The 48,721-nt window shown below is 66.5% G+C and carries 43 protein-coding genes and 1 pseudogene (1 of these 44 only partly in view); 16 read left to right on the forward strand and 28 right to left on the reverse strand.

The features are described from left to right. The 3 genes from ABQY74_RS20450 to ABQY74_RS20460 all read left to right on the forward strand — a co-directional run. Positions 1-54, forward strand: partial view of a phage tail protein gene (locus ABQY74_RS20450; RefSeq protein WP_104595935.1) — the final stretch only. Its footprint begins 474 nt before the window's first position; the window shows 54 of its 528 coding nt (coding positions 475-528); its start codon lies off the left edge, out of view; it ends in the stop codon at positions 52-54. A 61-nt stretch (positions 55-115) separates the two neighbouring features. After that, positions 116-655 carry a phage tail protein gene (locus ABQY74_RS20455; RefSeq protein ID WP_039518205.1) on the forward strand — a complete coding sequence of 180 codons (540 nt, stop codon included), beginning with the start codon at positions 116-118 and terminating at the stop codon, positions 653-655. 4 nt (positions 656-659) lie between these two features. After that, positions 660-1,229: a GNAT family N-acetyltransferase gene (locus tag ABQY74_RS20460; RefSeq protein WP_051750116.1), complete on the forward strand. Its 570-nt coding sequence runs from the start codon at positions 660-662 to the stop codon at positions 1,227-1,229. Here ABQY74_RS20460 and ABQY74_RS20465 read toward each other — a convergent pair. Beyond that, complete coding sequence (locus tag ABQY74_RS20465; RefSeq protein ID WP_102255219.1) at positions 1,222-1,509, reverse strand: hypothetical protein; 288 nt, start codon at positions 1,507-1,509, stop codon at positions 1,222-1,224. The genes ABQY74_RS20460 and ABQY74_RS20465 overlap by 8 nt on opposite strands. 235 nt (positions 1,510-1,744) lie before the next feature. Between ABQY74_RS20465 and ABQY74_RS20470 the strand changes: the two genes are divergently transcribed. From ABQY74_RS20470 to ABQY74_RS20495, 6 genes are read left to right on the forward strand one after another with little or no spacing between them, the layout of a single operon-like run. Continuing rightward, entirely contained in the window at positions 1,745-2,539 is a 795-nt protein-coding gene (locus ABQY74_RS20470) for an ABC transporter ATP-binding protein (RefSeq protein WP_054592475.1), read from the forward strand. Then, positions 2,539-3,288, forward strand: coding sequence for an MlaE family lipid ABC transporter permease subunit (locus ABQY74_RS20475; protein WP_016902129.1), 750 nt, complete (start codon positions 2,539-2,541; stop codon positions 3,286-3,288). The genes ABQY74_RS20470 and ABQY74_RS20475 overlap by 1 nt, the downstream gene beginning before the upstream one ends. A gap of 11 nt (positions 3,289-3,299) precedes the next feature. Next, a complete protein-coding gene (gene mlaD, locus ABQY74_RS20480; RefSeq protein WP_065033280.1) occupies positions 3,300-3,845 on the forward strand; it encodes an outer membrane lipid asymmetry maintenance protein MlaD in 546 nt (181 codons plus the stop codon). Continuing rightward, positions 3,842-4,504, forward strand: coding sequence for a phospholipid-binding protein MlaC (locus ABQY74_RS20485; protein WP_016902124.1), 663 nt, complete (start codon positions 3,842-3,844; stop codon positions 4,502-4,504). Before mlaD ends, ABQY74_RS20485 begins: the two co-directional genes overlap by 4 nt. Next, positions 4,494-4,793, forward strand: a complete 300-nt coding sequence (locus tag ABQY74_RS20490) for a lipid asymmetry maintenance protein MlaB (protein WP_104595933.1) — start codon at positions 4,494-4,496, stop codon at positions 4,791-4,793. The genes ABQY74_RS20485 and ABQY74_RS20490 overlap by 11 nt, the downstream gene beginning before the upstream one ends. A gap of 10 nt (positions 4,794-4,803) precedes the next feature. Then, positions 4,804-5,859, forward strand: a complete 1,056-nt coding sequence (locus tag ABQY74_RS20495) for a VacJ family lipoprotein (RefSeq protein WP_104624486.1) — start codon at positions 4,804-4,806, stop codon at positions 5,857-5,859. 162 nt (positions 5,860-6,021) lie between these two features. Here ABQY74_RS20495 and ABQY74_RS20500 read toward each other — a convergent pair whose 3' ends face one another. From ABQY74_RS20500 to rmuC, 4 genes are all read right to left on the reverse strand, one after another. Continuing rightward, positions 6,022-6,441, reverse strand: coding sequence for a lysozyme inhibitor LprI family protein (locus ABQY74_RS20500; RefSeq protein WP_039529523.1), 420 nt, complete (start codon positions 6,439-6,441; stop codon positions 6,022-6,024). A gap of 351 nt (positions 6,442-6,792) precedes the next feature. Continuing rightward, positions 6,793-7,344: a glutathione peroxidase gene (locus tag ABQY74_RS20505; RefSeq protein ID WP_065046943.1), complete on the reverse strand. Its 552-nt coding sequence runs from the start codon at positions 7,342-7,344 to the stop codon at positions 6,793-6,795. Between the two features lie 153 nt (positions 7,345-7,497). Continuing rightward, positions 7,498-7,902 (reverse strand): hypothetical protein, encoded by a 405-nt coding sequence (locus tag ABQY74_RS20510; RefSeq protein ID WP_349793118.1) that lies wholly within the window; start codon positions 7,900-7,902, stop codon positions 7,498-7,500. A 182-nt stretch (positions 7,903-8,084) separates the two neighbouring features. Beyond that, complete coding sequence (gene rmuC / locus ABQY74_RS20515; protein WP_196246504.1) at positions 8,085-9,620, reverse strand: DNA recombination protein RmuC; 1,536 nt, start codon at positions 9,618-9,620, stop codon at positions 8,085-8,087. A 290-nt stretch (positions 9,621-9,910) separates the two neighbouring features. On the opposite strand from rmuC, the gene ABQY74_RS20520 reads away from it, so the two are divergent. The 3 genes from ABQY74_RS20520 (at position 9,911) to ABQY74_RS20530 (ending at position 12,643) form a co-directional block, all read left to right on the forward strand. Further along, a complete protein-coding gene (locus ABQY74_RS20520; protein WP_104555859.1) occupies positions 9,911-10,531 on the forward strand; it encodes a glutathione S-transferase family protein in 621 nt (206 codons plus the stop codon). A gap of 134 nt (positions 10,532-10,665) precedes the next feature. Continuing rightward, positions 10,666-11,046, forward strand: a complete 381-nt coding sequence (locus ABQY74_RS20525; RefSeq protein WP_016902107.1) for a hypothetical protein — start codon at positions 10,666-10,668, stop codon at positions 11,044-11,046. Positions 11,047-11,227: 181 nt separating this feature from the next. Beyond that, entirely contained in the window at positions 11,228-12,643 is a 1,416-nt protein-coding gene (locus ABQY74_RS20530) for an amino acid permease (RefSeq protein ID WP_065046939.1), read from the forward strand. Positions 12,644-13,101: 458 nt separating this feature from the next. On the opposite strand, the gene ABQY74_RS20535 is transcribed toward ABQY74_RS20530, so the two are convergent. From ABQY74_RS20535 to ABQY74_RS20600, 14 genes and pseudogenes are all read right to left on the reverse strand, one after another. Further along, on the reverse strand, positions 13,102-15,579 hold the full coding sequence (locus ABQY74_RS20535) for a GH92 family glycosyl hydrolase (protein WP_349792750.1): 2,478 nt from the start codon (positions 15,577-15,579) through the stop codon (positions 13,102-13,104). A 174-nt stretch (positions 15,580-15,753) separates the two neighbouring features. Beyond that, positions 15,754-15,960, reverse strand: a pseudogene (locus ABQY74_RS20540) (hypothetical protein); the annotation flags it as partial. Between the two features lie 583 nt (positions 15,961-16,543). Next, the gene (locus ABQY74_RS20545; protein ID WP_016902101.1) at positions 16,544-16,936 is read right to left on the reverse strand and encodes a DUF2628 domain-containing protein; all 393 of its coding nucleotides are present in this window, start codon (positions 16,934-16,936) and stop codon (positions 16,544-16,546) included. 137 nt (positions 16,937-17,073) lie between these two features. After that, positions 17,074-18,804: a diguanylate cyclase gene (locus tag ABQY74_RS20550; RefSeq protein ID WP_372469989.1), complete on the reverse strand. Its 1,731-nt coding sequence runs from the start codon at positions 18,802-18,804 to the stop codon at positions 17,074-17,076. 142 nt (positions 18,805-18,946) lie between these two features. Then, positions 18,947-20,125: a sugar diacid recognition domain-containing protein gene (locus ABQY74_RS20555; protein ID WP_046345186.1), complete on the reverse strand. Its 1,179-nt coding sequence runs from the start codon at positions 20,123-20,125 to the stop codon at positions 18,947-18,949. 153 nt (positions 20,126-20,278) lie between these two features. Continuing rightward, a complete protein-coding gene (locus tag ABQY74_RS20560; protein ID WP_349792753.1) occupies positions 20,279-21,448 on the reverse strand; it encodes a glycerate kinase in 1,170 nt (389 codons plus the stop codon). A gap of 25 nt (positions 21,449-21,473) precedes the next feature. Next, complete coding sequence (locus ABQY74_RS20565) at positions 21,474-22,784, reverse strand: MFS transporter (protein ID WP_349792755.1); 1,311 nt, start codon at positions 22,782-22,784, stop codon at positions 21,474-21,476. Between the two features lie 472 nt (positions 22,785-23,256). Then, positions 23,257-24,513: a dipeptidase gene (locus ABQY74_RS20570; RefSeq protein ID WP_349792757.1), complete on the reverse strand. Its 1,257-nt coding sequence runs from the start codon at positions 24,511-24,513 to the stop codon at positions 23,257-23,259. A gap of 121 nt (positions 24,514-24,634) precedes the next feature. Then, entirely contained in the window at positions 24,635-25,111 is a 477-nt protein-coding gene (locus ABQY74_RS20575) for a hypothetical protein (protein WP_126967913.1), read from the reverse strand. An 82-nt stretch (positions 25,112-25,193) separates the two neighbouring features. After that, positions 25,194-27,320: an acylase gene (locus ABQY74_RS20580; RefSeq protein WP_349792759.1), complete on the reverse strand. Its 2,127-nt coding sequence runs from the start codon at positions 27,318-27,320 to the stop codon at positions 25,194-25,196. Positions 27,321-27,331: 11 nt separating this feature from the next. Next, entirely contained in the window at positions 27,332-30,094 is a 2,763-nt protein-coding gene (locus ABQY74_RS20585; RefSeq protein WP_349792761.1) for a TonB-dependent receptor, read from the reverse strand. 156 nt (positions 30,095-30,250) lie between these two features. Next, entirely contained in the window at positions 30,251-31,219 is a 969-nt protein-coding gene (locus tag ABQY74_RS20590) for a FecR domain-containing protein (protein ID WP_104571589.1), read from the reverse strand. A gap of 2 nt (positions 31,220-31,221) precedes the next feature. Then, on the reverse strand, positions 31,222-31,809 hold the full coding sequence (locus ABQY74_RS20595; protein WP_065046919.1) for an RNA polymerase sigma factor: 588 nt from the start codon (positions 31,807-31,809) through the stop codon (positions 31,222-31,224). A gap of 101 nt (positions 31,810-31,910) precedes the next feature. After that, the gene (locus ABQY74_RS20600) at positions 31,911-32,090 is read right to left on the reverse strand and encodes a DUF3088 family protein (protein WP_326519985.1); all 180 of its coding nucleotides are present in this window, start codon (positions 32,088-32,090) and stop codon (positions 31,911-31,913) included. Here ABQY74_RS20600 and ABQY74_RS20605 point away from each other — a divergent pair. Continuing rightward, on the forward strand, positions 32,010-32,756 hold the full coding sequence (locus ABQY74_RS20605; protein ID WP_349793144.1) for a hypothetical protein: 747 nt from the start codon (positions 32,010-32,012) through the stop codon (positions 32,754-32,756). The genes ABQY74_RS20600 and ABQY74_RS20605 overlap by 81 nt on opposite strands. A 225-nt stretch (positions 32,757-32,981) precedes the next feature. On the opposite strand, the gene ABQY74_RS20610 is transcribed toward ABQY74_RS20605, so the two are convergent. Both ABQY74_RS20610 and ABQY74_RS20615 read right to left on the reverse strand, forming a co-directional pair. Then, the gene (locus ABQY74_RS20610; RefSeq protein WP_039518152.1) at positions 32,982-33,299 is read right to left on the reverse strand and encodes a hypothetical protein; all 318 of its coding nucleotides are present in this window, start codon (positions 33,297-33,299) and stop codon (positions 32,982-32,984) included. A gap of 31 nt (positions 33,300-33,330) precedes the next feature. Next, the gene (locus tag ABQY74_RS20615) at positions 33,331-34,497 is read right to left on the reverse strand and encodes a class I SAM-dependent rRNA methyltransferase (RefSeq protein ID WP_024939159.1); all 1,167 of its coding nucleotides are present in this window, start codon (positions 34,495-34,497) and stop codon (positions 33,331-33,333) included. Positions 34,498-34,758: 261 nt separating this feature from the next. Between ABQY74_RS20615 and ABQY74_RS20620 the strand changes: the two genes are divergently transcribed. Together ABQY74_RS20620 and ABQY74_RS20625 are read left to right on the forward strand one after the other, a co-directional pair. Further along, positions 34,759-35,715, forward strand: coding sequence for a TerC family protein (locus ABQY74_RS20620; RefSeq protein ID WP_016901852.1), 957 nt, complete (start codon positions 34,759-34,761; stop codon positions 35,713-35,715). Between the two features lie 356 nt (positions 35,716-36,071). Continuing rightward, a complete protein-coding gene (locus ABQY74_RS20625; protein WP_046346131.1) occupies positions 36,072-36,857 on the forward strand; it encodes a rhomboid family intramembrane serine protease in 786 nt (261 codons plus the stop codon). 86 nt (positions 36,858-36,943) lie between these two features. On the opposite strand, the gene ABQY74_RS20630 is transcribed toward ABQY74_RS20625, so the two are convergent. Together ABQY74_RS20630 and ABQY74_RS20635 are read right to left on the reverse strand one after the other, a co-directional pair. Beyond that, positions 36,944-38,044 (reverse strand): glycerophosphodiester phosphodiesterase, encoded by a 1,101-nt coding sequence (locus ABQY74_RS20630; protein WP_349792765.1) that lies wholly within the window; start codon positions 38,042-38,044, stop codon positions 36,944-36,946. Between the two features lie 247 nt (positions 38,045-38,291). Beyond that, positions 38,292-40,592, reverse strand: a complete 2,301-nt coding sequence (locus ABQY74_RS20635) for a TonB-dependent receptor domain-containing protein (RefSeq protein ID WP_349792767.1) — start codon at positions 40,590-40,592, stop codon at positions 38,292-38,294. Positions 40,593-40,786: 194 nt separating this feature from the next. On the opposite strand from ABQY74_RS20635, the gene ABQY74_RS20640 reads away from it, so the two are divergent. Continuing rightward, a complete protein-coding gene (locus ABQY74_RS20640) occupies positions 40,787-41,647 on the forward strand; it encodes a phosphatase PAP2 family protein (RefSeq protein WP_349792769.1) in 861 nt (286 codons plus the stop codon). Positions 41,648-41,815: 168 nt separating this feature from the next. Here the strand turns inward: ABQY74_RS20640 and mnmE are convergent, their stop codons facing one another. The 5 genes from mnmE to rpmH all read right to left on the reverse strand — a co-directional run bounded on the left by mnmE (position 41,816) and on the right by rpmH (position 48,479). Beyond that, complete coding sequence (mnmE, locus tag ABQY74_RS20645; protein ID WP_349792771.1) at positions 41,816-43,156, reverse strand: tRNA uridine-5-carboxymethylaminomethyl(34) synthesis GTPase MnmE; 1,341 nt, start codon at positions 43,154-43,156, stop codon at positions 41,816-41,818. Between the two features lie 164 nt (positions 43,157-43,320). Continuing rightward, entirely contained in the window at positions 43,321-46,023 is a 2,703-nt protein-coding gene (locus tag ABQY74_RS20650) for a polysaccharide deacetylase family protein (protein ID WP_349792773.1), read from the reverse strand. A gap of 93 nt (positions 46,024-46,116) precedes the next feature. After that, positions 46,117-47,838 carry a membrane protein insertase YidC gene (gene yidC / locus ABQY74_RS20655; RefSeq protein WP_104555849.1) on the reverse strand — a complete coding sequence of 574 codons (1,722 nt, stop codon included), beginning with the start codon at positions 47,836-47,838 and terminating at the stop codon, positions 46,117-46,119. Positions 47,839-47,853: 15 nt separating this feature from the next. After that, positions 47,854-48,300, reverse strand: coding sequence for a ribonuclease P protein component (gene rnpA, locus ABQY74_RS20660; protein ID WP_039512801.1), 447 nt, complete (start codon positions 48,298-48,300; stop codon positions 47,854-47,856). 38 nt (positions 48,301-48,338) lie between these two features. Continuing rightward, the gene (rpmH, locus tag ABQY74_RS20665; protein WP_002805908.1) at positions 48,339-48,479 is read right to left on the reverse strand and encodes a 50S ribosomal protein L34; all 141 of its coding nucleotides are present in this window, start codon (positions 48,477-48,479) and stop codon (positions 48,339-48,341) included. Positions 48,480-48,721 lie beyond the last annotated feature (242 nt).

The raw sequence follows: 48,721 nt of genomic DNA on the forward strand, positions 1-48,721 counted from the left end.
TTGACGGTGCAGTACTGCATCTCCACCGCCGGCATTTTTCCACAGCAGAGCTGATCGATTCGGCGCACCGCGCGCTCATCGCGACGCCCACCCGTTCCATCGGAGGAATGTGTTCATGACCGAACCTTATACCGGCGAAATCCAGCTGTTTGGCTTCGATTTCAATCCCGTCGGCTGGGCGCTGTGCAATGGCGCCACATTGCCGATCGTTCAGAACACTGCGCTGTACTCGCTGCTGGGTGTCGCCTACGGCGGCAACGGCTCCAGTACGTTCCAGTTGCCCAACTTCTGCGCGCGCGCCGGCTCCCAGCAAGGCCAGGGCGGCGGACTGAGCAACCGGCAGCGTGGTGACACGTTCGGCACAGCCGGGGTGAGCCTGCTGAGCAATCAGATTCCGCCGCACCAACACGGCATCAACGCATTTTCACAAGCGGACTCGACCAAAAAGACCGGCACACCCGCCAATGGTGCGGCACTGTCGACGATGAGCAGCAGCACCGCACGTCCATTCGTGACGGTGACGCAGCCTGATACGCAGTTCTCGCCGACCGCGCTGCTGCCAACCGGCAATGGCGTAGCGCACGAGAACCAGCAGCCCTATCTGGCAGTGAACTTCTGCATTGCGTTGTACGGCGACTACCCAGACTTCGGTTGACGTCATGGCACGCCTGCTTTCCAGCAAGGTGATGACAGCATCGTTGGGCGCAGGCCAGGCCGCTGTACCGGATGCGCATGCCATCGCATTGCGGGCCGAGCAGGATGCCGATCTACCCTGGCTGCAGGATCTCTACGCGAGCACGCGCAGCGAAGAGCTGGCGCAGGTGCCCTGGCCGGACGCAACCAAGCGCGCGTTTCTGGATCAGCAGTTCGCCCTGCAGCGCGCGCATTATCTGCGCCATTTTCCCGATGCGGACTTCATGGTCGTGCAGTGGCAGCACGAACGCATCGGCCGGCTGTATCTGCAGCGCGCACCGTCGCAACACGCAGTGATCGATATCAGCCTGATGCCGGCATGGCGCGGTAAAGGCATCGGCACTGCGTTGATTGTGCAGGCGCAAACAGGCGCATGTGCAGCGGGATGCGAGGTATCGCTGCACGTTCTGCATGCCAATCCAGCCGCCCAACGTCTGTATGCGCGTCTGGGGTTTGTCGCCGGCGATTCCGGCGATACGCATCTGGCAATGCATTGGCGCGGCGCCGAAGCAGACGCGGTCACGCAGCTCAGTTGAAGATCGCCTGATACAGGAACCCGTCGCGCTCGCGTGCCACCGGCACCAGGAAGATGCCGATCTCGCCAAGCCGCGTGTGACGTAACCGATAGGTCTGCTGCGGAAACAGGAATGCCGAGCTGTTGCGAAACAGCAGCGAAAACGGCGCGCGATGGACTGCGTGCTTGGTGGGCAACGGCCGTGCCTCCACCAGCACGAATGGAACCTCGCCTTCGTTCAATGCGGCAGAGAACGTGTCGTTGACGCTGCCTGCAAAGTGCTCCAGGGTCAGTAAGTCCATTTTGTGCTCATGGTCGGCCGGGAATCCGATCATCCACATAGGGCATACCTGCCACAACACCCGCGCATTCGAAGATTGCGTTGCGTCATGCATGAGACGGCTTGTTGCACGCGTATCAGCCGTAATGCGTCTGCTGCGGTACAGGCGTCATGCGACAATACTGCACGCGTCGGTTCGGTTATGTTCAGCCGGATGACGGCTACTCTATCGCGTTGGAATTCTGTTAAAGGCTTCGATGACGGCGTCCGCATCCCCTGTCGTGCAGTTGTCCGGTGTCCGCATCGATCGCGGCGGTCGCACGATCCTGCGCGACGTCTCGCTCGACGTACCACGCGGCAGCATCACGGCCGTGCTCGGTCCTTCCGGTAGCGGCAAGTCCACCTTGCTGGCCGCACTGACCGGCGAGCTGCGTCCGGTTGCAGGCACGGTCACCCTGTTCGGCAGCGCGATCCCGCACGGCAACCGTGCACTGCTGGAGATGCGTCGCAATGTCGGCGTGCTGCTGCAGGGCAATGGCCTGCTGACCGACCTGAGCGTGGCCGACAACGTCGCGCTGCCGCTGCGCACGCATACCCGCCTGCCGGCGCCGGTGCTGCAGCGCCTGGTACAGATGAAGCTTCACGCGGTGGGCCTGCTGGCTGCCGCCGATGCCTGGCCACGCGAACTGTCCGGCGGCATGGCGCGGCGTGTGGCGCTGGCGCGGGCGCTGGCACTGGACCCGCCGCTGATGATCTACGACGAACCGCTGACCGGGCTGGACCCGATCGCGTCGGGCGTGATCATGAGCCTGATCCAGCGCCTCAACGACAGCCTTGGCCTGACCAGCATCATCGTCAGTCACCACGTGCACGAAACCCTGCCGATCAGCGACCAGGCGGTGGTCATCGCCAATGGCGGCATCGTGTTCGCCGGCACGCCTGAGCAATTACAGGACAGCACCGACCCGCTGGTGCAGCAGTTCCTGCATGGCCAGCCGGATGGCCCGATCGCCTTCGATGCGGCGCCGCGGCGCGACCGGAGTGCTGCCTGATGGCCATGGTCGACTCGATCCGCGCCTTCGGCCGCGCCGGGCTGTTCTCGCTGACCGTGCTGCGCGGTTCGGTGCCCACGCGCGATTTCATCGCCGAGCTGGTGCGCGAGATCTACAAGGTCGGCGCGCGCTCGCTGCCGATCATCGCCGTCGGCGGCGCCTTCGTCGGCCTGGTGCTGACCCTGCAGGGCTACCGCACACTGACCACCTATGGTGCGTCGGATGCGCTGTCCACCTTGCTGGGACTGTCGCTGTACCGCGAACTGGCACCGGTGCTGACTGCGCTGTTGTTCATCGGCCGGGCCGGCAGTTCGATCGCGGCCGAACTTGGCCTGATGCGCGCCACCGACCAGATCAAGGCGCTGGAGCTGATGGCCATCGATCCGGTGGCCAAGGCGGTGGCACCGCGCTTCTGGGCGGCGGTGCTGACGGTGCCGTTGCTGACCGGCGTGTTCTGCTCGCTGGCCATCACCGGCGGCTACTTCGAGGCCGTACACGTGTTGGGCATCGACAACGGCACATTCTGGTCGGGGTTGAGCAACAGCGTGGACTTCTGGGACGACTTCGGCGTGGCAATGCTCAAGTCGGCGATCTTCGGCGGCACGGCCGCATTGGTCGCCGCCTACGTGGGCTTCCACGCCGAGCCGACCATCGAAGGCACCTCGATCGCCACCACCCGTGCGGTGGTGAACGCCTCGCTGCTGGTGCTGATGTTCAACTTCGTCCTTTCTGCAATGTTGTTTAGGTGAGTGGAATAACTATGGCCATGCGTGGACCACGACTCGAATTCGCCGTCGGCGCTTTTCTGCTGCTGACCCTGGCCTCGCTGCTGGTGCTGGCGGTTGCCTCGACCAACCAGCGCTGGGGCTTCGGCTCCAGCCAGTACACGCTGACCGCGCGCTTCAGCCAGATCGGCCAACTGCGGGCGCAGGCGCCGGTGAAGATCGGCGGCGTGACCATCGGCAAGGTGTCCGACATCAGCCTGGACCCGACCAAGTTCGACTCGGTGGTCACCCTGTCGCTGGACAACAAATACAAGGATCTGCCCGCCGATACCTCGGCCGGCATCTTCACCAGCGGTTTGCTGGGCGAGAGCTATATCGGGCTGCAGCCGGGCGGCGACCCGGAGACGCTCAAGCCGGGCGAAGAAATCGGCTTCACCCAGCCGGCGGTGGATCTGCTGCAGCTGGTCGGCAAATACATGTTCAGTGGTGGCGGTGGTGGCAGCAATGCCCCGGCCGCCGCCGATGGCCAGGCCCCGGCGCCTGCCCAGACCGCTTCTCCCTCTACGGAACCACATCAATGAAGACCACCCTGCTTTCCGCCATCCTGGCCTCGACCCTGCTGGTGTGCGCACCGGCCACCGTGCTGGCGCAGCCGGCTGCCGCCAGCGCGCCTGCGCAGGGCGCGGCGACCAAGACCGTCATCGACAGCAGCACCCGCATCCTGAGCACGCTGGATCAGCGCCGCGCCGAGTTCCGCAGCAACCCGGCCGCCCTGCGCCAGTACATCAATGGCGAATTGAACAAGGCCTTCGACCGCGATTACTCGGCCCGCCTGGTGCTGGGCGTCAACGGCCGTGGCGCCTCCGATGCGGACGTCAAGCTGTTCGCCGATGCGCTGGCCGACAACCTGATGCAGCGTTACGGCACCGCGCTGCTGAACTTCGAAGGCAAGCCGACCTTCCGCGCCAAGTCCGAGAGCGCGCTGCCGGGCAACCGCGGCGTCAAGGTCTCCACCGACCTGATGCGCGCCGGCAACGACCCGACCCCGGTCGATTACATGATGCGTAACGTCGGTGGCCAGTGGAAGATCTTTGACGTGATGATCGAAGGCATCTCCTACGTGCAGACCTTCAAGACCCAGTTCGACGGCCCGCTGCGCGAGAAGGGTATTGCCAAGGTCGCCGCAGAGCTGCGTAGCGGCAATCTGCAGGTCGGTCCGGCACCGGCCAATGGCAAGTAACAGCTCCGTGCAACGCAATGGCGACACGCTGGTACTCACCGGCGTGTTTGACCGCGACGCGGTCACTGCGGCCTGGCCGCAGGCGATCGCGCAGCTGGACGGCATTCGCACGCTGGACCTGTCGGGTGTACAACGCCTGGACAGTGCCGGCGTGGCGATGCTGGCCGAACTGGCTGCGCGTGCGCGCAGCAGCGGTGCCGGTCCTGTCACGGTGGTGGGTGAAGCGTCCGGTCTGGACGAATTGCGTGCCGCCTACCGTTTGTCCCCTACTTTCGATTTCCAGGCCTGAGCGCCACCCCATGACCCAGCTTCGCCCCCTTTCCCTGTTGGCCTGCCTGCTGCTTGGCGCCTGTGCCAGCCATGCTCCAAAGCCCGCACCGCCTGCGGCCGCTGCCGCGCCCGCCCCGGATGCGACGCCGGCGCCGGCACGCGACGATGCCGGTGTGACCGCGCAGCCGGCCGCCGCCGGCTTTGCCGCACCCGACGCCCTGCCGGCCACCGCGGCGGCGCCTGCCGACCAGACCAGCGCCGATGCCGGCGCCGGCACGGCCGGTGCCCCCACCTCGGCCGAGGACGACTTCGCTGCGCTCTATGGCCCCACCACCCCGCAGGCCGGCGCCAACGGTGCACCGGCACAGCCCGGTGACGCGCCGTCCTACGATCCGTGGGAGCGCTACAACCGCGGCATGCACCGCTTCAACCTGGCGGTGGACCGCGGCGTTGCGCGTCCGTTGGCCACCGGCTATACCAAGGTGGTGCCGCGTCCGGCCCGCCTGGGCGTGACCAACTTCTTCGACAATCTCGGCACGCCGCTGACCATGGTCAATCAGCTGCTGCAGGGCCACCCGGTGTATGCGGTGCAGTCGCTGGGCCGCTTCGTGATGAATTCCACGCTGGGCGTGGCCGGCCTGTTCGACCCGGCCTCCGCGGCCGGTATTCCGCGCCGCAGCGAGGACTTCGGCCAGACCCTGGGCGTGTGGGGCTGGCGCAATTCGCGCTACTTCGAGTTGCCGCTGTTCGGCCCACGCACCGTGCGCGATACCTTCGGCCTGGGCGGCGACATTCCGCTGTCGCCGTTGCGCCAGGTCGACGACAGCGGTGCGCGCTTCGCCCTGCAGGGTTTGCAGCTGGTGGATACACGCTCGCAGCTGATGTCGCTGGATTCGCTGCGCGACCAGGCACCGGACGAATACGCACTGACCCGCGATGCGTGGATGCAGCGCCGCAACTACCAGATCGTGCGCGATCTGCGCAGCCATCGCGAGAAGGACAACGAGCTGCCCGACTACCTGCGCGAGGACAAGGACAGCACTGTGCCGGTGGATGCGATGCCGATCCCGCAGTGGATCCGTTGATCGGTTGAGCTTGCGGTTTGCAGTAATACGAAAAGCCCGGGATCGCTCCCGGGCTTTTTGTTTTCCGCAACATCATGCGTGGTGGTCACCGGAGGCCTGGTTGCGTCTGCGGATGATTACCTCGGGCAACCAGAACCGAAGAATTGGATTGCAATTGCGATATCACTTGCCGGAGCGCAACGCGGGCTCAGGCCTGAGCGACGGCGTGCGGTCGACATAGGTGAGGTAGTGTTTCCACAGGTCGTGCGCCCGCTGATCATTGAGGTCGACGATGCAGCTCGCCACCTTGGCCGGCATGACTGTCGCATCGCGCCAGCGCATTCGCACATTGCCGCATTGAAGATCGCGGTAAGTCGTCCACGCCGTCTGTGCGTTGTCGAACGCGTCGGCGGGAACACCCGACGTGGAAATGGCCGTGTCGCGCGCGGTAGCCAGATAATCGTCCAGACGTTCCTGCGATATGCCGACTTGCTGGTTCCAGCAGGCATTACTTGCCGAGGTTGTCTGCAGGTCGCGGCAAGGTTCCGCAGCGTGTAGCGACAAACTGCCAAGCTGCATCAGGGCGACAAAGATAAGACGCATCGACAGGTTCCTTGTTGTGTCGCCTTCGCGGTGATGGCACTGCCACATCGGATGCAGCTTGCTCGCAGCTCGGGCGGCCGGTGACTGAAAATCGAGTAGTGCAATCGCATGCTGCCTGGCGGAGCCTGGTCCATCCGCAACCGCCATGATGTTTGGCCAGGCCAGCAAACGCAGCGTGTTCCTGCGCTTGTGCAGATCACTCCAGACATCTGTCTGTTTTCAGCGTCGAATGTAGATGGTGCAGCCGTTTTTAACCGTATCCCTAATGCAATCCCTGCTCCGCGGTGTGCGCTTCAGGCCACGCGTGCCACTGCTGCGCACGCGTGGTGTCTGGCCCTTGTAGAGAGGACTTCAGGCAGCCGATGCCAGCGCCGCATCCACCGCTGCACGCAGGCGCGCATCGTCTGCTGGCACGTCGGGGGCGAAGCGATCGATGACCTGGCCGTCGCGGCCGATCAGGAATTTCTCGAAGTTCCACAACACGCCCGGTGCCGGGTTGGGTGCGATGCCGTAGCCGGCAAGTTTTTCGCGCATCGGGCCATCGCCGGTGGCCTGCGGGCGGGCGCTGGTCAATGCCTGATACAGCGGATGGGTTTCGGCGCCGGTGACGGCGATCTTGGAGAACATCGGAAAGCTCACGTCGTAGGTGAGCTGGCAGAACTGCGCAATCTCCGCCTCGCTGCCCGGCTCCTGGCCCTTGAAGTCGTTGGCCGGAAAGCCCAGCACTTCCAGCCCCTGTGCCTGCTTGTCGCGATACAGCGCTTGCAGGCCTTCGTACTGCGGGGTCAGTCCGCACTTGGAGGCGACGTTGACCACCAGCAACACCTTGCCGCGATAGTCGGCCAGCGTGGCGGGCTCACCGTCGATGCGGGCCACGGGGATGTCATAAAGCGTCTGGCTCATCGGTGCGTCCTGGACAGGTGGAGCCGAAAGCATAAACCGCCAGGGTGGAGCGAGCGATGCCGCTGGCTCATGGTGCTTGCAGGTATCTGCCGCGACGCGCACGGCCCGATCGGCTGATCGGCCCGTGCGCGCGCTTGACCCTGTTCGCAGCCATCAATCGATGCACAACGCGGCCTGGCCCATGCCGCCAATCAGTTCCTGGCGGCAACCGAAGCGGTCGCTGTCACGCTGGCAGGTGCCGGAGGTCGCGGTGCCGGTCGGCACGATGCTGGTGGCCAGGCAATCGCCGCTGCAGTCGGAGTTGTCACTGCAGGTCTTGCCGGCGTCGGCATACGGCACCACGCAACGCACCGTCTGCATGCGACCGACCGGACGCAGCTGCCCGCCCTTTGCCGTGCATTCGGCAGCGTCAGCGGAAACGGCGCGCGGAGGCTGCGGGGCGTTCGCCGCAGCGCCCGACCTGGCCGCCGGGGTATTGCTGCATGCGGTCAACAGCAGCGCGCAGAGCACTGCGTGGATCCATCGGGTTGCCATGTTGAAACTCTCGTCTTGAACCAGGTGGGTGCCAGCATCGCGGTGGCGATGTCTGCGTGGCGTGCTGGCTATCGGCGCAAGAGGACACGCCGGAGGCCTGCGTTGGTAGGAGCGCACCCGGGCGCGATGAGGCGTTATCGGTAATGCCTGGTCGCGCCCGGGTGCGCTCCTACGTCATGGCGTGTGGCATCGCCTTACGCAATGGATCACTCCTGCTCGTCGTTGCTGTCGTCTTCGCTGCTGCTTCCGGTGTCGTCGCTGCCGGCATCGTCCAGCAGCGCCTGGGACTGTTCGCTGGCCAGGGTTTCCACGCCGCGCAGGCGGCGTTCGATGGTGCGGGTCTTGCGGCTGGCTTCGCCCAGGCTCTTGCCGACCGTGCTGATCTGCCGCTCGGCCTTTTCGAGAATGCCGGCGAATTTGCCGAACTCGCTCTTCACCGCGCCCAGCACCTGCCAGACCTCGCTGGAGCGCTTTTCGATCGCCAGCGTGCGGAAGCCCATCTGCAGGCTGTTGAGCAGGGCGGTGAACGTGGTCGGGCCGGCCAGCACCACGCGATGTTCGCGCTGCAGCAGGTCGACCAGGCCGGCGCGGCGGATCACTTCGGCGTACAGGCCCTCGGTAGGCAGGAACATCACTGCGAAGTCGGTGGTCTGCGGCGGGCAGACGTACTTGTCGCTGATCGACTTGGCCTGGATACGGATGGCGCGCTCCAGCTGCGCGGTCGAATTCTTGATCGCGTCCAGGTCGCCCTTTTCCTGCGCATCGATCAGGCGCTCGTAGTCCTCGCGCGGGAATTTGGCATCGACCGGCAGCCATACCACGGTGTCGTCGCCACGCCCCGGCAGGCGGATCGCAAAATCCACCGCTTCGGCACTGTCGGGCTTGACCCGCACGCTGCGCGCGTACTGCTCCATCGTCAGCGTCTGCTCGAGGATGTTCTCCAGCTGCACCTCGCCCCAGCCGCCGCGGTCCTTGACGTTGGTCAGCACGCGCTTGAGGTCGCCCACGCCGGTGGCCAGCTGCTGCATTTCGCCCAGGCCGCGCTGTACCTGCTCCAGGCGTTCGGAAACGAGCTTGAAGGAGGCATCCAGGCGCGTATTGAGCGTGGTCTGCAGTTTTTCGTCGACGGTGGCGCGCATCAGTTCGAGCTTGCTGGCGTTGTCGTTCTGCAGGTTGGCCAGCTGTTGTTCCAGCGTGGCGCGCATTTCGCCGATGCGCAGTTCATTGCGCTGGGTGAGTTCGGTCAGACGTTGGCCCAAGGCCTCGGTGAAGCGCTGCTGCGACTCGCCGGCCTCTTGCCGGCCCTTGCGGGAGTCTTCGGCCAGCGCGTCGCGCAGGGCAGCCATGTGGGTGTCGGTGCGTGCGATCAGCTCGGTCAGTTGCTGGCCGAACACCTGGATGCGGGTTTCCTGCTGCTGGCCGAAGCCGTCGAGCTGGGTGCGTAATTCGGTCAGCCGCAGCGTCAGCAATTCGCCGGTGCGTTGTTGCGCCAGGGCGCTTTCTTCGCGAGCCTTGCGGGCATCTTCGCCGAGCGCGTCGCGCAACAGGTCAAGGCGCTGGTCGGTGCGCGTGGACAGTTCGGTGAGATTGCGCGCGAAGGTTTCCAGGCGGCCGTCCTGCTGCCGCGCCAGACCTTCGAGTTGCTCGCGCAATTCGCCGCGGCCATCGCGTTGCTCGGCGCGCAGCGCCAGCTCCAGGCCGCTGGTGGAAGGACGTCGCAGCAGCGCGATCAGCTGCAACACCAGGACTGCGACGAGCAGTCCGAGAAGGATCAGGGATTCGGATGACATGTGCGCAGTGTAGCCGGGCCGGTCGCAGGGGCTGCGTCAGCGGCTTGCCGGCCGGCGGTGTCGGCGCGGCTGCAGGGCGCAGTTGGGTGGCGCGCGCACTGCGCCGGACCCCCAGGTGGGCGAAGCTTGCGAGATGCCTGGCGGTGGTGCGAAGCGGCCTGGCATCGCGCCACGGTCTGGGCTGCTGCGCAGATGCAGGCATGCGCGCTAAGGTGAGCGACCTGCCCAAGCCGCGACCGACCGTGCTCGAACTTTACGGAAAACCGACCTCCATCAATGTGCGCAAGGTGCTGTGGCTGTGCGAGGAACTGGCGCTGGACTACACGCTGCACGCGTATGGCAGCGGGTTTGCATCGGTGGAGACGCCGGCGTTTCGCGCGCTCAATCCCAATGCGCTGGTGCCGGTGATCCGCGATGGCGATCTGGTGCTGTGGGAGTCGAACACGATCTGCCGGTATCTGGCCGCACATGCAGGTCGCACCGACCTGTTGCCGACGGCTCCCGCTGCACGTGCGCTGGTCGAGCAATGGATGGATTGGCAGGCCACCGAACTCAATAACGCCTGGCGGTACGCGTTCATGGCCACGGTGCGTGGCAGCGCGGCACATGCCGATGTGCAGGCGATTGCCACGAGCGTGCGCGAGTGGAATCGGCACATGGGAATTCTTGAGGCGCAGCTGCAACGCGGCGGCCCTTTCGTGCTCGGAGCGGACTTCACCCTGGCCGATATCGTGTTGGGGTTATCGACGCAGCGCTGGCTTGCCAGCCCGATCGAGCGGCCGGCGTTGCCTGCGGTGGCGGCGTATCACGCTCGCCTGAAGACGCGTGCTGGCTTTCAACAGCATGGCTGCAACGCGCCGTAAAGGATGCGGCAGCCGCTGCGCAAAGCGGGCCAGACAGCGCCGCGGTGATGGAGTTGCGGGCAGATTGCAGCGCATTGACCTCAACGTGACCTGCGCATGGCTAGGGTGGGGCTTCGTTCCTGCCAGGCCAGCTGATGACCACTGCCACCAACCAAACCCGTCTGTTCGCGCTGGGCTTGTTCGCGTTTCTCGGCAGCTTTGCGGCAATCGTGTGGTACCTGATGCGGCCGTACGGCACGGCGTATTTCTTCCCGGTGCACTTTTTGATCGGCGCGGCCTTACCGTTCGGGTTCTATGCGATCGGCGGCACGCGGCTGTGGTTCTGGATCGGGATCGGGGTCACCGCACTGGTGCTGCTGTGGTTCAACTTCTGGGGACATGATGCCAACGGGGCGGCGCCACGCCTGCTCGACTGGACCCACTTTGCCGCCGGCGCGGTGGGTCTGGTGGGCGCGTGGGCGGTGCAGTTGGTGTATCGCAATGTGCGTCCACCGCATCGCCCGTCGGTTGAGTGAGCGGGGATTGTGCGGGACGGTCGCGTTTGGCCAGGGAACGGCGAGGTGCGGCGCGCGCTCAAATAACGCGGTGGGCGTGTCTGCGCGGCCATGCTTGCGCCGACGCATGACCTTGGACCGATAGCTTTGCTGCGGCGCGTTGGGCGACACTCGGGAATTCTTTGATTCCCGCGAGGTCCGCATGTCGTCTTGGCTCAGGCGCAAATCCATCGATCAGGTCACCGTGCACGAGGCCGGTCGGCAACTGGTCCGCAGCCTGAGTTGGCCGCATCTGATCGCGCTGGGTATCGGTGCGATCGTCGGCACCGGCATCTATACGTTGATCGGGGTGGGCGCGGACAAGGCCGGCCCGGCGGTGCTGCTGTCGTTTGTGGCCGCCGGCATCGTGTGCGCCTGCGCGGCGCTGGCGTATGCGGAGATGGCCACGATGATGCCGGCCGCCGGCAGCGCCTATACCTACAGCTACACCGCGCTCGGCGAGAGCATCGCCTGGGTGGTGGGCTGGAGCCTGGTGCTGGAGTACTCGCTGGTGGTGAGCACGGTGGCGGTGGGCTGGTCGGGCTATTTCGTCGGCTTCCTGCAGTGGTTGGGGGTCAACCTGCCGCATGCCCTGGTGGCCGGGCCGCACGCCGGCGGCATCGTCAACCTGCCGGCGGTGGTGATCACCTTCCTGGTGGCCGGCATGCTGATGGCCGGCACCAAGGAAAGCGCCACGCTCAATGCGGTGCTGGTGGTGCTGAAGATCGTGGCGCTGGGCGTGTTTGTGGCGATCGCCTTGCCGGCCTTCGACAGCGCCAACCTGCAGCCGTTCATGCCGTATGGCTTTCCCAAGACCGCAGGCCCGGATGGCGTGGAGCGCGGGGTGATGGCGGCGGCGGCGATCATCTTCTTCGCGTTCTATGGCTTCGATGCGATCTCCACCGCGGCCGAGGAAACCAAGAACCCGGGCCGCGATCTGTCGATCGGCATCGTCGGTTCGATGATCGGCTGCACGCTGATCTATGTGCTGGTGGCGTTGTCGGCGGTGGGCGCGATGAGCTTCACCGTGTTCGGCAAGAGCCCGGAGCCGCTGGCGCTGATCATGCGCGAACTTGGCCACGGCAAGGCGGCGTTGGTGATCGGTGCGGTGGCGATCATCGCGCTGCCGACGGTGCTGCTGGCGTTTCTGTACGGGCAGAGCCGCATCTTCTTCGTGATGTCGCGCGATGGCCTGTTGCCGCGCGGCCTGTCCAAGGTCAATGCACGCACCGGCACGCCGGTGGCGATCACCCTGTTCACGGCGGTGCTGGTGGCCGCGTTGGCCGGCGTGGCACGCCTGGATGAAATTGCCGCATTGGCCAACGCCGGCACCCTGGCCGCGTTCACTGCAGTGGCGGCGTGCCTGCTGGTGCTGCGCGTGCGCGAGCCGACGCGTGTGCGGGCTTTCCGCACGCCGCTGGCATGGGTGGTGGGACCGGTGGCGATCCTGGGCTGCCTGTACCTGTTCTGGAGCCTGCCCAGCACCACGCAGGGCTGGTTCCTGGTCTGGAACGTATTGGGCGTGGTGGTGTATGTGGCGTATGGGCGGCGGAACAGCCGCTTGGCGAAGGTTGGGTAGTTCCATCTCCCATCGGGAGAAGGTGGCCAGAAGGGCCGTATGAGGGGCGCCCCGGATATCTTTCAGTGCCATGCATGACGAACGCGTCGCCACGCGCCTTCAAGGTTGAATCGTCGACGGGAAAGTCCTGGCGGTAGCAGTCCTGTGCTGCACGACTGCTTGCGGATGCACGCTGACCACTCCCTTCCCCCATCGGGAGAAGGTGGCCCGAAGGGCCGGATGAGGGTACGGGCGAAGCCTGGTGTTATCCAACTTGGTCAGGTGCTCCGCTCCCTACCCTCACCCCAACCCCCGCTCCGCGCCCCGGCCCACGCACGAGGCGCGGGCGCTCCCAGGCACGCGCGCCAGTGGCGCGCAAGCTGTGCCTTATCGCCCCGCAGGAGAGGGGCTTTAGTACATGCTCCGGCAACGTCAGGGCTTTCCCTCGCACTCCCCGCAACCCGGGGAGGAGCGTTGGCTCAAGGCGCGGTTGCAGGCGTGGCGCAGAACGAGGTTGGGAGTGCATCTGCCTGCGTGCCCCAGCCCTGGGTCGGGGGCTGCTTGGTCAGCGCGAACGACAGCGTGCCGCCCTGCTGCAGTTGGGTCCAGTCCAGAAACACCCGGGGCTGCGGTTTGCCGTTAAAACGTACGCTGTCCACGTATTGCAGCGCGCGGCCGTCGGCGCCGGGGGCGTCGATGCGCAGGCGCTTGCCGTTGCCCAGGTCCAGCGTGGCCCGCTTGAAGCGCGGGGCGTGCAGCAGGAACTGCCCGCTACCCGGCACCGCCGGATACAGGCCCAGCGCGCTGAACAGGTACCAGGCCGACATCGTGCCGAGGTCGTCGTTGCCGGTGACGCCGTTAGGCGCGTTGGTGAACAGCTGCTGGGCGGCGCGCACCACGGTGGCGGTCTTCCACGGCTGGCCGATCAACGTGTACATCCACGGGGCGTGCAGGTCCGGTTCGTTGTTGGGGTTGTAGCGGTACTGGTTGTAGTAGCTGTACGGGCCGACCACCCAGTGCGTGCGCGCGGCGTTGAGCGGGTCCTTCAGCAGGTCGTCGTAGGCGAAGAAGGCATCCAGGCGTTTGCCGGCCTGCTCGCTGCCATGCATGGCCTGCAGCACGCCGGGGATGTCCTGCTGCACCAGCCACTGGTATTGCCAGGCAGTGCCTTCGTGGAAGCCGTGCTGCGAACGCGGGCTGTAGCGATCGTCCGAGGGGGCGTACCAGCTGCCGTCTTCCAGCCGGGGCCGTGGAAAGCCGCTGAAGCCGGTGTCGGCATCGCGCACGCCGGCGTCCCAGACGTTGTGCCAGTTGCCGCCGCGTTTGCGCAGCAGCGCGCTGTCGTCGGGGTGGCCGAGCGCCTGCGCCATCTGTGCCAGCGCGCAGTCGGCCAGCGCGTATTCCAGCGTGGCCGAACCGCCGTGGTGCGGGTCCACGTCCATGCCCTTGGACGGGAACGCGCGGTCGTACTGCACGAAGCCGTTGGCCAGGTAGCTGGCGTTGCCGGAGCGGCCGGCGTGACGCGAGTTGATTGGCGGTTGTTCGAAGGCGTTCTGGCGCAGCGCTGCGTACGCCTGCGCCTGGTTGTCCTGCAGCGCGCCGAAGCGCCACAGGTCGACCAGGAACGGGGTCACCGGGTCGCCGGTCATGATGTTGGTATCGAAGTTGGCATAGCCCCAGCGCGGCAGCCAGCCGCCTTGCTGATGGATCGCCAGCAGCGAGCGGCCGATGTCGCGCGCGCGCGCCGGCTGCAGCAAGGCGAGCAGCTGGTTCTGCGAGCGATAGGTGTCCCACAGCGAGAAATACTCGTAGTAGGTCCAGCCATCGGCGCGGTGGATCGCATCGTCGAAGCCACGATAGCGGCCATCGGCATCGCTGCCGGTCAGCGGCTGCAGCAGGGCGTGATACAGCGCGGTGTAGGCCACGCTGCGATCGTCGTTGCTGGCGCCATCCAGCTGCAGGCTGGCCAGCTGCTTGCGCCAGGCCTGTTGCGCGCGCTGGCGCATCTGCTCCAGGCCCAGCAGCTTGCCGCCGAGCATGCCGTCGGCGCGCAGGTTGTTGCGTGCACCTTCGGCATCCACGTGCGAGATGGCGCTGACCACGGTCACTGCGCGCGCGTTCTTGTTGTTGCCCAGCGGGAAACTGAGCCAGGCACCATTGGGCTTGAGTTCGCCACCCATGCCGTGGCGCGCGTCGGGCACGCCGCCGTCTTCGCCCCAGACACCGTGTGCGGTGAACGGGCGGTCGAATTCCAGCCGGAACCAGGTGGTGTATTCGTGGCCGCCGCAGAAACTTTGCGTGGTCAGTTTGCCTTCGACCACGCGGTCGCCGACCACCTGCAGCTGGCTGCCGATCACCACGTGGCGCTCGTTGGCCTGGCCCAGGTTGACCAGCACATGCCCGGTATCGGCGCCGGGGGCAAAGCTGTAGCGCTCGGCGGCGGCGCGGGTGAGCGCAGTGGCTTCGGCGTCGATGCCGCCGTAGTCGGTTAGCCGCACCTTGTAGTAGCCGGCCTGGCCGACTTCGCCGTCATGGGTGTAACGGGCGGCATAGCGCTTCTGGTCGAAGGCCTTGGCGTCGCCGGTGTCGAAGTCGCCGCCCGGGCCGATGCGGCCGGTGACCGGCAGCACCGAGACCTGCCCGCCCTGCTCCCAGCAGCCGGCCCCGGACAGGAACGAGTGGCCGAAGCCGCGGATGCTGGGGTCGTCGTAGCGCCAGCCGGCGTAATGCGCGCCGATCGGGCTGACCTGGACCAGGCCGAACGGCGCCGAGGCACCGGGGAAGGTGTTGCCGTCGTCCTTGCTGCCGATGAAGGTGTTGACCTGCGCCGGGTCCTGCGCGGCCAGCGGCGCGCACACCGCCATGCCGAGCAGGCACAGGCCGGCGGCGGCGCGGCGCCACCGCGGCATTGATGGGAGATGCGACGAAGAGCGATCGGATGCAACGGCGAAGGGCATGCAGGACACCTCGGGGGAGAGAGCGGGCGAGGCCGCAGGTGGATGACGCGTGCCGACGCCCCAGACGCGGCGATCGGTCGATACCCGCCTGACGGCGGCTTGCGACAGGTGGGCAGCGGCTCAGAAATCGAACACGTATTCTGCCGCGATCTCGCGCCCGACCGGGCTGAGCAGGCGGCTGCGGATCTCCTCGGCGCCGATGATCTGCACCGGCGCCGGCCCTTCGGCCTGGACGCGCTTGATGCGCGAACCGGTCACGGTGACGGCATCGAGTTGTTGCAGGGCGCTGGCCTGCTGGGCCAGGGCGGACAGAGGCGACAGCAATGCGAGCAGCACGGCACGGGACAGCTGCTGCGGGCGACAACGGCGGTAATCGGTCATTCAAGCGTCTCGTCGGGGCGGTGGTACGACGGAAAGACTTCGTCCTTTCAAACACTTGCGGGGGAATGGCGTACTTGGATCGATCTAAATCCGGTACCGCTTTGTGCCATCGGTTGGCAAAGATTAAGCATTCCCGACCCACGGCTGCACACCGCGGCGCAGCAAAGTGTGCGGGGTCTTGCAGTTTTTAGGCGTTTCAGGCGTTTTAGGCGTTTGAATCAGGCTGTTGTGCGTGGCCGGGTGCTGCAGTTTTGAAACGTGTCAGTTGTGCTGACGGATGAGCTGGCTTGGGGGTGATTTGGCTGCGTTGCGCGCGGTTGGTTGAGAGGTACGCTTGGGCGTGTCGCGTATCAGGGAGCCGGACCCTCACCCCAACCCCCGCTCCGCGCCCCGGCCCGCGCTGGCAGCGCGGGCGCTCCCAGGCACGCGCGACGGTGGCGCGCAAGCTGAGCCTTATCGCCCCGGGGGGAGAGGGGCTTGGTTCCCGGGTGTGGTTGGCCCATAAAAAAAGCCCGGTCAGTGACCGGGCTTGGCGACGCTGGCGTGGCGGCGGGAGGGGCCGACGCACCGGTGACGCAGTTGCTCAGATCCAGCGCATGCCTTCGAACGGGTTCCAGCTGGTGCTGCCCTTCACCTTGTCCAGGTAATAGGCGTAGTTGGCGATCATGCCGGTCAACAACGACAGCGGCAGCCACAGCACATTCTGAAACGCGGCCGGCAGGAACGAGGCCACGATGCTCACCACGACGCTGATGCCGATCAGGCTCAACGCCTTGCGCCACAGGCCGATGATGAAGAAGTAGATGACGCCGAAGAAGAAGGCATAGAAGTTCATGCCGACCTTGACCTTCTCACCAAAGCTCAAGGTCTTCAGTGCGTTCTTGTAACTGGGGTCCTTGGGGCCACCGTGCCGGTCGAAGAAATCGAAACGGAACTGCCACTTGGGGCTGAGCTGGGTGCGATCGAAGGTGTCCATTCCAAACCATGTAGTTGAAAACGGTTACATGATAGGCGATCGCGTATTCACCGGACACGTCTGCGGGCGCCGGACGGAAGACGGGGTCAGCCGCCGATCAGCTTCGGCAGTGGCCGCTTGCAGCGGTGCAGCGCGCGTTATTCACGCTGGTCGCTGAGGCCGGTGCCGCGGCGCGCCCGGCGCAGCGCGTACAGCGAGTGGTCGGCGCGGTCGACCACTGCCGCCAGCGCCTCGCCGTCGTTGCGCAGGGCGGTGCCCAGGGTGAACCGGATTGGCGCCTCGTCGATGGCGGCCATGTAGTCGCGCACCAGGGCCGCCAGCTGCGGCTGGGTGGGTTGATGCAGCAGCACCAGGAACTCGTCGCCGCCCAGGCGGACCAGACGGTCCTGGGTGCGCAGCGGCTGGTTGAGGAACCAGGCCATCTGCACCAGCACCTCGTCGCCGCGCTGGTGGCCATGGGTGTCGTTGACCAGCTTGAACTTGTCCAGATCCACCACGATGCAGCCCCAGCGCACGCTGGGGTCGCGCTTGTCGAGCTCGTCCAGGAAACGGCGGTTGTAGCAGTTGGTGAGCGGGTCGGTGAACGACCATTCCAGCAGTTGCTTCTCCTGCTGGTACTGGTTGGTGATGTCCTGGGCATGCGCCAGCACGATGGTGGCGTCGGCCTCCACGTCCAGCACGTTGCGGTACTGCCAGTGGCGCAGGCTGCCATCGCTGGCGACCAGCTCGATCACGCCGGCGTCCTGGCCGTCTAGCACCATCCGCGACAAATAGCCGTGCAGGGCGGCATGCAGCTCGGGGCGGACGAATTCCAGCAACGAGCGGCCTTCCATGCCCTCCACGCTGCGGCCCAGCGAGCGTGCGGCGGCCGGATTGACGCTGATCAGGCGGCCATCCATGTCGTGGGTGCAGATCAGGCCCAGGCTGTACTGGAACATGTTGCGGAACTTGCGTTCGCTGGCGGCCAGCGCATCCACCGCGCGGTGGCGGTCGGTGACGTCCTGGATCGCGCCGATCAGGCGGGTGCGTCCGTCCACATGCTCCATCGAGCCGGTGCTGTGCACCCACAGCTGCCGGCCGGTGGCGCTGACCAGCGGCAGTTCCAGATCCCAGGGCGTGCCATCGCGCACGCAGGCCTCGACCGCCTCGGTGATCACCGCGCGCGCATCGAGCGGGTAGAAGCCGATCCCCTCGGCCAGGGTCGGCCGGTAGCCCGCCGGCAGATCGTGCAGGCGGCAGGTCTGGTCCGACCAGGTCAGGGTGCCGCTGGCCACATCCACTTCCCAGCCGCCGACGCCGGCAACCCGGCCGGTGCGCTCCAGGAACGCCTCGCTCTCGCGCAGGCGTTGCTGCAGCTGTTCGTTGGCGGCCTGGCGTTCCAGCATCAGCCGGCGCTGCTCCAGGCCTTCGGCGGCAACCCGGGCCAGCTGCTGCAAGGCGGCCAGTTGCGCAGGCTCCAGCGCGCGCGGGCGCTGGTCGATCACGCACACCGTGCCCATGCGCAAGCCGTCGGACAACACGATCGGCGCGCCCGCGTAGTAACGGATCCCCGGCGCATCGGTGACCAGCGTATTGTCGCGAAAGCGCGGATCGGCCGGCGCATCGCGTACTTCCATCACCGCATCGTCCTGGATGGTGTAGGCGCAGAACGCGAGTTCGCGTGGGGTTTCACTGGCGTCGGGCAGGCCGATATTGGCCTTCCACCATTGGCGATGTTCGTCCACCAGCGACACCAGCGCGATCGGCGTGCCGGCGATCGCCTGCGCGGCGGCGGCCAGCGCGTCGAAGAACGGCTCGGCATCGGTATCGACGACCTGCAACAGCGCCAGACGCGACAGCCGCTCGGCCTCGCGGGAGGTGGATGACACGACGGCGTCGCAGTGGCTCAATGAAATGCTCGCTTGGTCCCCCGGGCAATCCGCTCAGTCTAGCGGACCGAACATACCTGCTAACGCAGCGTTGCGTGCGCCATCGCACAGAAGATGCCTTGTGCGCAGCCCACACGCTCCGTCACTGGATGGGCTCGGTCCCGCTTGCCGCAGTGTCGTCGCGCATCTGCAGGGCCAGGTACAGGCGCACGCAGTCGTCGGTATTGCGCAGGTCCACGCCGCAGAGTTCCGCGATGCGCTGCATGCGGTAATCCAGCGTATTGCGGTGGATAGCCAGTGCCTTGGCGGTGGGCGCCATGCGCATGCCGGCGCCGAACCACACCGACAGCGTCTGCACCAGGTCGCCGCGCCGGTCCTGGGCCAGCAGCGCCTGCAGCGGCTTGCGCAGTTCCTCGGCCTGCCAGGCCTGACGCAGGTCGTCCACCAGCACCGGCAGGCGATGGTCGTCGTAGAAGAACGCATCGGCCTGCGGTGCGCGCGCCTTGCCGATGCGCATGGTGGTGCGCGCGATCTGGTGCGACAGCGCCAGCCCGCCGGGCTGCGGGAAGTATTGCCCCAGCGCGAGGCGGATCCGCAGCGGGCTACTGGCGCGCATGCGCTCGAGCAAGGTGTGGGCGCGACGGCGTTGTTCGTCCACATCCCAGTGGCCGCGGCGGTCCAGTGCGGGCTTGAGCACCACCAGTTCGTTGAGCGCGGTGGCGGCGATCAGGTTGCCGCGTTCGGGCGTGGACAGCAGTGTGTGCAGGCGCTGCAGTTCCACCAGCATGGCGTCCAGGTCGAGGGTGTCGCTTTCCACTTCGATCACCGCCGCCACGCGCGGCAGGTCGAGCGCGATGCCAAGCCGTTCGGCCCAGCCGGCCAGTGCCGGGGTCGGCCCATCGGCGCGGATCAGGCCGAGCGTGACTTCCTCGCGTAGGCGCGCATCGCGGGCCAGCAGGCGCAGCAGGCCGGCCTGTTCCAGCATCGCTTCGGCGGCCATGCGCACCAGTTCGGCCTGTTGCCCGATCCGCTGCGGGTCGCCGGTCAGCCCGACGCAACCGACGATGCGGCCATCGGCGATTAGCGGCAGGTTGACGCCCGGGCGCACCGCATCCAGCTGCTGCGCCAGTGCCGCATCGATCTCCACCCGTCCCTGCCTGGACAGCACCAGCAGCGCACCCTCGTGCAGCTGACCGATGCGCGCCGGCTCGCCGCTGGCGATGATGACGCCGGTGTGGTCCATCACATTGACGTTGCCGTCGATGATGGTCATCGCGCGGTCGACGATGGACTGCGCCAGGGTGCGGTCGAGCGTGAGCATGGGCGTGGGGTCTGTTGACGCGATCGGGGGAGGACACGGTGGCATGTTCGGTGCTGCGTGGCGGTGCAGCGCTCATGCATCAGGCGGGCAGCGCCAGTGGATCACGTGGCGACCGCGTGGCACAGCCTGCGCACGGCATCCCGCGCGCTGCCGTCAGCGCGTGGCTGCACGCGCAGGCAACTGCGCCAAGGCCCGGCCCACCTGCAGCGCGGCGGCCACATTGCGTGCGGCGATGCGCACATTGCTGGCGGCTTCGGCCAGCGCCTGCTCCACCGTGCAGGCGCGATGCACCACCGCAAACATCGCGTCGATGCCATGCCCATGCAGCAGCGCGGCGCCATTGCCCAGGCAACCGGCGATGGCGATCACCGGCTTGCCGTGTCGTTGCGCCACCCGCGCCACGCCCACCGGGGTCTTGCCATGCAGGCTCTGGCTGTCCAGGCGGCCTTCGCCGGTGATGACCAGATCGGCCTGGGCGACCAGCGCATCCAGCCCCAGCGCCTGCGCCACGATCTCCACGCCGGGCCGCAACTGCGCGCCCAGGTAGGCCACCAGCGCCGCGCCCAGGCCGCCGGCCGCACCGCCGCCGGGCAGGTCGTGCAGGCGCACGCCCAGGTCGCGTTGCAGCACATCGGCGTAGCGCTGCAGGTTGCTGTCGAGCTGGCGCACCATGCTGGGGGTGGCACCCTTCTGCGGGCCGAACACCGCCGAGGCGCCGGTCGGGCCGATCAGCGGGTTGTCCACATCGCAGGCCACTTCGAACTGGCAGTCCTGCAGCCGCCGGTCCAGGTCCTGGGTATCGATCCGCGCCAGCGTCGCCAGCGCGCCGCCACCGGGGCCGATCGACTCGCCCTGCGCATCCAGCAGCCGCACGCCCAACGCCTGCGCCAGGCCGGCGCCGCCGTCGTTGGTGGCGCTGCCGCCGATGCCGATGATGAAGCGGCGCGCGCCGGCATCCAGCGCGGCCAGGATCAACTCGCCCACGCCCGCGGTACTGGTGCGCAGCGGCGCGCGCTCGGTCGGCGGCACCAGTGCCAGGCCGCTGGCGGCGGCCATTTCGATCACCGCGGTGCGGCCGTCGCCGGTCAGGCCGAAGAACGCCTGCACCGGGGTGCCGAGCGGGTCGCTGACCGTGCAGTCGATCACCCGCCCGCCGGTGGCGGCCACCAGCGCATCGACCGTGCCTTCGCCGCCATCGGCGACCGGCACCTTGCGGTACTGCCAGTCGGGGAACACCTCGCGGAAGCCGGCCTCGATCTGGGTGGCCACCTCCAGCGCGGACAGGCTTTCCTTGTAGGAATCGGGGGCGATGACGATCTTCATGGGCACACTCGCTGGGACGGACGCATCACTGGTTCACCGCGCGTGCCGGCACCCGCAGCACCAGCGCGGCGCCCAGCAGCATGGCCCCGGCCAGCACGTACAGCGCCAGCTCAGTGCTGTGGGTGGCGTCCTTGATCCAGCCCACCAGGTACGGGCTGACGAAACCGGCGACCTGGCCGGTGGAGTTGATCAGCGCCAGCCCGCCGGCCGCAGCGGCGGCGGTGAGAAAGCCGTTGGTCAGCGGCCAGAACAGCGGCAAGCCACTGACCGCGCCCATCGTGGCCAGGGTCATGCCGAACAGGGCCAGAGCCAGGTTGTCGGTCACGCTGGCGGCGATGCACAGCCCGGCCGCCCCCATCAGCAACGGGATCACCAGATGCCAGCGGCGCTCGCGGTGGCGGTCGGCCGAGCGCCCCATCAGCAGCATGAACACCGCCGCGGCCAGGTACGGAATGGCACTCATCAGGCCGATCCGGGTCGGGTCGGTGACGCCGCTGCCCTGGATGATCGAAGGCAGCCAGAAGTTGATCGCATACACCCCGCTCTGGATGCAGAAGTACACCGTGCCCAGCATCCACACCGCCGGATTGCGCAGCACCGCGCCCAGCGAGGTGGAGGCGCCGGCCGGCTTGCCGGCTTCGTCGGCGGCCAGCGCGCGGGTCAGCGCCTGCTTCTCCTGCTGGTCCAGCCAGGTGGCCTGCTGCACGCCATCGCTGAGCAGGAACCACACCCCGATGCCCAGCAGCACGGTCGGCAGGCCCTGCAGCAGGAACATCCATTGCCAGCCGGCCAGGTCACCCTGCCCGGCCGAGAAATGGCCGAGGATCCAGCCCGACAACGGCCCGCCCAGCACGCCGGAGATCGGGATGGCCGACATGAAGACGGTCATGACCCGGCCATGCTGGGCGCGCGGAAACCAGCGCGTCAGGTACAGCACGATGCCGGGGAAGAAGCCGGCCTCGGCCGCGCCGGTGAGCAGGCGCAGGGTGTAGAAGCCGGCAGGCGTGCGCACGAACATCAGGCAGGTCGACAGCAGGCCCCAGCTGACCATCATGATCGCCACCCAGCGGCGCGCACCGATGCGCTGCAGGATCAGATTGCTCGGCACCCCGCAGGCCAGGTAGCCGATGAAGAAGATGCCCGCACCCAGCCCGTACACGGTCTCGCTCATGCCCAGATCGCCAAGCATCTGCAGCTTGGCGAAGCCCACGTTGACCCGGTCCAGGTAGTTGAACAGGTAGCAGACGAACAGGAACGGGATCAGCCGCCACAGGATCTTGCGGTAGGTCGGGGCCATGCCATCGGGGGGCGGCAGTGGCCGGGTGGCTTGGGTCATCGCACGCTCCAGCAGTCGGTGGGCCCACCGGCGCGCAGTGCTGGCACCGGCACCACACAGGGGTCGGCGCATTCTAGTTGGAGCTTTTTCCCGGAAGCATCGTCAGCCTGCTGTCTGTCTGCGGGCAGGCAGACGCCGGTTTTTGTGCGAATGCCCAAATCAGCCACAACCGCTCCCGGCGTGTGCCGGGCTCGGAACGCAATAGCAACCATGCTGTTGGTGCAAGGCTGGCCGCCCCGATGCTGCGACGGCGCCCCGCCCCCAACCACCTGGCTGACAACTAGCGCCGGCGCACTCCGCGCGCGCCAATCGGCCATCCGGCGAAGAAGCCCGCAGCAGCAACGCTGCCTTACCCCAGCCCTGCACCCACAACCAAGCCGGCGGCCACCACCAAGCCCGACGCAGCACCCAGCCCCGCACGACGGACCGCCTCGGCTTTGCGAATCCCGAATCCCGACTCCCCAATCCCGCTCTACCGATTCCCCACTCCCGATTCCCGATTCCCCACCGCATACGCCTGCGCCTGCCCCATCACCCGCAGCAGGTTGCCGCCCCAGATGCCGGCGATCTGCTGCTCGGTGTAGCCCTTGCGCAGCAGCCAGGCGGTGATGCGCGGCAGGTCGGAGACGTCTTCCAGGCCGACCACGCCACCGCCGCCGTCCCAGTCCATGCCGATGCCCACGTGCTCGGGCCCGACCACCTTGAGCACATGCTCCAGATGGGCGAAGAAATCCTCCTCGGTGGCGCGCTTGATCGGGTAGCGCGCATCCAGCTCCTTGAGCGCGGCGCTCAGGGCCGTGCCGTCGGCGATCTTGATGTGCTCCCAGCCGCCGTATTGCTCGGTCAGCGCCTTCTCGGCGGCCTTGCGCTCGGGGCTGGCGCCGCTGTCGACCAGATAGCCGCCGTAGGAATTCACCTGGATCACCCCGCCGTGCTCGGCCAGCACCTTCAGTCGCGCGTCGTCGATATTGCGCGGATGGTTAAACACCGCACGCGCGCCGCTGTGCGAGAGCACGATCGGCACCGGCGACAGTGCGATCAACTGGTCGAACACCGCATCGGAGGCATGCGATTGATCGATCACGATGCCCAGCGCCTGGGCCTGTTGCACCAGTTGCTTGCCGGCCGGGCTCAGGCCCTTCCACTCCGGCCCCTTGGGATCGGTGGCCGAGTCGGCGAACTCGTTGTTGAGAAAATGAACGGTGCTCATCAGGCGCAGGCCCTGCGCGTAATAGAAGCGCAGCAGCGTGGGGTCGGCCACCAGCGGGCTGGCGTTTTCCATGCTGATGTACACCACGCGCTTGCGATCGGCCTTGATGCGCGCGGCATCGGCGGGCGTGGTGGCGAAGGCGAAGCGCTGTGGTTGCGCGGCCAGCAGCGTGTGGATCTTCAACAGCCGCTGCAGACCGGCATCGCGATCGTCCAGGTGCGCGGCGGCACTGCGATTGCCCTGCGCGGTGTAGACCGCCCAGAAGCCGCCATCCAGCGCGCCTTCGACCATGCGCGGGTAGTCCACCTGCGACAGCCGGTTGCCGGCATGCGCCTGCAACACGTCGAAGTCGGGGCGCTCCAGATTGGCCGGCGTGTCCAGATGCGAATCCAGCGTGACCAGGCGCTGTTGCAGCGCCGTGGCGCGCGCTAGCTCGGCCTTGGAAAACTCCAGCGCGTGGCCGGGTGCGGCCACGGCCAGACTGAGCAGGATGGCGGTGCACAGGCGATGCAGGGTCATGGCAGCTCGCAGAAGATGGGGGTGCATCGATCATAGCTGCGCTTGCCTCAGCCGCTGCACGATCACTGGCTGTCGTGGCGCGTGGCCGCAGACATTGCTGCCCGCGACCACGCGCCAGTGCTCACTTGCGTTCGAAGAACTCGTGGTAGGCCTTGGATTTTCCTTCCGGCGACTTGCCCACGCCATTGCGGATCAGCGTCTTGCCGTCTGCGGAAAACGTCCAGAACTCGCCGACGATCACGTCGTCGTCCTTCATCTTGAGGATCTGGTAGGTGTCGGCGCCGGTCTTGCTCACCGCGATCTGGTTGAAGCGCGCCTGCTCGTTGAGCGGGCTGGGTTTGCCATCCAGCGTGGTGACGTAATCGACCTTGTACGGGGTCTGCGGCCGGGTAGTGTTGATGGAGTGGTATTCGATGCGGTTGTCGGAAAACTGCACGTTGATGGTCAGCCGCATGCCCTTGGGAAACTTGCCGTCGCTCCAGTTGGATTTGGATTCCACCAGGGTCCAGGCGCCGTCATGCGGATCGGCCGCAGACGCGGTGAACGTGGCGCTCAACGCCACGATGGCGAACAAGGCGGCGGTCGGAAAGGTGCGCATGGTCTGTGTCCTTGGATGCTGGGATGTCGGGCGGTGCTGTCGGGTAGCTGCTTGGAGTAGGGCGATCGTCGGAGGGTGATCGTCAGAAGTCGGTGCGCGATTCCAGGTGCTGTTCGACCTGCTCGCGGGTGGTCCACAAGGTGCGGAACTCGCCCCTGGACAGCAGCTGCAGCTGGTCGTTGATATGCGCCGAGCCGGGCTGGCTGGCATTGCCATAACTCATCAGGCCCTTGGCCTTGATCGGGGTGGAAAATTCCACCAGCGAGACCCAGGTTTCGCCGTGCTGCGGCAGGCGTTGGCCATCGGCATTGGGCGGGTTCCAGGTGATCACGTCGAACGCGCCGAGATTGCCGAAACCGCCGCGGCCGGGCACATCGACATCGCCCAGATGGAAGCGCGACACCTTGCCGTACGGGCGGTCGATGGCGCCATAGGCCTGCCTGGTGCTGGCAACGGCCTGCTTGAGCTGACGCAGCGCCAGCGCCGGGTCCTTCAGGCCGCTGGGCGTGGTCAGCGGAGCGTCCAGCGACCACGGCGTGGCATAACCTGCCTGCGAGAGGTAGCGCGCATCGCCGGTGAACAAGCGCGCCCATTCCTCGAACAGCAACGCGCCGCGGCTGTCGGCTTCGAAGTGACGGTCCCAGGCCTTGAGCACCTTGACCGCAGCGAGGATGTCCGGATCGGTGCTGTCTGCGGCGGCAGCGTACAGCTGCGGCAATGTGCGATCGGCCGCCAGCGCCTGCGCGGTGCGCTTGAGCGCCACCAACTGGTCGAAGTCGATGCTGTCGTGCTCGGCCAGCATCTTGACCGAGTTCTGCGCGCGCAGCGACATCGGCCCCGTCGGTGCGACATAGGCCGGGAATTTTTTTGGGTCAAGCACGCGCGGCCAACTGGCCAGCCACGGCGGGTCGTTGGTGTTCTGCACGAAACCGCCGGCCGGGTTGATCACCTTGGGTAGCTCGTCGTAGCTGTGCACATCGCGCCACAGGGTGGACGCGGTATCGCCCGGCACCAGCCCGCTCCAGTACTTCAGATCGCCCTGCGCATGCTTGGGCAGGATGCCGTTGTCCAGGAACAGCACGTTGCCGGCGTTGTCGGCATAGACGATGTTGAACATCGGCACCTGCAGTTGCTTGAGCGCGCGCTGGAACTGCGCAAAGTCCTGCGCCTTGCCCATGTCCCAGTACTGCTTGAGCATGTCGGGGCGATCCAGGCCGGCCACACGCAGCGCCACGGTGCTGCCGTCGTAACGCTGGAACACCGGGCCGTGCACCGACTGCCGCACCTGCAAGGTCTGTTCTTTCAGCGCGCCATCGGCCTGGCGGATCTTCAGCGTTTTGGTTTCCCGCTTGAACGGCAGCACTTTGCCGTCCAGCAGATAGCCCTCGCCCGACAACGTGAGTTTGTAGGTGGTCTGTCCCAGCAGCGTGTTCACCGTATTGGTGAAACCCAGTTGCTTGTTGAAGCCGAAGCGCAGGATCGGCAGGCCCACCTGGGTGGCGCCATACAGATCCACGCCCGGTCCGTTGAGATGCGCTTCGTAATAGGTGAAAAAGCCGCTGCCCCAGGGCAGATGCGGATTGGCCAGCAGCATGGCGTGGCCGTCGCGGGTCTTGCTCGGCATCAGCGCCCAGGCGTTGGAGCCGTCGCGGGCCTGGCCGTCCTTGGGTGGCTCGCCCAGCACCTTGGCCGGCGAGGCGATGTAGACGTAATTCATCAGCCGGTGCGCGTGCGCCACCACGTCCACGCCGGTGATCGGCAGTACCACCTTGACCTCTGCGTCCAGGGCCTGCGGGTGTGCGGCCGCGTAGTCGTTGATGCCTTGCGCGAATGCGTCCAGGTCGGCCCGAAAGCCCGGGGTCTGTTGTCGGTACCACTGCTGCGCGCGTGGGTAGACATCGTTGCTGGTCAGCCAGCGATCCTGTTCGGCGTACTTCTCGCCCCAGTATTCGGCGGCGCGGCCGCGTGCTTCGCCATAGAGATGCAGCAACAGATTGCCGTGGCTATGGGTCTGCGCCCAACCGAAGCCGTAGAAGGTGCCGGCTTCGGTCCTGGCATAGATATGCGGCACGCCGTAGCGGTCCCACAGGATTTCGCCGCTGTCCTTGCCGGCGCCGGTCGCCTGCGGGGCGCAGAACAATGCGATCAACAGCCCTGCGCAGAGGGAAGCGCTGCGCGCCTGCGCCCGCATCGAAGAAAGTCGCGGCACTGGATCACTCCTCAAAAGGTGTAGGTCAACTTGGTGTAATAGGACCCGCCGGTGAAGCCGTACGGCACGCTGGTGACGTAGAAACCGCTGCCGGTGCTGGCGACCGCCCCGATGTTCTTCGGGTATTGGTTGAACAGGTTGTTGGCGCCCAGCGTCCAGGTGATGCGCCCGGACAGTGCGTAGGACGCTTCCAGATCGGTGATCCATTTGGCCGGCACGTGCTCGTCGTTGGCCGGGTTGTTCTCCAGCACATCGAAACTGCCGAAGCGGTTGACGCGCACGTTGAGTGCGAAGTCGCCGATCACCCAGTTGCCGCCCAGCAACACCTTGCTGCGCGGGGTGCGCGACAGATAGCCGCGCGAGGCACGGTCGAACAGTTCGTAGCCGGCGCCCAGCGAGTCCAGTGCGGCCGGGTTGTCGGCGATGCGGGTGATCTCGGTGGTGTTGTAGTTGTAGCCCAGGTTCCAGTTGACCCGGCCCCAGTCGCCGGCCTCCATGCGCCAGGTCGCCACCACGTCCACGCCTTCGGTGCGGGTATCGATGGCGTTGGTGAAGTACTGCGCGCTGTCGACCCCGGACACGCCGGCGCGGGTGAGCAGGTCGGTGATCGCCGCACCGGTGATGTAGCCGGTCATGCCGATGCGGTCGTCCAGATCGATGCGGTAGGCATCCACGGTGAGGCTGAGCGCGCGCGAGGGGTTGTAGGTGAAGCCGATGCTGGCATTGGTGGATTCTTCCGGCTTCAGCGGTTCGGCGCCCAATGCCAGCGCGGCGGGGGAATCCACCGGCAGCGTCTTGGCCAGGAACAGTTCGCGATCGCCGTTGTCCAGCGTGCGCCAGCTGCTGTTGGTGGCCGCGTACAAGGCCTGCGCCAACGCGGGCGCGCGGAAGCCGGTGCTGGCCGCGCCACGCAGCGCGAAGGTGGGGGTGATGGCCCAGCGCGCGGTGAACTTGCCCACCGCGGTGTCGCCGGCCGAATCGTCGAAGCGCTCGTAGCGCCCGGCCAGGCCCAGCGACACGCTGTCGGCCACGTCCCAGGTCAGGTCGACATAGGCCGCGCCGCTGGTGCGATCCAGGCTGCCGGCCTCGTCGGGCTGGAAGGTGATCGCGCCCTGCGCGCCCGGCGGCGGTGCCTGCCCGGCACGCGGATGGCTAGCCGGAAACACGTAGTCACCGGCCGCATACGCCGCCTGCTCGCCGGCCTGGATCTGGTATTTCTCGTAGCGGTATTGCACGCCCAGCGACACCTGCAGCGGGCGCTCGGCCAGTTGCAGGCCGCGGGTGATGTCCAGGCTGGTGGCCCAGTCGGTGGAGGTCAGCTGGCCCAGATAGAACGCGGTGGGGCTGGTCGGTCCCAGGCTGGCGTTGAGCGTGTGCAGGCCGTCGCGTTCGGAGGCGTTGCGGCCGTAGCTGGTGGCCAGGTCCCAGTCCCACTCGCCCCACAGGCCCTTGATGCCGGCAGTGAACTCGTAATCGGTCTCGTCGATGCGCAGGCGCGGGCTGTAACCGTCCGGATAAATCTCTTGCAGCGTGTTGTTGGCGTTGGGATTGCGGAACGACCATTCCAGATCGCTCAGGCGGCGGCTGTAGGTCGCGTAGGAATAGCCACGCAGGTCGCCGCCCAGGCCGAGTTCGGCGTTATAGGACAGGTTAGCGCCCTTCTGCCAGGGCTGGCCGAAGTTGCGCGTGATCAGGCGGTCGGCGGTGGCCTCGCGCGGGTCCGGCTGGCCGTTGACCGGGTAGTACAGCCGGTAATCGTCGGCCACCGGCACTGCGCGATTGGAGGTCTGCTGATACCTGGCGTCGGCGGCCAGATAGACGAAGCCGTCGCTGCCCAGTGCCAGGCCCTTGCCGATGCTGGCGCTGCTGCTGTCGCCATCGGCGCGGTCGATGTTCTGGCCCCACAGGATGTCGGCCTTGCCACCCTCGGCATCGGATTTGAGAAGGATGTTGATGACGCCCGCGATCGCATCCGAACCGTATTGCGCGGCCGCGCCATCGCGCAGCACCTCGATGTGGTCCACCGCCGAGACCGGGATCAGGCTCATGTCCACCGGCACCGAGCCGCGCCCGACGATGCCGGCGATGTTGATGCTGGCAGTGCGATGGCGGCGCTTGCCGTTGACCAGCACCAGGGTGTGATCCGGATTGAGCCCGCGCAGCCCGCCGGTGGCGATCACATACGAGGTGCCGTTGCCGGATTTGGCTGGCGCATTGAACGAGGGCACCAGATCGTTGAGTGCCGCCAGCAGGCCCGGGCGACCGGTCTTTTCCAGTTCCGCCGCGCCGATCACATCAATCGGGGTGGGACTTTCGGTGACGGTGCGCTGCACGCCGCGCGCGCCGGTGACCACCACCGCATCCAGATTGCCGACGGCGGCATCTGCGGGTGGCGTGGACGCTGGTGGCGTGGGCGCGGATGCGTCCACCTGCGCATACCCCGTCCCCGGATGGCCGTGGAGCGCGGCCGTCAGCGGCTGCGCCGAGGCCAGCGTGATGCGCTCGCCATCGTCTTCGACCACGCTCAATCCGGTGCCGGCCAGCAACTGCCGCAAGGCCACGCGCGATTCCAGCGTGCCCTGCACGGCCGGCGTGCGTACCTGCTGCAGGTATTCGCCGGGTGCCACGATCTGCACCCCGGCCTGCCGCGCAAACTCCGGCAACGCCACCACCGCATTGCTCTCGGGGAGCGAGAAGGTGCGCCCCTGCGCTGACGCTGCCACCGCATGTCCCGCTGCCATCATCGCCACGGCGGTGCCGATGGCCTTGCTCAAACGCCTGCTTGCTGCCTGCATCACTGCTCTCCGCTGGCGCGCGTGCGCCGCTGTCCGGTCGTTGTCACCGTTGCTGTGTGGCCCCCTGTCTGTTGGATGCGTGGCCGCCGCTTTTCCGCCATCGACATCGCTGGTGGTGACGTGCAGCGCTGCACCTCACTGCGCGAGTGCGCCGCGCAGGTGGATGCCGCCACGGGTGTGTTCGATCTGCAGGCCCATGCTCAGCGCAACGGAGCGTGCAAAGCCTTCCGGATCGTTGGCCGAGTACAGGCCGACCACGGTGCGCCGTGCCACCGCGGGGTCGTCGATCAGGATGCGCATGTCGTTGTAGCGGGCGAATTCGGCAGCGGCCTGCGCCAAGGTGTCGCCGTCGAAGGCGATCATGCCCTCGCGCCAGACCAGCAATTGCTGCACGCGCCGTGCTGGCAGCGGCTGCACCTGCACCGCCCGCGTCGGGCTGACCATGGCCAGCATGTTGGCTGTCACCCGCTGCGGTGCGCGCTGGTCGGCTTCCACGTCGACGGTGCCTTCGCGCACGACGACCTTGACGGCATCGTCCTGCCGCCGGCGCACGCTGAAACTGGTGCCCACCGCGCGCACTTCCGCACCGGCCGCCATCACCACGAACGGGCGATGACGGTCCTTGGCCACATCGAACAAGGCTTCACCGCGCAGCAACTGGACCTGGCGACGGGCGGCGCTGAACTCCACCACCACTTCCGAGCCGGAGTTCAGCGTCACCGCCGAGCCGTCTGCCAACGGCAGGCGCAATACCTCGCCGATGCGGGTGAGGTGATGGCCGCTGCCGGGCGCGCGGTGGTCGGGCACGGCCTGCTGCAGTGCCAGCATGCCGGTGGCCGCAGCGACCACACAGGCGGCCAGTGCGGCCAGCCACCTGCCGCGTCGATGCGTGCGCCGTGAACGCGTCGCTTCCGCGCCAAAGCCCTGCCCCAACGCACGCGCGCGATCGAAATGCAGGTGCACCGCGTGCGCACGTGCATAGGCACCGCGATGGCGCACGTCTTCGGCCAGCCAGCGGTCGCGCTGCATGCGCTCGGCCGGCGTGAGCCGGTCGCCGTCCTCGCGGCCCACCCAGGCGGCGGCAATGTCGTCGATGCTGCGCATGCTCAGCTGCCGCGCTGCGGATCGGCCAGGCGCGTGGCCGGCGCGGCCTGGCCGGCAGTCGGTGCGGGTGCGGGGGTGCGGCCCATCCGCGCCATCAGCAGCCGCAATCCCTTCACGATGTGTTTTTCCACGGTGTTCTCGCTGATTCCGAGCCGCGCGGCGATCTCGCGCTGCGACAGGCCATCGACCTTGCGCAGCAGAAACACTTGGCGGCATTTGTCCGGCAGTGCCGCCAGCGCTTCGCCGATGCGGCGCAGCTCCTGACCGGCAATGGCGTGGCGCTCGGGTGAACGCTCGTCCTGTGTGATGTCCAGGCGCTCGATTTCCGCCACGCTTTCGATCGAAACAATTCTGGCGCGCCGCACCTGCTGCAGCAGCACCGACTGCGCGGCGGTGAATAGATAGGCGCGCGGGTTGGCGATATGGCCCACCTCGCCCAACCCGGCGAGGATGGCGTAGGTCTCCTGGATGACATCGTCGCAATCGACGTTGCCGGGGGCGTGCTTGCGCAGCCAGCGCCGCAGCGCCGGCTCGTGCGGTAGGATCTGCGTCGCCAACCAGGCGGCGCGCTGGGAATCGATGGCCGGCATCTAGGACGCGGCCGCTGACGTGCCCGCACGTCGAAGTGAGGAAGTCATTGCGTTCTCCGGGGGGTTCGAGCGAATGACCTGCTCTTCAAAGGCACGATGCGTCAGCGACGCAACTCCGCCATGCCCTGTGACGGGTGGTTCGCTGCGATGGCACTACCCGCGCAGCGCGCGCTGCAGGTCACCAGCGTGGGCAGCGTTTGGTGACTTTCGCCGACCAGGCCGATCACATCGCGACGCGGCCGCGGGGGGCCGATCCGGCGCACCTCCAGCCGGCCGCGCACTCCGTCGATGCCCGACAACGCAGCTTCCAGCAACCCAGCCATGGCGACAGAAGAAGCGTCGGCCGGCCTGCTTGGGATCTTCGAAGTCGTGCTCCAGCAACAGCAGAATCGGTTTGGCGCTGGACAGCGCGGAGGTGGACACATCGGACATGGCGGTGGCGTCCTCGCTGCGTGGAAGCATCGATCGCGATCGCTGCGGGTGTGTCCAGCCTGGTGACCGCCGCCGCGCAGATCGCGGCAGACATCGACAATGTCCGCTCAGATGCGGCCAACGAAATGGCCGTTGGCAATGACCTGACTGCTTTGGGTTATGCAGGCGCGCCACGCACCAGGGCGCGCTGCCACGCGGATGGCCACGCCATGGCGATGGGCGGCACCGTGCAGGGCAATGCGGTACCTGGCGGTCTGACTGGATGGCATCCGGGCGCAACGATCGGCGCCGATGCGCAGGCCAATACCGTCTTCATGAGGCCGGGCGCGTTCGCTGCGGTCAACATTGCCGGCGCCACGCAGGTGTGTGGCGATGTCGAATTGCGCGAAGGCACCACGCCCACCCAAGGCATGTTCTACGGCTACGCCGATGGCGCGGCGATGCGTAATTTCGAGTTCGGTGCCGATCTGCGCCAGGCCGTGCTGGAGATCACCGCGCGCCCGGTGGCTTGGTGATCGGTTGCCGCTGCAGCTGGAACCCACCGCAGGTCATCGCCTGATGTGACCGATACGCGCAGGCCGCATATGGCCTGCGACACGCGGTATGTCGCGCGGCTGGCAGAAGCGATCAGACGTTCAAAATGGGGCTGCTCACAGCGCTCAGCATGCAAGCGATTTGATCTGGCTTGGGCGCAATCCATCGCACGCGCCCGATCGGCGCGCAGTGGTATTGCGGGTCGTTCAATCGCCCAGTTCGGCCAGGCGCGCGCGCACGCTCTCGACATCGACGTGCTCGCGCACGTGCAGCCACTGCCGCGCCCATACCGAGCGCAGCACGATCCAGGCACCGAGCACGCCCAGGCAGGTCGAACCCAGCGCCAGCAGCAACGGATGCAACGGCGAACCGTTGCCGGTCTGGAACAGGTACATGAAGGCGCCGGCGAACAGCAGCCACACGCCGAACACCGGCCAGTTGCTGGCCAGCAGACTGGCATGGGGCCGCTCGATCTCGCGCAGCAGCCGGCTCAGCGCCTTGCGTTCCTCATCGTCCGCTGTCATCGACTGGCCGCTCCAGGGGTTGATCGCCGCGCTAGATCACGCGGCAGAAAACAGCCTTCAGATAGCGCGATTCCTGCACGTGCGCCATGAACGGGTGGTCCGGGCCGGCACCGGCCACCTTCAGGATCTGGATGGTGCGCCCGGAGAAATACGAGGCGCGCCGCAGCATGTCCAGAAACTCCTGCTCGGCCACCAGCCCGGTGCACGAGAAGGTGGCGAACAGGCCACCGGGCTTGACCACGCCCAGCGCCAGCTTGTTCATGTCCAGGTACTTCTTCAGCGCCGGAATCACCTGCTCGCGGTCGCGGGTCATCTTGGCCGGGTCCAGGATCACCACATCGAACTGCTCGCCGCGGTTGGAGGCATCGCGCAGCCAGGGGAAGATGTCGGCCTGCACGAACTTCGGCCGCACATTGTTGAGCTTGGCGTTGCCCTTGGCGATGGCGATCACGTCCTCGTCGATGTCCACACCCAGCACCTCGGACGCGCCGCGCGCAGCCGCATACACCGCAAAGCCGCCGGTGTTGCAGCACAGGTCCAGCACGCTCTTGCCTTCGACCTGCTCGCTCAGCCACTGGCGGTTCTCGCGCTGGTCGGCGAAGAAGCCGGTCTTGTGCGCACCGGCCGGGTCGGCGCGGAACTTGATGCCGTACTCGGTGATCACCGACGCTTCGGTGGTGGTGTTGCCGTGGAAATCGAAGCTTTCCTGCTTCTGCACGTGTTCGTCGGCAAAGCTGTGGAAGCGGCAGCCCGGGAACTGCTCGCGCAGCGCCTCGTAGATCCATTCGCGGTGGCGGAACATGCCGGCGGCGAAGAACTCCACCACCACCAGGTCGCCATAGCGGTCCACCACCAGGCCGGACAGGCCGTCGCCTTCGCTGTGCACCACGCGCCAGGCATCGGACACCGCGTCGAGTTTGAGCCAGTCGCGGCGCAGGCTCACTGCCGCGGCGATCTTGCGCGAGAACCAGCCCGCATCCACCGGCACCGCCTGGTCGGTCTCCAGGATGCGCACGGCGATGCGCGAATGGCCGTTGTAGAAGCCGCGGCCGACCCACTCCCCGTCCACGCCGACCACATCGACGATGGTGCCGGGTTTGGGCTTGGCGGCGGGCTTTTCCACCAGCTTCTGGAAGATCCACGGGTGGCTGGAGCGCCACGCATTCTTGAGTCGGACGACGGGGACAGGAGTATTCATCCGCCCATTGTATCCGGCTGGATTGACGTGCCTGCCCCGGGCACGCAGAATCGGCTGCAGAAGGGGAGTAGCTCCCAGCGTTGTCGCCGTCATGACGAGCCCTGCCATCAGGCGCTCCGGTGCAACGGCAACCGGCCCGGCCGGTTGTGAGCGAGACCTTCGCCGCGCAGGCGAAGGTCCGTCACCCGGAATCCACGATTTCCGTGTCACAAGGCCTCAGCCCACCGGCTGTCCAGGTCGTTTCACTTTCGGGATTCTTTTATGCAAACCATTGGCAATGTCTGGTTATGGGGCGGCTTCGCGATCGTGGTGATCGTGGCGCTGTTGGTCGATCTGGTGCTGATGCGCCACGGCGGTGCCCACAAGGTCACCTTCAAGGAAGCCACCTGGTGGAGCATCGGCTGGGTGCTGCTGGCGCTGGCCTTCAACGCCGGCCTGTGGTGGTACCTGCAGGGCAGCATGGGCGATGCGGCGGCCGACCGCATCGGGCTGGAGTTCCTGACCGGCTATCTGGTCGAGAAATCGCTGGCGGTCGACAACATCTTCGTGTTCCTGATGGTGATGACCTACTTCGGCGTGCCCGAGGAGCAGCGCCAGCGCGTGCTGATCATCGGCGTGCTGGGTGCCATCGTGCTGCGCGCGATCATGATCTTCGCCGGTTCGGTGCTGCTGACCAAGTTCCATTGGCTGCTGTACGTGTTCGGCGCCTTCCTGCTGCTGACCGGCATCAAGATGTGGTTCTCCGCCGGCAAGGAGCCGGACCTGGAAGCCAACCCGGTGCTGCGCTGGATGCGCGGCCATCTGCGCCTGAGCCCGCAATACCACGGCCATGCGCTGAGCGTGATCAAGGACGGCAAGCGCTGGTTCACCCCGCTGTTCGTGGTGCTGATCCTGATTGCGGTGATCGATGTGATCTTCGCGGTGGACAGCATCCCGGCGATCTTTGCGATCACCACCGACCCGTTCATCGTGCTGACCTCCAACGTGTTCGCGGTGCTGGGCCTGCGCGCGATGTTCTTCCTGCTGGCCGGCATGGCCGACCGCTTCCACCTGCTGCCGTACGGCCTGGCGGTGATCCTGGTGTTCATCGGCACCAAGATGATGATCATCGATCTGTACAAGATCCCGGTGCTGGTCTCGCTGGCGGTGGTGATCGTGATCCTGGTCTTCACCATCGTGCTGAGCCTGCTGCGGCCGCCCAAACCGGCTCGGCACTGAGGGGCTGGGAGTCGGGAATCGGGATTAGGGAATCGGGAACGGCAGCGCCGCGTGCGCTGCTCGCATCCAAGCGCACCGACCAATTCGACGAGTCCTTGCCTGCTCACCGTCGCGGGACCTTACGCGGCATGGATGCCGCGTAAGCGCCTACAGGGACGTACTTGCGGCGTGGCCCGCGAGGGTGGGCGGGCAAGGGCCCTGCGGCCAATCGGTGTCGCGCCTCAGCGACCTGAGTGATGCCACGCGAGACGCTGCGCCAATCAGCGGTGGCGGAGCTGGATTATCCCGTCGTCGGGCCTGCTTATCCCGCGCCGGACAGGCTTGTAAAACATCCGCGCGACGCCATCCGTGAAGGCATGACACCGCATCCTGTTGCCGCCGACGCCACCTCGCAAGATCGCCTGGATCGTTCCCGGGTCTTGCGTGCCTTCAACTTCAGCCTGGCCGCCGTGCTGCTGCTGGTGGCGGTGTTCACCGCCCAGGGCATGTTCGACTGGCGCGCCTGGGCGGTGGCACCGCTGCAGGCCGACGGCCTGCTCGGCATCCTCACCGCGCCGCTGCTGCACGGCTCGCTCGCGCATCTGGGCGCCAACGCCGCCGCGCTGCTGATCCTGGGCACACTGGCCGGCAGCGTGTATCCGCGTGCCACCGCCCTGGCGCTGCCGTTGCTGTGGCTGGGCTCGGGGCTGGGCGCGTGGTTGCTGGGCGAGCCCGGTAGCCGGCATCTGGGCGCCAGCGGCGTGACCCACGGGCTGATGTTCCTGGTGTTCGTGCTGGGCCTGCTGCGCCGCGACCGCCCGGCGATTGCCACCAGCATGATCGCCTTCCTGTTCTACGGCGGCATGTTGCTGACCATCCTGCCGCACGAGGCCGGCGTGTCCTGGCAATCGCATCTGGGCGGCGCGGTGGCCGGCCTGATCGCCGCGCTGCTGCTGCGCCTGCGCGACCCGCAGCAGGCCAGGCCGCGATACAGCTGGGAAGACGAGGACGAAGACGCCGCCTGGGAGATCAGCAACGCCGAACGCGACGTGCTGGAACCGCCGCCGCCACGCCAGGTGCCGGTGCTGTGGCAGCGCCAGGAAGACGGCTCGCAGAACGTGGTGCTGCACTTCCCGCCACGCGAACGGCCACCTGGGACGTAGGAGCGCGCTTGCGCGCGATGGAGCGTTATCGGGAACGCCCCATCGCGCGCCAGCGCGCTCCTACAGACCGCATATGCCTCCAACGGTTAACGCGTTGCACGCTCGCTCAACGCACGCCGTGCCAGGCCCGGATCGTCGGCAAAGAACGCATCGATACCGGCATCCAGATAGGCCTTCAACTCGACCAATGCACCGGCCTCGTTACGCTCGGTCACCGCAGCACTGCTGCGGTTGTTGGCGGCCAGGAAATAATTCTCCGGGCGGAAGGTATACGGCTGCACCTGCAGTCCTGCCGCATGCGCGTCGTGCACCAGGCTGGTCGGCGTGCCCAGGCGCTGCTGCGCATCCAGCGGAATGATGCTGCGGATGTCCGGGCCGATGGCATCGGCATAGCTGGCGACCTGTTTCAGCCCCTCGGGCGTGATCATCTGCGCGTAGGTGCGTGGCGCGTTGCCTACGGCCGCATCGGGCAGCGCCATCTGCGCGCCGCCCAACAGCTGCAGCAAACGGATATTGCTACTGCGCCCGATCTTGCCGCGCAGCTCACGCAGGTTGCCAGTCTCGAACGACTGGATCACCACAGGCGCGGTCTGCGTGTAGGCATGCGCACGCAGGCTCGCCAGCACCTTGTCTTCCATCGCCAGATTCAGCCCGCTGAAATAGCTCGGGTGCTTGATCTCCGGAATCAGCCCGATCGTGCGCCCGGTCGCTGCTGATTCGGCCGCGACAAAATCGATGATCTCGTCGAAGGTGACGATCTGAAACTGCCCATCCCAACGCGTGCCGCGCAACTGCGGCAACCGCTCGCGCGCGCGCAAGGTCTTCAATTCGGCAAGAGTGAAGTCTTCGGTGAACCAGCCTTCCATCGCCTGGCCATCGATGGTCTTGCGGGTCTTGCGCGCGGCGAACTCCGGGTGGCTGGCCACATCGGTGGTGCCGCCGATCTCGTTCTCATGACGCGCCACCAGCACACCATCCTTGGTGGACACCAGGTCCGGCTCGACAAAATCGGCGCCATCGACAATCGCCTTGGCATACGAGGCCAAGGTGTGTTCCGGGCGCAACGCGCTGGCGCCACGGTGCGCAAAGATCTGCACCGTCTTCGCCAACGGCGCCTCTGCCAATGCGGGCCCGCTCATGCCGACCATCATCGCCCCCAACACCAACGCACGGTGGAACTGCATCATGCCTTTCTCCAACAAAAAAGCAGCCATCAACACCACCGCGTCATCGCCAGGCGAGCGCGGCCGATGAGCGAGGCGGGATGCACGACCTTGCATCCCGCACCTCCACATCGTCGCACCCGCCCGACAATCACCCGCCAGATCTTGCCAGCCACTCTAAAACCATCCACATCGATCGCCACCGGAAATCAGTCAGCAGCCACAAGACCCGCTGTTACCAATCCCCAATCCCGACTCCGCAATCCCTAACTCAGAACTTCGCATCCAAGGTCAAAAACACCTGCCGCGGCGCGCTGGCATGGAATGCCAGCTGACGGCCATTCGGATCGCTGTTGGCGAACGCGGTGAGGTTGGACGCATAGCGCTTGTCAGTGAGGTTGGTCACGTTGAGCGAGAGCTTGAGCCCCTGCAGCACGCCGGCCTGGCCGAAGTCGTACCCGGCGCCCGCATCGAACGAGGTGTAACCGCCGAAGCCCTGGTCGTTGGTATAGGTGTAGTAGCGCTGGCCGGTGTACTTGCCGCGCAGGTTGATGTTCCAGTTGGCGTAGTTGAAGGCGATTTCGCTGGCAAACATGCGCTTGGGCGTATCCACCGTGGTCTTGCCGGCAGTCGGAATGATCACCCCGTTCTGCACGTAGTTGTCGTCGTAGGTCGAGCGGTTGATCGAGGCCGAGTTGTACCACTGCAGGTAGCTGGTCGGCTTCCAGATCACGGTCAGTTCGCCGCCGCGGCTGCTCACCGAGCCCACGTTGAAGAAGCGCGTGGTGCAAGCCGGCGTGGTGCCCTGCTGGATGCTGGCGCAGGGATTGAGCGAGAGCAGGCGGTTGTCGAAGGTCACGTCGTAACCCACCAGCGAGGCTTCGAAGCGGTCACGCACGAAGCGGTAACCGGCTTCCACGGTGCGCGACTTCTCCGGCTCCAGTGCGCCGACACTGGCATCGAAGGAGGCCTGCGTCACCAGCAACGGACCACCGGCGCCGCCGCCCTGGAACGCGGCGATGTTTTCCGCGTACGAGGCGAACACTTCCTGCCCGTCTGCGATGCGATAGCCCAGACCGACCTGCGGCAGCACTGACTCGCTGGCCTTGATCGAGCCGGTCGCCACCGGCGCTTCCACCGCCAGCCCCGGCGTTTCGCGTGCGGTCATTTCGGTGCTCGGGCTCTTGATACCCAGATCCACGCTCAGGCGCTCGTCGAGGAACTTGAAGTTGCCCTGCACATAGAACTGCCGCGTGGTGATGATGTAGTTCTGCGAGAACAGCCGGCGATCGGGATCCTGCAGGAACTTGTCATCGCTGACCGGCCCGTCGATCCAGTAGAAATTGCGCTCCACATCGTGGTGATTGCGCTCATACCACAGCCCGGCTTCGAGATGATGCGGGCCCAGGTTCCAGCCGAGCGAGGCGATGCCGCCGGTGCGGTTGATCCAGTAATTGGTGCTGCGGATGGAGATCGGCAATGCCTGCGGCGTGCCCGGGTTGGACGCCTGGCCCGGCGACCACCAGTGGCCCTGACCCTTGTTTTCGTGGTGGTAGACCTGGGTGTGCAGGCTGATCGCATCGTTGGGCTGGAAGTCGCCGGCCACATAGAACAGATCGTCGTCGCGCAATGCGCGGCTCTGGTAATAGGCATCGTCGACATTGTCCACGCCGCCGCTGAAGCCGCAGCGCGCCGCATTGCGCGTGGCCGGTGCGCAGTAAGCCGCGGCCAACGCACGGTTCCAGTCCGGTGCATACAGGTTCCAGTCCCAGCCCAGGCCACGCGCCATGCCGCTCTTGGACAGATACGAATAATCGGCCTGCGAGGTCCGCGAGGTGTCGGCGAACGCGGTCAGCTTGCCGCCATCGAACTGGTACACGCCCTTGGCATTGAACTGGCGCGTGGTGGTCGGCGACTCCGGGCGCGCCCACATGTCGGCTTCGGCATTGATGCCGGACAGATACGCCGAAAACCCGTTGTAGTCGCCGGTGTCCACGCGCAGGAAGGTGCGGCGATTGGCATCGGAGCCCACCGTCTGCGACAGCTGCCCGCCGAACACGCTGGACGGATCGGCCGAGTAGTACTGGATGGTGCCGCCCAGGTTGCTGGTGGACGCGGTGCCCAGTGCGCCGATACCCGAGGCCAGCTCCACGCCGCCGAAGTTTTCCGCAATCAGGGCGCGGCTGATATTGAGGCCGTTGTAGTTGCCGTAGGCGTTGTCTCCCAGCGGCAGGCCGTCGAGCGTATAACCCAGGCGCGTGCCGTTGAAGCCGCGCAGGCTGATCGTCTGCGACTCCTCGTTGGCGCCGAAGGCATCGTTGGATTGCACATTGACGCCCGGCATGCGGTTGAGCAGCTTCTGGATGCTGGTGCCCGGCGGCAACACCGGAATGTCCTGCTGGGTGATGCGCTGCACCTGACGCGTTTCGCCCTGGCCGATCACCGAGACCGCGTCGAGTTGCTGCACGGTCGTGCCGGTGTCGGCAGTCACCTCGGGATCGGCGGCATGGGCGGCCGGCGACAGCACGAGCGCGGTAAGGACGGCGGCACTTAACAGATGGGTCTTGGGCATGAGCGGCAGGGGGACGAGTCAAAAGATGACGGCAAGCGTGCGACAGCCGTCTTGCGCCGATGCGACCGGGACATGACAGTGCTGCGACAGCGGCTGCGCATTGCGCGCCGCAGCTGCGTTGCGCTGGCATGCAGATGTCATCTGCGCGTCGTAATCTGCGCCCTCATCCATCCGTGTTGTCCGAGGGTTGCTCCATGTCCGATCGCATTGCTCGCGCTTGTTCCCGGACGCTGACCAGCGTCGCCATCGCGGTGTTGGCGGTGGGATGCGGCAGTGCAAGCGCGCGCGACAAGGGGGCCCCGACGGGCTCGGTGATCGCCACCGATGCACATGGCTACCTGGAAAAAGCACAGGTGCCCGACAGCCTGCGGCTGGTACCGCCACCGCCACAGGACGGCAGCGCCGCGCTCGCCAACGATCAGGCCATCGCCACATCCATGCTCGCCCTGCGCGGCACACCGCGCTGGGACCTGGCCACGCAGGACGCTGCGCTGACGTTCCCGGCGGCCGCCAATCACTTCAGTTGCGCGCTCGGCATCCAGATCGACCAGGCGCACACCCCGCACCTGCTGCGCCTGCTCGAACGCAGCATGCGCGACGCCAGCACCAGCACCAGCGCAGCCAAGGCCCGTTACCAGCGGCCACGCCCGTTCATGCGCAACGACCAGCCGATGTGCACGCCCGACGACGACGCGGCGCTGCGCAAGAACGGCTCCTACCCCTCCGGCCACACCGCCATCGGCTGGAGCTGGGGCCTGATCCTGGCCGAGCTGGCACCCGCCCAGCGCGACGCCCTGCTCGCCCGCGGCCGCGCCTTCGGCGACAGCCGCCTGGTCTGCAACGTGCACTGGCAGAGCGATGTCCTGCAGGGCCGCATCATGGGCGCCGCCACCGTCGCCGCCCTGCACGACAACCCCGAGTTCCAGAAGGATCTAGCCGCTGCGCGCCGCGAGATCGACAAGGCACGTGCAAAGCAACCTCCCACCGCCGCGGCATCGCCAGCATGCGATGCCGAGAACGCGGCGTTGCAGACGGTGTTGCCGGGTGTGATGTGACGCGTTTTGCGGCGCAGTTGCGGACACTCGCTTTGAGTTTCGGTATCGGTATGTGACCCGCTGTACAAGCATTGCGCTTGTCGCCGTCCCTGATCCTTGATCCTTGATGCAGAACACCAACAGCCAGCGTCTGCATCGGCTCGTCATGCGTCGCGGCAGGTAAGCGGTCTACTTGCCGATACAAAAACTCGAAAAGATCTTGCCCAGCAATTCGTCGGCGCTCAGCTTGCCGGTGATCTCGCCGAGTGCTTCCTGTGCCAGGCGCAATTCTTCGGCGGCCAGTTCGAGTTGTTCGAAGCCCAGCTCCAGATCCGCTGCGTCTGCATGCTGTTCGGCGCGGCGCAATGCCTCGACATGCCGCGTGCGTGCGGAGAATTCGCCTTCCACGCTGTCCGCTCCGTCGCCCAGTGCGAGTTCGCGCAACCGGGCGTGCAACTGCTCCAGTCCCTGCCCGGTCACCGCCGAGACCGCGACCGCACCACGATCGAGCGCTGTGGCTTCGGCCAGCAGATCGCATTTGTTGTGGATCCACAGCTGACGCGGCACCGCATCGATGGCATCGCCGATCGCATCGCGCGCGGCTTGCGGGTCGCGTGCATCCAGTACCACCAGCGCCAGATCGGCGCGCTGCAACTCCGCACGCGCGCGACGCATGCCCTCGCGCTCGATCGCATCACCGCTCTCGCGCAGGCCGGCGGTGTCGACCAACGTGAGTTCGAAGCCATCGAGCTGGATGGCTTCCTGCAAGGTGTCGCGGGTGGTGCCGGCGACATCTGTGACGATGGCACGCTCGCTACCGGCCAATGCATTGAGCAACGAACTCTTGCCGGCATTGGGCGGGCCGATCAGCACCGCGTGCAGGCCGTCGCGCAGCTTGCGCCCGCGCTCGGCATCGCGCAGCAGTTGTGCCAGCAGTGCGCGCGCCTGCTGTAGCCCGTCGCGCACCTGCGCCCCGCCCAGGGTGTCGAGCGGCTCGTCGGCAAAGTCGATCGCCGCTTCCACATGGATGCGCAGCCGGGTGAGGCTGTCGCTGAGCGCATCGACACGTTGCGAAAACACACCGTCCAGCGATCTGCGCGCAGCACGTGCCGCGCGCAGATCGCCGGCGGCGATCAGGTCGGCGATGGCTTCGGCCTGCGCCAGATCGAGTTTGCCGTTGAGAAAGGCGCGCTCGCTGAACTCGCCCGCGCGTGCCTGCCGCGCACCCAGCGCAATGCAACGCGCCACCAACTGCCGCAACAGCACCGGGCTGCCGTGTCCCTGCAGCTCCACCACGTCTTCGCCGGTAAAGCTGCGCGGTGACTTGAACCACAGCGCGATGCCATCGTCGATGACCTCGCGCTGCCCATCGCGAAAGCGTGCGTACTGCGCCTGCCGTGGCTGCAACTGCGCAACGCCCAGCCCGGCGGCAATCTGCACCGCCTGCGGCCCGGACAGGCGCACGATCCCCACCCCACCGGCTCCGGCGGCACTGGCGATGGCAACGATGGTAGACGTGGAAGACGACATGGGCATTGCTCTGAGGTGGATTGAAGAAGACAAGCGCGGCGATGCAGCGACTGCGCGGCCGGCAGCGGCATCCTGCCGATGCCCGGGTCCCTGGTGTATCACGCCTCCATCGCGGCACGCGCTCTCGTGACGCCTGTTCGCAACGCTGCGTCAGCCGCCGTGAATCACAGCGATTGCAACTGCGTGCGAGCCTGCGCGGCGCCGCTGCCTTGCGGCTGCAATTCCAGGTAAGTGGAATAGGCCTTGCGCGCCTTGTCGCGATCGCCGGCTTTTGCGTAGGCATCGCCAAGATTGAGATAGGCCACCGCACGCGATGGATCGATTTTCAAGGTATTTTCCAGCCAGCGCGCCGATTCGGCAAAGCGTTCCTGGCGGTAGTACACAAAGCCCAGGTTGTTGGCGGCCAAGGCGAAATCCGGGCGCAGCTTCAAGGCTTCGGCAAACTGCTCGGCCGCTTCGGCGTAGCGTTTTTCCTTGTACAACTGCAGGCCGCGCTCGTTGGCCAGCTGCGCACGTTGGCGGTCGCTGCTCTTCACCGCGGTCGGCAAGACCAGCCTGGCTTCGCCGCCTTGCAGCGTCTTCACCGTCACCGGTGCAGCCGCCACTGCCGCGCCGCTGGTGGTGGCGGCAGGACGCGCCGCATCCACGCGTCCGTTGAGTGCGATCGCGTCGGCAGATAGCTGCGCGGTGCCGGCGGTCAGGAACTCTTCGCCGCTCGGTACCTGGAACACGAACTCGCCGCCCTGGGAGCCGGGCAGGCTGCCGAACGCCGGGGTCTGCGCCGACACTGCCGACACCGCCGGTGCGACATAGGCCGCCAGTTCGGTGCCGGTGATCAGGCCATCGCCATTGAGGTCGCCCTTGCCCGCCAGCGCCTGCAGCAGCACCCAGGTAAACACCGAATGCCCGTTCGGGCCGCTGTCGGCCACCTGCTGATCGGCACCGCCGGCAGTGAGCATCTGGCGGGCGATGCGTCGTGCGTTCTCGCGCAGGTAGGCGCCGGACGTCGGCCCGCCGCGCGTCAATCCCAGTCCGCTATAGCAGGCATCCATCACGAACAGCACATGCTTGGCCTGCAGGCTTTCGGCGATGTTCTGCAGGTCGCTCATCGCGATCGCATCGCTGGCCAGTTGCTGCGGATCCGAGTCGACCGGAATGATGTAGCCCAGGTCGCGCCCGGATGCCAGCCGGCGCGTGGCGCCATGCCCGGCGAAGAACACGAACACGCGGTCGTTGGTCTGCGCGCGTCCCTCACCGAGGCGATCGTGGAACGCCGCAAGAATATTGTTGCGCGTGGCCTGCCCGTTCTTGAGCACGATCACCTGCGAGGACGGAAACCCCAACGGGCCGGTCAAGGTGCTGGCGATGGCCTGCGCATCGTTGGCGGCATATTCGAGCTTGGGCCAGTGCGCGTAGTCGTCGATCCCGATCACGATCGCCCAGGAGTTGGCGTAGCCGGTGGTCACGGTTGCCTCGGCCGCCGCGCTGGGCGCGTGCGCCACCGAAAACTCGCGGCCATTCCAGCCGGCGAACTGGTAGCCATCGGCGATCAGGCGATCCAGGATCTGCGGCAGCGCCTTCACTGCACGGTCGTGAATGTCATGGAACAACACGATGCCGCGCTGCTCCTTGTTCACCTGGTCGAGCACGCGCTGCACGATCGACTCGGGTACCGGGTCGGCCCAGTCCATCGAGTCGATGTTCCACATGATCGACTTCAAGCCTGCCTCACCCAGCAGCTGCAAGCCTTCGGCATTGCGCGCCCCATACGGAAACCGGAACAACGGCGCACGCTTGTCGTCCACCGCGCGCAACAACGTGTCGGTATCCAGCACCTGGCTGCGCAACGCATCGCCGGTGGTCTTGGACAACTGCGCATGGGTCAGGCTGTGGTTGCCCACCGCATAACCCTCTTCCATCAGCGTGTGGCTGATCTTGGATAACGGCGCGAGTGTCGGCTTGCCCTGCGCGTCCAGGCTGCCCAGGTTGCGGCCCACTTCGAAGAACACGCCCGGCACGTCGTAGCGTTTGAGGATGGCCACGATCTCCTCGGTATAGGCTTTGTGCGGGCCGTCGTCGAAGGTCAGCACCACCGTCTTGGGCGGCAGGTCGCGGCCGAAGATCTCGCTGTCGCTATCGCGCGCGGAGAACGGGTACGGCTCCACCACGCCATGATCGCGCAGGATCTTTTCGCGCGTGTACAGGCTGCGCAGATGCGCCACGTAGTCGTCCCACTTCTCGCGCTTGGGCACGATCGCGCGGCTGCGATCGAAGCGGCTGAAAATCTGCGTCAGTTCCTTGTTGTAACTGCGCTCGATCTCGTCCAGCGCTTCCAGATCCTCGCCGATGCGCTGATGCAGCTTCACCGCCGGCAGTGCCGAATCGCGGCCAATGCGTGCGTGCAGGTCGCGCAACACTTCGGCAAACGCCAGGCGGTCGGCATCGTAGAGATCCGGTGCCGATTCGATCTCGTCCAGCACCGTGGCGATCGTTGCGAAGCGACGCGCTGCGTTCGACGTCAGCACCGTCTCGAATCGCGCAGCGATGCGTTCGCGCTGCTGGAGGTTTTCATGGAACAGCTGCTGCCCCACGCTGCTGGAGGTGGCGCGATCGCGTGGCGTCTGGGCATCCGCGTCGGCCAGCAACACGATGATGCGGCGATGCCGGTCCAGTTGCTCGCGCAGCTGCGCGATCAGTGCGCGTGCGTCGTCGCTGTCGGTTTCGGCTGGCGCACCAGCGGCGGCCGGCGCAGCGGTGCTGGCAGCAGGCGCTGCCTCGCCGGCGGTCTGCTTGCCGCAGCCGGCCATCGCCAGCATTCCGGCGCAACCGGCGCACAGCAACAGGCGATACAGCGGCGATGACATCACGACGGCGTCCTTGGCGATGAAGACAACAGGGCAGACAGCAACTGCGGCGACATGCAGAAAGCCCGCCTTGCGGCGGGCTCTGTGCAACTGCGCTTACTTGGCGTTGGCCTGGATGATCTTGCTCGGCTTCTCGCCGTGCTGGCGGATCATCCACCACTGGATCAGCAGACCCAGGCCGCCATTGACCACCCAATACAGCACCAGGCCGGCCGGCATGAAGGCCATCATGACGCCGAACACCAGCGGCATGAACTGCATCATCTTGGCCTGCATCGGGTCCATGCCCGGGGTCGGGGTCAGCTTCTGCGTGGCCCACATGATGGCGATGTTGAGCACCGGCAGGATGAAGTACGGATCGCGCGCGGTCAGATCCTGGATCCAGCCCAGCCACGGCGCCTGACGCAGTTCCACCGATTCCACCAGCACCCAGTACAGCGCAAAGAAGATCGGCATCTGGATCAGCAGCGGCAGGCAGCCGCCCATCGGGTTGATCTTTTCCTTCTTGAACAGCTCCATCGTCGCCTGCTGGTACTTGACGCGATCGTCGCCGTAACGCTCCTTCAGCTGCGCTAGGCGCGGCTGGAAGCGGCGCATCTTGGCACCGGACTTGTACTGCGCAGCCGACAGCGGATACAGCGCCAGACGCAGCAGCACCACCAGGCCAATGATGGACCAGCCCCAGTTGTGCAGGAAGCTGTGCAGATGGCTCAACACCCAGAACAGGCCCTGGCCGATGATGGCCATGATCGAGAAGCGGCTGTAGTCGACCACCCGGTCCAGCCCCTTCACGTCTTCCTTGGCGATCAGGCTGACCAGCTTCGGGCCCACCCACAGGCGCGCTTCGGTGGTCGCGGTCTGGCCCGGCGCCACGGTGAAGGCCGGTCCACGCAGTTCGGCCACGTCACGCGGGCCGTCCTGGTTCAGCACATACAGCGAGGCCTGGTCCTTCTGCGGAATCCACGCGGTAAAGAAGTGGTGCTGCAGCAGCGCCACCCAGCCGCCGGTGATCTGGCGATTGAGGCCACCGTCGTCCATGTAGTCCTTGAACGCGCGACGCTCGTAGCCTTCCTGCGGGCTGTACCAGGTCGCCCCGTTGAAGCTGAAGGAATCCGGGTTGGTCATGCCGCGGCTGAGGATGGTCGGCACCCGGCTCAGCTTGCGGAACACGTAGCCGTTCCACGGCGCGCCACTCTTGTTGATCACCTCGTCCTTGATCGAGATCGCATAGCGACCGCGCTCCAGGGTGAAGGTGCGGCGGATCGACACGCCGTTGGGGCCATTCCACACGAACGGCACCACCAGGGTGTTCTGGCCCTTGGCCAGTTCGAATGCGGTGCCCGGCTGTTCGGCGCGGAAGCCGCCCACGCCCGGTACCGGCGAATGCTCGCTGGCCCAGCCGCTGGTGGCGTTATAAGGGTGCGCGGCATCTTCGGTCAGCAGGCTGACCGGCGCGGTGCCGTCCTTGGTCTGCGGAAACTGCAGCAGTTCGGCATCGAGCACGCTGCGGCCGTCCAGCTTCAGGCGCAGCACGTCCGAGGTCAGGGTGATCACCGGCGCGGCGCCGGCAGCGGCCGGCGTCGCGGCAGTCGTGCTGGTCGCCGGTGCAGCGCCCGGCACGCCTGCCTGCGGAATGGCCTGGGCCGCCGGCACATTGGCCGACGGTGCCGCAGCGTCCAGATCGCGCGCAGCCGGCACCGACTGCGTCGCCGCGACCACCGGCGCATTGGCGGCGGCCTTGTCCTTGCCCCACTCCATCCACAGCAGCGCCGCGACCATCAGCCAGGCAAAAATCAGGAAAACACGGGTCTGGTTCATCGGGCAGCAACTCGCTCAGTCGGAACTGGGTTCCGGCTCTGTCGGGGAAAGGGAGGATGGGTGCATCGTCCTGGCGGGCGGCATTGTGCCGGGCGCAGCAGGCAGGGGCAATGCGCCGGCACGGCGCAGCAGACGCAGGAAGGCGTCGCGAATCTGTGGATTGGTCGCTTTTGCGGCTGCGGAGCGCGCCACAATCACGTAATCGCCGCCGGCAAGCTCGGGCAGCAGATGCCGCATGGCATCGCGCAACACGCGTTTGATCCGGTTACGTCCCACCGCACGGGTATCGACCTTGCGCGACACCGCCATGCCCAGGCGCGGCGGCGTATCGCCGGTCCGCCAGTGCAGGCTGAGCAACGGGTCCGAGGTACGACGTGCAGTATCGAAAACGACCGTGTATTGCGCACGCGTACGAACCCGCGCAGAGCGAGGAAATCGCCTGCACGGGTTCGATGCGTTCACGTTAGGGACTGCCTCGGCCGCAGGGAGCGGCGCGGCAATCAAGCGCTCAGGCGCTTGCGGCCCTTGGCGCGGCGGCGAGCCAGGATCTTGCGGCCGTCGGCGGTTGCCATACGTGCGCGGAAGCCATGGTCGCGTGCTCGCTTGAGGTTGCTGGGTTGGAAAGTACGCTTGGTGGCCATGGGGCCCTCTGCATGAATGGAGACGAATAGAACCGGCAATTCTATAGGGCCATCAGTGGCCGGGTCAACTCCCTAGAGACGCTAGCGGAGGTGATGGCGGTCAAGCCCTGTGGATGGACCTGTGAATAAGTCTGGGAAAACCCTGCCCTCGGTGCTAGTCTGGCGCATCCTCTTTTCACTACCGGGCTGCGAGCACGGCGCTTTTCTGCGCGCCGCAGCCAGCAACAGATGATCATACTTTG

Source organism: Xanthomonas sp. WHRI 7064 (assembly GCF_040202355.2).
Lineage (GTDB): Bacteria > Pseudomonadota > Gammaproteobacteria > Xanthomonadales > Xanthomonadaceae > Xanthomonas > Xanthomonas arboricola.

What these genes read in the sequence shown, in the direction of transcription:
- ABQY74_RS20500 (WP_039529523.1), bottom strand. Translation starts at nt 6,441, where the DNA reads ATGCGTCTTATCTTTGTCGCCCTGATGCAGCTTGGCAGTTTGTCGCTA.
- ABQY74_RS20575 (WP_126967913.1), bottom strand. Translation starts at nt 25,111, where the DNA reads ATGCGCACCTTTCCGACCGCCGCCTTGTTCGCCATCGTGGCGTTGAGC.
- ABQY74_RS20630 (WP_349792765.1), bottom strand. Translation starts at nt 38,044, where the DNA reads ATGATGCAGTTCCACCGTGCGTTGGTGTTGGGGGCGATGATGGTCGGC.
- ABQY74_RS20460 (WP_051750116.1), top strand. Translation starts at nt 660, where the DNA reads ATGGCACGCCTGCTTTCCAGCAAGGTGATGACAGCATCGTTGGGCGCA.
- ABQY74_RS20625 (WP_046346131.1), top strand. Translation starts at nt 36,072, where the DNA reads ATGACACCGCATCCTGTTGCCGCCGACGCCACCTCGCAAGATCGCCTG.
- ABQY74_RS20615 (WP_024939159.1), bottom strand. Translation starts at nt 34,497, where the DNA reads ATGAATACTCCTGTCCCCGTCGTCCGACTCAAGAATGCGTGGCGCTCC.
- ABQY74_RS20505 (WP_065046943.1), bottom strand. Translation starts at nt 7,344, where the DNA reads ATGAGCCAGACGCTTTATGACATCCCCGTGGCCCGCATCGACGGTGAG.
- mnmE (WP_349792771.1), bottom strand. Translation starts at nt 43,156, where the DNA reads ATGTCGTCTTCCACGTCTACCATCGTTGCCATCGCCAGTGCCGCCGGA.
- ABQY74_RS20485 (WP_016902124.1), top strand. Translation starts at nt 3,842, where the DNA reads ATGAAGACCACCCTGCTTTCCGCCATCCTGGCCTCGACCCTGCTGGTG.
- mlaD (WP_065033280.1), top strand. Translation starts at nt 3,300, where the DNA reads ATGGCCATGCGTGGACCACGACTCGAATTCGCCGTCGGCGCTTTTCTG.
- ABQY74_RS20495 (WP_104624486.1), top strand. Translation starts at nt 4,804, where the DNA reads ATGACCCAGCTTCGCCCCCTTTCCCTGTTGGCCTGCCTGCTGCTTGGC.
- ABQY74_RS20555 (WP_046345186.1), bottom strand. Translation starts at nt 20,125, where the DNA reads ATGCTCACGCTCGACCGCACCCTGGCGCAGTCCATCGTCGACCGCGCG.
- ABQY74_RS20635 (WP_349792767.1), bottom strand. Translation starts at nt 40,592, where the DNA reads ATGCCCAAGACCCATCTGTTAAGTGCCGCCGTCCTTACCGCGCTCGTG.
- ABQY74_RS20570 (WP_349792757.1), bottom strand. Translation starts at nt 24,513, where the DNA reads ATGACCCTGCATCGCCTGTGCACCGCCATCCTGCTCAGTCTGGCCGTG.
- yidC (WP_104555849.1), bottom strand. Translation starts at nt 47,838, where the DNA reads ATGAACCAGACCCGTGTTTTCCTGATTTTTGCCTGGCTGATGGTCGCG.
- ABQY74_RS20490 (WP_104595933.1), top strand. Translation starts at nt 4,494, where the DNA reads ATGGCAAGTAACAGCTCCGTGCAACGCAATGGCGACACGCTGGTACTC.
- rpmH (WP_002805908.1), bottom strand. Translation starts at nt 48,479, where the DNA reads ATGGCCACCAAGCGTACTTTCCAACCCAGCAACCTCAAGCGAGCACGC.
- ABQY74_RS20590 (WP_104571589.1), bottom strand. Translation starts at nt 31,219, where the DNA reads ATGCGCAGCATCGACGACATTGCCGCCGCCTGGGTGGGCCGCGAGGAC.
- ABQY74_RS20465 (WP_102255219.1), bottom strand. Translation starts at nt 1,509, where the DNA reads ATGGACTTACTGACCCTGGAGCACTTTGCAGGCAGCGTCAACGACACG.
- ABQY74_RS20560 (WP_349792753.1), bottom strand. Translation starts at nt 21,448, where the DNA reads ATGAAGATCGTCATCGCCCCCGATTCCTACAAGGAAAGCCTGTCCGCG.
- ABQY74_RS20610 (WP_039518152.1), bottom strand. Translation starts at nt 33,299, where the DNA reads ATGACAGCGGACGATGAGGAACGCAAGGCGCTGAGCCGGCTGCTGCGC.
- ABQY74_RS20565 (WP_349792755.1), bottom strand. Translation starts at nt 22,784, where the DNA reads ATGACCCAAGCCACCCGGCCACTGCCGCCCCCCGATGGCATGGCCCCG.
- ABQY74_RS20455 (WP_039518205.1), top strand. Translation starts at nt 116, where the DNA reads ATGACCGAACCTTATACCGGCGAAATCCAGCTGTTTGGCTTCGATTTC.
- ABQY74_RS20525 (WP_016902107.1), top strand. Translation starts at nt 10,666, where the DNA reads ATGACCACTGCCACCAACCAAACCCGTCTGTTCGCGCTGGGCTTGTTC.
- ABQY74_RS20475 (WP_016902129.1), top strand. Translation starts at nt 2,539, where the DNA reads ATGGCCATGGTCGACTCGATCCGCGCCTTCGGCCGCGCCGGGCTGTTC.
- ABQY74_RS20640 (WP_349792769.1), top strand. Translation starts at nt 40,787, where the DNA reads ATGTCCGATCGCATTGCTCGCGCTTGTTCCCGGACGCTGACCAGCGTC.
- ABQY74_RS20470 (WP_054592475.1), top strand. Translation starts at nt 1,745, where the DNA reads ATGACGGCGTCCGCATCCCCTGTCGTGCAGTTGTCCGGTGTCCGCATC.
- ABQY74_RS20620 (WP_016901852.1), top strand. Translation starts at nt 34,759, where the DNA reads ATGCAAACCATTGGCAATGTCTGGTTATGGGGCGGCTTCGCGATCGTG.
- ABQY74_RS20595 (WP_065046919.1), bottom strand. Translation starts at nt 31,809, where the DNA reads ATGCCGGCCATCGATTCCCAGCGCGCCGCCTGGTTGGCGACGCAGATC.
- ABQY74_RS20535 (WP_349792750.1), bottom strand. Translation starts at nt 15,579, where the DNA reads ATGCCCTTCGCCGTTGCATCCGATCGCTCTTCGTCGCATCTCCCATCA.
- ABQY74_RS20530 (WP_065046939.1), top strand. Translation starts at nt 11,228, where the DNA reads ATGTCGTCTTGGCTCAGGCGCAAATCCATCGATCAGGTCACCGTGCAC.
- ABQY74_RS20545 (WP_016902101.1), bottom strand. Translation starts at nt 16,936, where the DNA reads ATGGACACCTTCGATCGCACCCAGCTCAGCCCCAAGTGGCAGTTCCGT.